Origin of the sequence: Pseudomonas sp. UBT, assembly GCF_050915955.1 — a bacterium.
In the GTDB taxonomy this organism is placed as follows: Bacteria; Pseudomonadota; Gammaproteobacteria; order Pseudomonadales; family Pseudomonadaceae; genus Aquipseudomonas; species Aquipseudomonas antarctica_A.
On the sequence record NZ_CP168079.1, the window covers coordinates 597,410 to 652,810 of the forward strand.

Below are 55,401 nucleotides of genomic sequence, written 5' to 3' on the forward strand. Positions count from 1 at the left end.
GCGTGCCGTTAGCTCTGCGGCTGTCACTCGACGGCGGACGCTTCGATCTTGTCCAGACGCGGCGCCTTGGTGTTGCAACGGCGCTGGTCCTGACGCTGGGCTACTTCTTGCACCTCACGGCGAGTCACAAGATCAGCCAAGCTGATACCACTCAAAAACTCATGGATCTGCAGGCTCAAGTCACACCACAAGTGGTGGGTCAGGCAGGTGTCGCCAGCGTGGCAATCACCCAAACCCTGGCATTTGGTGGCATCGACGGATTCGTTGACCGCGTCGATCACCTGGGCTACCTGGATGCCCTGCATGTCGCGGGACAGTTGGTAGCCGCCACCCGGCCCACGTACGCTGGAAACCAAGTTGCTACGGCGCAATTTGGCGAACAGCTGCTCGAGGTAGGACAGGGAAATGCCTTGGCGCTCGGAGATATCGGCCAGGGACACCGGCCCAGTTTGCGCGTGCAAGGCCAGGTCAAGCATGGCGGTTACCGCGTATCGGCCTTTTGTAGTCAGTCTCATGGACAAGTACCAAGGTGTTTCAGAATGGGAGCAAGTATGCGATTCCCGAGTATTTAAGTCAACTATAAGACCTAGTGCTTTAGTCGGGATTACCCGTAAAAAGGGCGCGCGAATCATAGCAGGGTGGGGTGGGATGGAACAGCGGGAACGGACAACCAGCACTGCCAGACACAACGAAGATCAAATGTGGGAGCGGGCTTGCTCGCGAAGGCGCTGGGTCAGCCAGTATATTCAGCGACTGACACACCGCTTTCGCGAGCAAGCCCGCTCCCACAGGGTCTTGCGGTGATTGCGAGACCTCAGCCAGCCTTGGTGGTGGCCGCCTCGCTCTTGATCTCGGCGAAGTCTTCTTCGCGCAGCTCAGGCAGGTCCTTGGCGCAGTAGCTACTGCCCAGCTCCTTCAGCGCGCCGCACATACCGTCCAGCTTGCCGTCGACTGCCTGCAAGTGGTCAAGCAACTGGCCAATGGCGCGCGCCACCGGGTCGGGCATGTCTTCGCTGACGCCGTAGGCATCGAAACCGATCTTCTTCGCCATGGCCTTGCGCTTGGCTTCCTGCTCGTCGCCGACTTCCGGCTTGACGATGATGCGCCCAGGAATACCTACCACGGTGGCGCCAGGCGGCACGGCCTTGGTGACCACGGCATTGGAGCCGACTTTGGCGCCCGCACCAACGGTAAACGGGCCAAGCACCTTGGCGCCCGCCCCCACTACCACACCATCACCCAGTGTCGGGTGGCGCTTGCCTTTGTTCCAGGTGGTGCCGCCCAGGGTCACACCCTGATAAAGGGTGACGTCATCACCGATTTCGGCGGTCTCGCCAATCACAATGCCCATGCCATGGTCGATAAAGAAGCGACGGCCCACTTTGGCCCCCGGGTGAATCTCGATCCCCGTCAGCCAGCGACCGAAGTTCGACACCAGCCGCGCCAGCCATTTCCAGCCCATACCCCACAGGGCGCCGGACAGGCGGTGAATCCAGATCGCGTGCATGCCCGGGTAGCAGGTCAGCACTTCAAAGGCGTTGCGCGCCGCCGGGTCTCGGTGGAAAACACTCTGGATATCTTCTCGCAAACGCTCGAACATTTTTAATCCTTCCGTTTAAGAAGCTCGCCACGGGCCGCTTTCTGGGTTTCCGTGAGGATGCCACGCAATATATTCATTTCCGCTCGGCTGACCGAGCTGCGCCCGTACAGGCGACGCAGGCGCGCCATCAAGTGCCGTGGTTTTTCCGGATCGAGGAATTCGATGGCCACCAGGGTTTGCTCCAGGTGCTCATAGAACCGCTCCAGCTCGTCCATGGTGGCCAACTCGCCACTTTTGGTCGACGCGACTTCATCCTTCTCAACCTTGCTCGGCTGACCTTCAGCGGCCAGCCAGGCCATGCGCACTTCATAACTCAACACCTGCACCGCTGCCCCGAGGTTCAGCGAGCTGAACTCAGGGTCGGATGGAATGTGCACGTGGTAATGACATCGCTGCAGCTCTTCATTGGTCAGGCCGGAATCTTCACGACCGAACACCAGGGCGATTTCGGCACCGCCGGCGGCCTCTTCAACCACTTTGGTGCCGCATTCGCGCGGATCCAGCAGCGGCCAAGGGATACGACGGTCGCGGGCGCTGGTGCCGAGCACCAGGTTGCAGCCGACCAACGCGTCTTCCAACGTGGCGACAATCTGGGCTTTTTCCAGGATGTCATTGGCGCCGGACGCACGGGCATCGGCCTCGTGGTGCGGGAACAGGCGCGGCTCGACCAGCACCAGGCGCGTCAGCCCCATGTTTTTCATGGCTCGCGCCACCCCGCCGATGTTGCCGGGATGACTGGTATTGACCAAGACGACACGAATGTTTTGCAGCAAGGGAGGCGCTCTCGGACACGGGAAAGGGGAGCAAATCTTACAGAACAGCCTAAGGTTATGCCATGAAAGGTAACGTCGTCCTTCACCTGAAGAAAGTTTCTGCTAGAATGCCCGGCTTTCTTTAACAACCTTAGGTGACACATCCATGCAGCCCATGCTGAATATCGCGCTGCGCGCCGCCCGCAGCGCCAGTGAATTGATCTTCCGCTCCATCGAGCGCCTGGATACCATCAAGGTCGACGAAAAAGACGCCAAGGATTATGTATCCGAGGTGGATCGCGCCGCCGAACAGAAAATCATCGACGCGCTGCGCAAGGCCTACCCTACCCACGGCATCCTCGGCGAAGAAACCGGCTTGCACAAAGGCAGCGGCGAAGGCGAAGACTACCTGTGGATCATCGACCCACTGGATGGCACCACCAACTTCCTGCGCGGCATCCCACACTTTGCCGTGAGCATTGCCTGCAAATACCGTGGCCGCCTGGAACACGCTGTCGTGCTCGACCCGGTTCGCCAGGAAGAATTCACCGCCAGCCGTGGCCGTGGCGCCCAGCTGAACGGTCGTCGCCTGCGTGTAAGCGGTCGTACCAGCCTGGACGGCGCCCTGCTGGGCACTGGCTTCCCGTTCCGTGACGACCAGATGGACAACCTGGAAAACTACCTGGGCATGTTCCGCGCCCTGGTTGGCCAAACCGCCGGCATCCGTCGCGCCGGTGCTGCCAGCCTGGACCTGGCTTACGTTGCCGCCGGTCGTTTTGATGCGTTCTGGGAGTCGGGCCTGTCCGAGTGGGACATGGCGGCAGGCGCCCTGCTGATCCAGGAAGCTGGCGGCCTGGTGAGCGACTTCACCGGTGGTCACGACTTCCTTGAGAAAGGCCACGTCGTTGCCGGTAACACCAAATGCTTCAAGGCAGTATTGACGGCGATCCAGCCGCACCTGCCGGCTTCGCTGAAGCGTTAAGCGAGCGAGCACAAAAAAGCACCCCGAGGGGTGCTTTTTTTATGCCTGGGATTTGGGCGATACGGCAATTCCAGCTACAACCGATACCCAATGTGGCAGCGGGCTTGCTCGCGAAAGCGGTGGGTCAGTCAATAAATCTGTTGATTGACACTACGCCTTCGCGAGCAAGCCCGCTCCCACATTTTGAACCGCACCCGACTTGGAATTACTGCTGGTTCTGACCCAGGATCAGACGACCTTCTTTATCGACTGGAATCTGGCCACCGGGATCACGGTCCATGCGCACCGAACCTTCCTTGCCATCCAGGGTGTACCGCACGTCATAGCCGACAACTTTGTCGCTGATGTCGTTGACGGTGTTACAACGGGTTTGCGTAGTGGTGTAGGTATCGCGGTTCTGCATGCCTTCCTGAACCTTGTTACCCGCGTAACCGCCACCCACCGCACCAGCTACAGTCGCCAGCTTCTTGCCATTACCGCCACCGACCTGGTTGCCCAACAGGCCACCCGCCAGCGCACCGACCACGGTACCGACGATTTGATGTTGATCCTGCACAGGCTTCTGCCGGGTCACGGCGACGTCCTTACAGACTTCGCGCGGGGTTTTAATCTGGGTTTTCACCGGCTGCACCGCCAGCACTTGCGCATACTCAGGGCCGCTTTTTACCAGGCTGTAGGTGGCAACAGCACCCCCGGCAGTCACACCGACAGCACCCAATACCGCACCAACCAGCAACGACTTGTTCACGTGAACCTCCTGACCATCACAAACGGACCGAAACGTCCGCGCTATACCCAGCCTTGGAGCGAAAAAAAAGGCGCGAGTTCAATACTCGCGCCTTCTTTGTAACAGCGTGTCAACAAGCGCCCATCAAGGGCGGTCGTCGACCTCCTTGCCGGTAGTGGCAGGCGGGATCAAATCCTCGCTGTTAAGGTTCAGCCAGATCAGCACCACGTTGGCGATGTAGATCGACGAGTAGGTGCCCGCCAGAACGCCGATGAACAGCGCCAGGGAGAAGCCCCACAGGTTGTCGCCACCGAAGATCATCAGCGCAGCAATCGCCAGCAAGGTGGAGATCGACGTCGCCATGGTCCGCAGCAGGGTCTGAGTGGTGGAAACGTTGATGTTCTCGATCAGCGACGCCTTACGCAGTACGCGGAAGTTCTCACGAACCCGGTCGAATACCACGATGGTGTCATTGAGGGAGTAACCAATGATCGCCAGCACCGCCGCCAATACCGTCAGGTCGAAGGTAATCTGGAAGTACGCCAGGATACCCACGGTCACGATGACGTCGTGGATCAGCGACACAATGGCGCCGACACCGAACTTCCACTGAAAGCGGAACGCCAGGTAGATCATGATGCCGGCCAGCGCCATCAGCATGCCGAGGCCGCCCTGGTCGCGCAGCTCTTCACCGACCTGCGGGCCCACGAACTCGACGCGCTTGACCGACGCCGGGTTGTCGCCACCGACCTTCTGCAAGGCCTCGGCTACCTGGTGACCCAGTTGTGGATCTTCGCCCGGCATACGCACCAGCAGGTCGGTGGTTGCACCGAAGCTCTGCACGATGGCTTCGTGATAGCCGGCCTTGACCAGCTCGTTGCGCACCAGGGTAACGTCGGCCGGCTTCTCGTAGGTCAGCTCGATGAGCGTACCGCCAGTGAAGTCCAGACCGTAGTTCAAGCCCTTATGGAACCAGCTGAACAACGCCAGAACGGTGAGGACCATGGTGAAGCCGAACGCAACGTTGCGAACGCCCATGAAGTTGATTGTACGTAACATGGCAGCCCCTTAAATCCACAACTTCTTGAAGTCACGCCCGCCAAAGATCAGGTTGACCATTGCGCGGGTCACCATGATGGCCGTGAACATCGAGGTAAAGATACCGAGGGACATGGTCACCGCAAAACCTTTGACCGGGCCGGTGCCCATGGCAAAGAGAATCCCGCCGACCAGCAAGGTGGTCAAGTTGGAGTCGAGAATCGCGGTAAATGCCCGGCCGAAGCCTTCGTTGATTGCACGTTGTACGGTCATGCCCGCCGCGATCTCTTCACGAATCCGCGAGAAGATCAGTACGTTGGCGTCTACCGCCATGCCCATGGTGAGCACGATACCGGCGATACCTGGCAGGGTCAGCGTAGCGCCCAGCAGCGACATCAGGGCCAGCAGCATGACCATGTTGCCCGCGAGGGCCACGGTGGCGATGACGCCGAAGAAGCGGTAGATGGCGATGATGAACAGCGACACAAACAGCATGCCCCACAAGGCCGCATCGATACCCTTGGTGATGTTGTCGGCACCCAGGCTCGGGCCAATGGTGCGTTCTTCAGCAAAGTACATCGGCGCCGCCAGGCCACCGGCACGCAGCAACAGCGCCAGTTCGGACGATTCGCCCTGGCCGTTCAGGCCAGTGATGCGGAATTGAGCACCCAGCGGCGACTGGATGGTCGCGAGGCTGATGATCTTCTTCTCTTCCTTGAAGGTCTGCACCGGCACGTCTTTCTCGACGCCGTTGACCATTTGCTTGGTGTAGGTAGTAACCGGACGTTGCTCGATGAAGATCACCGCCATGCTGCGGCCGACGTTGCTGCGCGTGGCGCGGCTCATCAGGTCGCCGCCGTGGCCATCCAGACGGATGTTCACTTCAGGCGTACCGTGCTGCGAGTCGAAACCCGCCTTGGCGTCGGTCACCTGGTCACCGGTGATGATCAAGCCACGCTCGATCAACGCTGGAGGACGGTTGCCTTCACGGAACTCGAATTCTTCGGCAGTGGCACGTGAAGCTCCCGGCTCAGCGGCCAGACGGAATTCCAGGTTGGCCGTTTTACCCAGGATACGCTTGGCTTCAGCAGTGTCCTGCACGCCCGGCAGTTCAACCACGATGCGGTTGGCACCCTGACGCTGAACGATTGGCTCGGCTACACCCAGCTCGTTGACGCGGTTACGTACCGTGGTCAAGTTCTGCTTGATGGAGTACTCGCGGATTTCCGCGATCTTGGCCGGGCTCATCGCCAGACGCAGTACAGCCTGACCATTCAGGTCGGCCGGTACGATGTCGAAATCATTGAAATTCTTGCGGATCAGCGCACGGGCCTGTTCGCGGGAAGCTTCGTCAGCGAAGCCCAGCTGGATGGCACCGTTGAGCTGCGGCAGGCTGCGATAACGCAACTTCTCTTTGCGCAGCAGGCTCTTCACGTCGCCTTCGTAGACTTTCAGGCGTGCGTCGAGGGCCTTGTCCATGTCGACTTCCAGCAGGAAGTGCACACCACCGGACAAGTCCAGACCCAGCTTCATCGGGTGCGCGCCAATGCTGCGCAGCCATTTTGGCGTAGTCTGTGCCAGGTTCAGCGCGACAACGTAGTCGTCACCCATGGCCTTGCGCACAACGTCTTTGGCCGGCAGTTGGTCTTCTGCCTTGGTCAGGCGCAACAAGCCGCCCTTAGCATCAGCCGCCAATGTTGCCGCTTTAACCTGGATGCCCGCGTCGTTGAGCGCTTTGCTCGCGCGTTCCAGGTCAGCCTGATTGACCTGCAGCGAAGTGCTGGCGCCCGTGATCTGGATCGCAGGGTCATCAGGATAAAGATTGGGAGCGGAATAAATAAAACCGATCGCCAGCACCGCCAGGATCAGTACGTATTTCCACAGAGGGTATTTGTTCAGCATCACGCCGCCCGCTTATAACGCGGGGCGCCTTGCGCGCCCCGTCGATTGGTAAAAGTTGTTACTCAGATCGCTTTGAGCGTGCCTTTTGGCAACGTGGCGGCGATGGCGCCCTTCTGGAACTTCATTTCGACGGTGTCGGAGACTTCCAGAATCACGAAAGCATCGGAAACCTTGGTGATCTTGCCGGCGATGCCGCCAGTGGTCACAACTTCGTCGCCTTTCTGCAGGCTGCCCAGCAGGTTTTTCTGCTCTTTGGCGCGCTTGGCCTGTGGACGCCAGATCATCAGGTAGAAGATGACCAGGAAGCCGACCAGGAAAATCCACTCGAAACCACCGCCCATTGGGCCGGCAGCGGCAGGCGCAGCGGCGTCAGCCATGGCATTAGAGATAAAAAAGCTCATTTAGCACTCCAGTTGCAAATAGTGAATCTTAGGGTCGGAAAACTCAGTCCAAGGGCGGCACAGGGAGCCCGCGCTTGGCATAGAAGGCATCGACGAAGGCGGCCAATGTACCCTGTTGAATAGCCTCGCGCAAACCAGCCATCAGGACTTGGTAGTGACGCAAATTGTGGATGGTATTCAACATGCTACCCAGCATTTCCCCGCACTTGTCCAGATGGTGCAGATAAGCACGCGAGAAGTTCTGGCAGGTGTAGCAGTCACAGGTGGGATCCAGCGGCGAATCATCATGGCGATGGAACGCGTTACGGATCTTCAGCACGCCTGTATCGATGAACAGATGCCCATTGCGGGCATTACGGGTTGGCATCACGCAATCGAACATGTCCACACCGCGGCGCACACCCTCTACGAGATCTTCCGGTTTGCCAACGCCCATAAGGTAACGAGGTTTGTCAGCCGGCATCAGGCCCGGCAGGTAATCCAGCACCTTGATCATCTCGTGCTTGGGCTCGCCCACCGACAGGCCGCCGATGGCCAGGCCGTCAAAGCCGATCTTGTCCAAGCCTTCCAGCGAGCGCTTGCGCAGGCTTTCGTGCATGCCACCCTGGACGATACCGAACAGCGCCGCGGTGTTGTCGCCGTGGGCATTCTTCGAGCGCTGGGCCCAACGCAGCGACAGCTCCATGGAAATGCGCGCCACGTCTTCATCCGCCGGGTACGGCGTGCACTCGTCAAAAATCATCACGATGTCGGAGCCCAGGTCACGCTGCACCTGCATCGACTCTTCCGGGCCCATGAACACCTTGGAACCGTCGACCGGCGAGGCGAAGGTCACGCCCTCCTCCTTGATCTTGCGCATGGCGCCCAGGCTGAACACCTGGAAACCACCGGAGTCGGTAAGGATCGGGCCTTGCCACTTCATGAAGTCATGCAGGTCGCCATGCTTCTTGATCACTTCCGTGCCCGGGCGCAGCCACAGGTGGAACGTGTTGCCGAGGATGATTTCGGCGCCGGTGGCGACGATGTCACGCGGCAGCATGCCCTTGACGGTGCCGTAGGTGCCCACTGGCATGAAAGCCGGGGTTTCGACGGTGCCGCGTGGAAAGGTCAGGCGACCACGACGAGCCTTGCCGTCAGTGGCCAATAATTCAAACGACATACGACTCATAGTGGTTCCTCAGGGCCCGCTTCTTTAGGAGCAGTCGGCGCCGGGTTACGGGTGATAAACATCGCATCACCGTAGCTGAAAAAACGGTACTCGTTGGCGATGGCGGCTTGATACGCGGCCATGGTTTCCGGGTAACCGGCAAATGCCGACACCAGCATCAACAGCGTGGATTCCGGCAAATGGAAGTTGGTCACCAGGCAATCGACCACATGGAACGGCCGGCCCGGAAAGATAAAGATATCGGTGTCGCCACTGAACGGCTTGAGCACGCCATCACGCGCCGCACTCTCCAGTGAACGCACGCTGGTGGTGCCCACCGCCACCACACGACCGCCGCGCGCCTTGCACGCCGCCACGGCATCCACGACGTCCTGGCTGACTTCCAGCCACTCGCTGTGCATATGATGGTCTTCGATGTTATCCACACGCACCGGCTGAAACGTACCGGCCCCCACGTGCAGGGTCACATAAGCGCTCTCGACGCCCTTGGCGGCAATCGCATCCAGCAACGGCTGGTCGAAATGCAGCCCGGCCGTCGGTGCAGCCACCGCACCCGGGCGCTGGGAGTACACCGTCTGATAGCGCTCGCGGTCCGCGTCTTCGTCGGGGCGGTCTATATAAGGAGGCAACGGCATATGGCCGACACGCTCCAGCAGCGGCAACACTTCTTCGGCGAACTTGAGTTCGAACAACGCGTCATGGCGCGCGACCATCTCGGCCTCGCCACCGCCATCGATCAGGATGCTCGACCCCGGTTTCGGCGACTTGCTGGAGCGCACATGGGCCAGCACGCGATGGCTGTCCAGCACCCGCTCCACCAGAATTTCCAGCTTGCCGCCGGACGCTTTCTGGCCAAACAGCCGTGCCGGAATCACCCGGGTATTGTTAAACACCATCAAATCGCCTGGGCGTAAATGCTCAAGCAAATCAGTGAATTGACGGTGTGCGAGGGCACCGCTCACCCCGTCCAGGGTCAGCAGTCGACTGGCGCGACGCTCGGCCAAAGGGTGGCGAGCGATCAGCGAATCAGGGAGCTCAAAAGTAAAGTCAGCAACGCGCATGATGGGGTTCGTCTAGCAGGGCCGGGAAGTCTAGCGGAAATAGTGAAAATAGACCATGAAACGTGATTGACCAACGGTAATCTCATCTCTATACTTCGCCGCCATTGAGCCCTGATGGCGGAATTGGTAGACGCGGCGGATTCAAAATCCGTTTTCGAAAGGAGTGGGAGTTCGAGTCTCCCTCGGGGCACCATCTTAAAGAAAGACCTTGAAATTCAAGGTCTTTTTTTCGCCTGTAGAAAAGTGCGTATGCACGGGCGAACGCAGACGTTGAGGAGCCGGGACCATGGAATTGACGCTGGAAGCTGTTGCGCTTTTTGCTCTCAAGCTGGTGCATGAGACCGAAGGCGCGAGCCCGATTCTGCGAGATGATTTGGTCATGGACGGGTATGAGCGGGAAGTGTTCGGGTTGTTGGTGCGCCAGGGGGATTTGGCCACGATTCAGGTGAAGCTTGATGAGTGTATTGCCCAGGCACTCAACTCCTTGGGCGGCGCCAATACCGTGATGGGCCGCGAGCTGCAACGGCTTGCGGTGGACGTGCGCCAAGCGTCGACATTCGAAGAACTCGATGCCCCGCTCAACGCACTCAAGGACTACCTGAAAGCCATCCTGTAACACGCCACTCACCGCCGCCCTTCAACCGCCATACGCACCGCCAACCCCATCAACACCGAGCCCATCACCCAGCGCTGCACCACCTGCCAACCCGGGCGGGTGACAAAGAACACCGCGATGGAGCCCGCCATGATGGCAATCACCGAGTTAACGCTCACACTGATGGCAATCTGTGTAAAGCCCAGCACCAGGGACTGTGTCAGCACACTGCCATGGCCGTTCGGGTCGATAAACTGCGGCAGCAACGACAAATACATCACCGCTACCTTGGGGTTCAGCAGGTTGGTCACAAAGCCCATCATGAACAGCTTGCGCGGGCTGTCCTGGGGCAAATCCCGCACTTGAAACGGCGAACGGCCACCCGGCTTGACCGCCTGCCAGGCCAGATACACCAGGTACAACGCTCCGCCGAGCCGCAGCGCGTCGTAGGCAAACGGCACTGCCATCACCAACGCGGTGATGCCCAATGCCGCGCACAGCATGTAAACCACAAACCCCAACGCAACACCGCCCAGGGAAATCAACCCGGCCTTACGCCCCTGGCAAATCGAGCGGGAAATGAGGTAAATCATGTTCGGCCCGGGCGTTAGCACCATGCCGAGTGAGATCAGGCCATAGGCAAGCCAGCTGGACAGTTCGGGCATGGTGTCGCTCCAGAAATAGTGTGTTGGACGCCATGGTAGGGCGTTGAAAAGCCGGGCGTTAGATACAGATCCGCAAGCAAAACGTCATACACACTCACGGGCGTTTGCCGCACCACTCACCCAGGACAGGCACATGATCGACTTCAACAACAAAGGCTTCTTCAAACTCAAACAAAACAACGAATACGCCGAACGCGTCTCCGCCCTGCTGCTCGACGGCGAAGAAGTGATCGACGCCTACAAAGCCATGCGCGACGGCGTGGTCTTCACCACCAAGCGCATCATCGCGGTGAACGTGCAGGGGATTACCGGCAGCAAAAAGGACTTCACCTCGCTGCCGTACAAAAATATCGTCGCGTACTCGGTGGAAACATCCGGCACGTTTGATCTGGATTCGGAGTTGGAGATTTACTTTTCGTCGCTGGGGAAAGTGAAGTTTGAATTCACTGGGAAGACTTCGATTGTGGAAATTTCGCGGATCATTTCCAAGCACCTGCTGAGCTGACCCCTTATGCGCTTAATTGTTTATCAGCCGCTCGAGCTCGGTCGTTTGGAGGCCAGCGACAGATAAAATAATTGACTGAAACAAGCCTGCACAGGGAACTGTAGACCTCACCGGCAACACCCAAAGGTTCCTATAGCCTTTGGGTGATATGTCTTATGATCAATGCTCCCAGTCTCCTTCAACCGTTTCATACCGCCCCCTACGCGGACAACGCCTCAAGCCCTGATGCGCAGTCTGTCAGCCCGATACGAACCAAGCGCAACGTGATCGACAAAACCCAGCTCTGGCCCAATGGTTCGACGATCACGATAGCGCTATATGACGTTAACGAAGAGGAGGCAAAAGCGATAAAGGACGTGATCAACGAATGGCTGCCTTACGTCAATCTCAAGTTCAATTTTGTCCTGGGCGAAGAAGGCGACATCCGTATCGCTCTCAACCATATCAATGACACCTTCGGCTCTGCGGTAGGGACAGGCGCGAAAAAAAAACCGCCACACCTGCCCACGATGATCCTGCCGGGCGATATCCATTCACCCAGATTCCGTTTCGTGGTGCTGCATGAGTTCGGGCATGGCTTGGGCGCGCTGCATGCTCACCAACACCCTAATTCAGGCATTCCTTGGGACAAGCAGAAGGCGTATGACCACATGCTCAAGCACTATGGTTGGACCCAGTACCTCGTCGACAAAAATATCTTACCCCTAGAGCGTCGCGATGAGCACAGCTACCAACCTTACGACGGCGATTCGATAATGCATTACGAGGTCAGCCCCGACTGGACAGATGGCAGTTGGGGTCAATCGGAAACCTGGGACATCAGCGACGGCGATATCGCCCAAATGCAACAGGCTTACCCCATGCCGAAGCCACCTGCGCCGGCGCCTCTTTGCCAAGCGTTGCTTAAGTGGCACCCCGATGAGCCAACATAATCCCTGACCAAGCGATACCGCCCCACTTGACGCACGCAGGGCATCAAGCACTTGCTCACCTCGATCAGCAGGCAAAAAAAGACCTTGGCGTCCCAAGGTCTTTTTTACTGCCTACACGGTTTAGCTGGTGCGCCTCGATCCAAACGTGGGAGCTGGCTTGTCGGGTCGCCGCATCGCTGCGAAGACGCCAGCCGCCACACCCTCAAATCACCCGCTTACACCGAAACCGCCTCGCCCTCCTCCATCACCCCATTCGGCAACATCCCATTCGCCAAATCATCCACTACCGCCTTCGCCATCTCCCCCAAATAATGCGCCGCCCAGGCGTAACGGTCCGCGCTCTTGTCCATGGCGGCATCCAACGCGAGCATTTTGGAACAGTGCAGCAGCTCGGAGGCATGCTCCAGGGCATCGCGAATGGGCACGCGGGCATTGACGCGGAATAGACGGTGGGGGTTGGGCTGTTTCCCGCAGGGGGAGAAGGTGATGACGCCGAGGGTTTTGTTTAGGGGTAGGTTGATCATTGGGCACCTCCGGACAGCGTAGAGGTGTGGACTGCGGTATTGCGAGGATAAAACCGTTCAGAAACGCTCATTGGTATAGCTCCCATTCTTCGAAGAGAGCTGCCGCATTCGTTTCCAGGCGAATGGGTGGTAGCTGTGCGCAGGCTGGAAACCGGGGAATAGGCAAACCCGGCAGACTCGAAAGCCTCCCACGCACAGCCGCCATAACACGCATATGCTGGCACAAAAGTGGCGCCAGCGGTCGTGATAAATGGTGGCGCCTGTGCGCCTATACCCACGGGTTTCCAGGCCCGGTCGCCGTATAGACAGCGACGAGCGAGAACTTAGCTTTAAAAACTGGACAGGCAAAGCCGAGCCTTGTGACGCGAAATGTCCAAAGCGCACTACTTAAAATGCTGAAGATAGCTAAGTAGAAAAGTCCCATCGCCCCTTTTTAATTATCGTCGCTAACAGCGATGACTTTTCCCACATACACCATCGAGCAGAGCCGACATCAACCTCTGATTCCCCCTCGTACGCTCACTCCCTCGCACAAGGAAGTGAGCCGGTCATGTCAGAGCGCTTTTACCCCATCACCGAAGAAGAACAACTCAAACGGCGAATCCTGACTCCGCAGCCGAAGCGGGTGCCCTATTCGCCGCCCATGGTGTTGCTCGACCCAACACCAGCACCGGCGCCTACGCCCGCAAAACTTCCCGGTTGCGTGTTCACCAAACCCTGCCAACTGCCCGACGGCATCATTCGCTACAACGACCCCACCGGTTACGTACCGTTGGAGCTGATCAAGGATTACGGCCATTTCAGCCTGTTGGGTGGGCGCGAGGTGGACAACCGAGGCGCAGTCGCCTTGCACAAGATCAGCGGCAGCGCCCTGCCTGTTGGCTTGGGGCAGTTGGCGTTGCGTTCGGCGGTGGTGGAATCCGCAGCTACCGCCGCTGGCACTGTAGCCGGTGGCTTATTGGCGGGTTTGGTGGCGCTGGCTTGGCCGTCGGAGCTGGGTGATAGCGCGCTCTACAGCGAGGAGCAGTTGCGTTCGCTGCAACGGGCGCGGTCGCAGATGCGTTTGCATGTCGAACAGAGTGGGGACGGCACGCTCAAGGGGTACGGGTTTTACACAGGCAACACTGCCGATTGGCAGATGATTGATGTGGTGCAGTTCCAAAGCCGTGGCGATCAGTTTGTGGCGGATTTGGGTGAGGGCGTGGAACTGATCTGGACGCCTGCGGTTGATCCTGGAGATACACTGGGTATTCCGGCATTGGAGGCTGCGCCGCAAGCGCCGGTGATTTGGATTTACCCGCCGACGGAGAAAGCCGCGCAGATTCTGGTGAACCCGATTTATCCGCCGGAGTATCGGGATTTTATTCTGGTGTTCCCGGTGGAGTCGGGGGTTCGGCCGCTGTATGTGGTGGTTAGCGTTCGGGCTGGGGATCACAAATATCAACCGAGTCCAAGGTTTTTAACTGCGTTTCCAGAAGCCGTACGCGCGCCTTCCAAATCCAGCGTCAGGGGCGGAGGTCATCTTAGGCCCCGCTGGAAGGATCCCCATGGCTATATCTACGAATGGGACTTCGAACGAGGCAAGGTCGAGAAGTACAACAAGCGAGGTAAGCACTTGGGCGAATTCGATCCTATAACAGGTGAACGAACCAAAGACGCAAAAGACACGAGAAGGATAGATCCATGAAACACCTGATCTACGTAGTCCCAGCGGGAAGCGAGAATATTTCGACTGAAATACCGCTCAACCTGAAAGCTGCCGATTTGCTGCCAATTATGGGTTGGGAGGACGAACACGAATGTGTCTATGACTACCTACTTACTCCGCAACAAATCGAAGGTATCGAAAACCTTACCTCATTGGTCTTTCCAAAAAATGTGTCGCTGTATTTGGCATGCGACGCGTAACCATTTTAAAGAGTCGAAACCTCATTCGCCGACGCTCACTTTCAGGGAAAAGACTCCGAAAGATCCCCTGGCATCTCAGGGTTCTCACCCGACTCGCAGGGTCCGCAATACCAAGGAACGGCGCAACCTGAGCGTCGAATTTACCGATATAGAGGACTAGCAAAAGTGGTCATGAAAATCAGATTGTGCTGGTACGAAAAGAACAGTGATGACTTAAAACAAAATGAGTACTCAGCGGATATCCATGACGCAGACAGTTCTTTTGAAGCTCTGGGGTTGAGCGAAGAAACCGCAATATATGCCGGGGGTTTCAACGTTCTCCCTACCTGGATAACAATTCTCCGGCCACACTTCCAACATGAAATACAGCCCAACCTTTTCGACTACCAAATTTCCTTCCGCTACCAGGGCGCTTGGCCGCCCCCTCCAAAACAACCCCGTACAGAGTCTTGATGCAATGAAAAAGCCCCTCCTCTACCGCTCAGTCAATACCCGAACCCATGGCGTGCGCCACGGTAGCGGTTTCGCTTATCGCTATGAACGACATACAAAAAGTGCACAGCGTTCACTGTCCACCCGCGGTTCAATGCACAGCCGTCAACGACACGGTTTTGACTACACGCCGCTATTCCGATTTCTCCTGTCCAACGTTGGTCAGCCATGGGACAAGGTGTTCAGCGAAGCCAATGCTCGCCTGGATCGCCCGGAGCCCGTGTTCTGGATGGTTGCTCTGCATGAAAATGACAAAGACGACTATGTGCTATTGGGTGATTTCAGCTATTACAGCGGTTTGTGGGTCGACGCGGCAGGCCTGCTGCAAAAGGTTAACCCCCAATTGACGCCCGAACAGATGAAGCCCAGTTGTGACTGCTGCACCCACACGTTCAACGGTGTGGTATTCCCGCAGGCGCTTGCGCGCAAGCCGTGAAGCTCAGCCGCGCGCGCAAGCCGCCCTGCTGCAAATTTTGCAACGTCAACGCACTGCCGATCTTGCCCACGATCATCTCCACAATCGCCAACCCCAACCCCGCACCATTGGCGTTATCCCGGCTATAAAACCGCTCAAACAAACGCTCCATTTCCGCTTCATCAATCCCCGGGCCCTGGTCTTCCACGCTCAAGCAGTTAAGGCCAATCACCACTTTCACTTCGCTGCCCGCCGGGGAAAAATTCAGTGCATTGGTTACCAGGTTCTGTAGCGCAATGGCCAGGGCTACCGGCTCGGTTTGCACCCAACACTCTTCTTCGCCTTCGAGCACCAACTCCACACCTTTCTCCATGGCCAGCGGCGTCAATTCGGCCAGTTCTTCGCGCACCAGTTCCGTCAATTGCACAGGCTTGCGCACGGGGTTGCTCAGTTGCGGCTCGATACGCGCCATGGTCAGCAATTGACTGCCAATGCGTGTGGCGCGGTCCACGCCGTTGACCAGGAAGTCCAAGGCTTCGCGCCGTTGCGCTTCGGTCGCAGCACTTTGGGCGTTTTGTGCATGGATGCGCAGGATCGCCAATGGCGTGCGCAGTTCGTGGGCGGCGTCGGCGATGAAACGGCGTTCGCGCTCCAACAGGTCATCCATTTGCACCAACAGCCGGTTGAGCGCGGTTTGCATAGGCTCCAGATCAGTCGGCAACGGCTTGAGGTTCAGCGGTTGCAAGGTGTCGGTATTGCGCCCCCGAATCGACCTCACCATGGCGCGCAACGGGGTGAGCCCCCAGCCGATGGTCAGCCAGATCAATACGGTCAGCAGCGGCACGCCGATCAAGGTGGGCCAAAGGGTATGGCGCACAATGCGCTCGATCAGGTCCTGGCGAATGTCGTCGCGCTCGCCCACCCAGATCAGCAGTCCCTGTTGCGGGTCAGCGAGGAGGTAGGCGCACCAGTCATTATCGTTGTCCATGATGTCGTGGGCGCCGAGGGTGGCCGGCGGTGCAGTCAGCACGGGGGCTTCGGCGGAACGTACGAGCAATTGCCCGTCACTGCGCCACACCTGGAAGGTCAGGCGAGTTTCGTACGGGTGGGCCACGCCCTCCTCCCCCACTCGGCTCATGGCCTGGTCGAACGCCTGATATAAGCGGTCCCAGTCGGCTTCGCCGGGGTCGCGTTGGCGCAGCACACCTTGCAGCAGGCGCGCACTTTGGGCGAGTTGGGCGTCGTAGACTTCTTCGATTTCGTGGTGGCTGTCGCGCAGCACGAGCCAGCTGATCAGGGCATCACCGAGCAAAATAAACACCAGCACCGGAATGAGGATGCGCGCGCGAACCGAGGTCATGGTTTAAGCGCCAGCACATAGCCAACACCGCGCACGGTGCGGATCAGGTCGGTGGAGAGTTTTTTACGCAGGTTGTGGATAAGTACTTCGAGGGTGTTGCTCTCGACCCGGTCCTGCCAGCCATACAACGCCCGGGCGAGGCGCTCGCGGGTCACCACTTTGCCGGGGCGCACCATCAGTTGGTGCAGCAGCTGGTATTCCATCGGCGTGACGATGATCTCTTCATCCTGGTAACGCACTTGCTGGGTGGCCGGGTCGAGGCTGACGCCGGCATGTTCCAGCATCGGTTGCGCGCGGCCCTGGCTGCGGCGCAACAGGGCGCGCACGCGGGCTTTGAGTTCTTCGACGTCGAAGGGTTTGATCAGGTAGTCGTCGGCGCCCGCGTCCAGCCCGGCGATGCGTTCGGCGGTACCGTCGCGGGCGGTGAGGATCAGCACCGGCAGGTCATGCTGCCCGGCGCGCAGTTGCTGCAACAGGTCGAGGCCATCCAGGCGTGGCAGGCCGAGGTCGAGCAGCAGCAAATCGAAGCTTTCAGTGCGCAGCGCGTGCAAGGCGCTGAGGCCATCTTGCAGCCAATCCAGCGTGTAGCCTTCAGCGCTCAATGCCACGCGAATGCCCTGGCCAAGGGCACGATCATCTTCGACAAGGAGTAGGCGCATAACGAAATCTCTGTAGGAAACGGCGGAATCATGCCGGTTCTACGGTGGGTCATTCCGGGAAAGATGTTACGGCGCGTTGCCAACTAAGGTTGCACTAAGGTTGGTTTTGCACTGTGAAATCTCCCACATCTGCTGAGAGCTTTTTCATGCGCAAAATTCTCCTGCTGTCTCTGCTTATCGCCAGCCCAATGGCCCTCGCCGGCCCGCAGTGCACCACCGCCGAGCGTTCGCAATGGCAAGACGAAAAGGCCTTTCAGGACAAGCTCAAGGCCGACGGTTACACCATCAGCAAGTTCAAGGTCACTGACGGCAACTGCTACGAGATCTACGGCTTCGACAAGGACAAGCGCAAGGTCGAGATCTACCACGACCCGGTCACCGGCAAGGCCGTGAAGACTGAGATCAAGGGCTGATGCCAGGCGAATCCCTGCGCCTGTGGGACCCGCTGGTGAGGCTGTTTCATCTGTCTGTCGCCGGGGTCTTTATCGCCAATTACTTCTTTAACGAAGCGGGCGATGACTGGCATGTGTGGCTGGGCTACTACGCCATGGCCTGGCTGCTGGTGCGGTTGGTGTGGGGGTTTGTAGGGCCGCGCAGTGCGCGCTGGTCGGATTTCTGGCCATCGCCTGCGCGCCTCGGTAACCACGTGCGTAGGGTTTTCACCGGGCGAGCACTGCATCGCCTCGGCCATTCGCCCATCGGCGCGCTGGTGATGCTGTTGATGATGTCGGCGCTGCTGACCCTCGGTATCAGCGGCTTCCTGATGCAGGAAGTCGACGCGCTATGGGGCGCCGATTGGCCGCTGCAAGTCCACGAGACCGCCGCCAATGTGCTGCTGGCCCTGGTCTGTGTGCATGTACTGGCCGCCGTGTATGAAAGTCTCCAGGTGAAGGACAACCTGCCGTTATCCATGCTCACCGGTCGCAGGAAGCGCCTGCCGGATGATCGTGCGCAGTAATCCTTTTCTCTGACAGGTTCTCTATGCGCTCCGCCCTACTGATCTGCAGCCTGCTAGGGGTATTTATTGCCGCCTGGCTCAGCCATCCGCCGCACGTGCTCGCACCGTTTGCGCAAGCGAGCCCGAACACCGCCAAGGTCGCGACGGCGCCGCACTACACCAGCCGCTTCGTGTCCTCGCAACTCACCGACTTTGTGCACTCCTCGTCCGTCACCGCGCTGCCCGGCGGCGACTTGATGGCCGTGTGGTTTGCCGGTTCCCGCGAAGGCGCCGCCGATGTGCAGGTGCGCACCGCACGGTTTGATGCGCGCAGCGGCGAATGGGGCGCCGAGCATGTGCTGGCGACGCGGGAAAGCACGCGGGACGGCACTCAGCGTTACATCCGTAAACTGGGCAACCCGGTGATTGCGCTGGGGCCGGATAAACGCCTGTGGATGTTTTACGTGTCGGTGTCGGTCGGCGGCTGGGCCACCAGTGCGATCAACGTGATGGTCTCCGAGGACCTTGGCGCGAACTGGTCGGCACCTCGGCAATTGGTGACCTCGCCGTTCTTCAACATCAGCACGCTGGTACGCGCCGCGCCGGTGTTTCACGCCGACGGCTCGATCGGCCTGCCGGTGTATCACGAGTTCATGGGCAAGTTCGCCGAATACCTCTACTTGAGCGCGGACGGTGCGGTGATCGACAAATTCCGCATCAGCCGTGGCAAGCATTCCCTGCAACCGACCATCGTGCCGCAGGACGGCCAGCGCGCCGTGGCGATGTTGCGTTACGCCGGCGAAACCCATCACCGCGTGCTCGCCAGCCGCACCGAGGACGCCGGGCAAACCTGGAGCGAGCCGTACCCGCTGGAACCGGCCAACCCCAATTCATCGCTGGCGGCGGTGGGCACCGAAGACGACGGTTTGCTGGTCGCCCTCAACGACCTGCAGGACGGCCGCTTCAAGCTCAGCCTTTACGGCACCGACGCCAAGCTGAGCCAATGGCGCACGGTGGTGGAGCTGGACCAATCACCCGACCCGCTGGGCCAACCGTTTTCCCCCGAGGCCTATAAAGCGATCATCGGCGAAGGCTTTCGCGCGTCCAGCGGCGCCAAACGCCTGCCGCTGGAACAACGTTTCCTGAGCAATCTGGATTATCGCGTGTGCAAACCCCGTGGCTGCGATTTCGAGTACGAGTACCCGTATTTCAGCCGCAGCCCGGACGGCATGTATCACTTGGTGTACTCGTGGAATAACACCTTTATCAAACATGTCAGCTTCAACGAAGCCTGGCTGGCGGAGCGTCTGTGATGGTTTCTGTGTGGCAAGCCCATTTGAGTTTTGTGTTGCTGGGGTTTGTGGCGCTGTGTGCCCTGCGCTTTACCGCGCCGTGGCGGCCGTGGTTGCTGCCCGTGCTGGTGGTGGTGAGTTTTATCCCGGTGAATGAACTGCCCTTGGCGGCGTACGTACGCAGCTTTACCGATGACCTGGCGATCAGCACGTTGGTGTTGTTGGCGTGGGTGGGGCTGTGCCGGTTGGGCGTGGTGCAGCCGCTGGGCCGTCAACACTTGGTGCAATTGCTGGTGCTGTTTGGCGTGCTGAGCCTGCTGTTGTACCCGGCAACGATGGGCCTGACGTATTTCGACCCTTACCGCTGGGGCTTTAACCCTCGGCCGATGATTGTGCTGGTGGGGGCGGCGGCGCTGTTGATGCTGTGGCTGCGCAATGCATTGGCGGTGTGGATGTTGGCGATCGGCACCCTGGCGTTCGCGTTGCGGCTGAAGGCTTCGGAGAACTATTGGGATTACCTGGTTGATCCACTGTTGGCGGGCTACTGCGTAGTCGCAGGATTAATGCAATGCAAACTGTGGGAGCGGGCTTGCTCGCGAATGCGGCGTGTCAGGCAACAACTCTGGCACTGATACACCGCTTTCGGGAGCAAGCCCCCTCCCACATTTGATCGGCGTCGTTTTGAACATTGGGAAGGGTCAATGATGGGTGCGTTGCAATCACGCCGCCTGCGCTACGGCGTGGGCGCGATCGGGTTGGTGTTTGTGTTGCTGGCCGCGTTGCGGTTGGTGTTTTTAATCAGCTTTTCCGGCCTTGAGTTAAACACCCCGGCGCTGCTGGAAACCCTGGGCATCGGCCTGCGGTTCGACCTGCGTCTGGCGGTGTTGATCCTGTTGCCGCTGGCGCTGCTGGCCTGGTTCCCGCGCTGGAACCTCACGACCTCGTCCGCGCTGCGCTGGCTGGCGCGCGGCTATCTGGTGGTGGCGCTGGCCGGGGTCGGCCTGGTGTACATCATCGACTTCGGCCACTACGCCTACCTCGGTGTGCGTATCAACGCGACCGTATTGCGCTACCTGCAAGACGCACAGATTTCGCAACAGATGGTGTGGGAAACCTACCCGGTGCTGTGGATAACCGCCTGCTGGCTGGCGGCAGTCGCCATGTGGGTGTGGGCGTTGGTGTGCCTGGAGCGATTGACCCTGGACCGCGAACCCAACACCATCGGCAAATGGGCGGTGGCGTCTGTGGCCGTGGTCGGCGTTGTCGCCGTGCTGCTGGCGCTGCTCGGCCGCGTAGCCAACCTCAACCTGGAAAACCCGGTGCCGCTGCGCTGGAGCGATGCGTTCTTTTCCGGCAATAGCCAGGTCGCCGCCGTGGGCCTGAACCCGGTGCTGTTTTTATACGAGACACTCAAGGTCGGCCAAGCGCAATTCGATGAGGCCAAAGTGCGCGAGCACTACCCGCAGGTGGCCGCGTATTTGGGCGTTGATCAGCCCGATCCCAAGCAATTGAATTTCACCCGTGAGCAAGGCGTGCAGCCCTATCGCCTGCAAGGCGAGCGCCCGCCCAATGTGATCTTCGTGATGCTCGAATCCCTCGGCACCAGCGCCGTCGGCGCCTACGGCAACCCGCTGAACCCCACGCCGAACCTGGATAAACTGGCGACGCAAAGCTGGTTCTTCAAACACTTCTACGTGCCCGTCACCGGCACCGCCAAAACCGTCTGGGCGAGCATCACCGGCGTGCCCGATGTCACGCGCCAGGAGACCGCCACACGCAACCCGCTGATCACGCGGCAACACACGCTGATCAACGCGTTCGAGGGCTACCAGAAGTTCTACATGATCGGCGGCAACGCCGGTTGGGCGAATATCAATGCGTTGATCCGCCAGAGCATCGACGGCGTGCAGCTGTTTGACGAAAGCCACTGGCGCTCGCCACGGGTGGACGTGTGGGGCATCTCCGACCTGGACCTGTTCAAGGAAGGCGACTCACTGCTGCGCGCGGTGCCAAAAGACCAGCCTTTCTTCGCCTACGTGCAAACCTCCGGCAACCATCGCCCGTTTACCATCCCCAAGCAAAACGATGGCTTCCAACTCAATAACGTGACGCTGGAGCAAGCCCAGGCCGCCGGTTCACGCAGCGTCGAGCAATACAACGCGGTGCGCCTGCTGGATTACAACATCGGCCGCCTGATGGACATCGCCAAGGCCGGTGGCTGGTACGACAACAGCATTTTTGTGTTTTTCGGCGACCACAACACCCGCATCAGCCAGATCCCGCACATGGCGCCCGCCTTCGAGCAATTGGGCCTGGAAAGCAACAATGTGCCGCTGCTGATCCACGCCCCGGGCCTGCCACCGCGGGTGATTGAAGAAGCCGTGGGCCTGGCGGATTTGCTGCCGACAGTCGCCGGCATGGCGGGCATACCGTTTCGCAACGGCGCGATGGGCCGCGACATCCAGCAACCAGCGCCGGAAGGCGAACGCGTGGTGCCGCTGGTGCTGCATGAGGGCACGTTCCCGATTATCGGCGGCGTGACCAAGGACTTCCTGCTGCAGATGCAACATGACGGCAGCTCGCCGACCCTGCATGACCTGGCCTCGCAAACGCCGAGGGAGGATGTGGCCGAACAGCACCCTGAAGAGTTTCAACGCTTACAGGGGCTGACGCGCGGGCTGCATGAGAGTGCGCGGTTGATGTTGTTCAGGAACGTGCGCGAATGATTACTTGGGCTGGAAGGTTTCCAGGTACGCCAGGATGTTTTCAATTTTTTCCGGGTCGCTGATTCCCCAGAAGATCATGCGCGTGCCGCTGACCACCTTCTTCGGCGCCTCGATATAGGCGGCGAGTTTGTCGCGGGTCCAGACCACGCCGGAATTTTTCATCGCGTCGGAGTACTGATAGTCAGTGGTGGTGCCGGCGGGGCGGCCGATGATGCCGTTAAGCTCAGGCCCAAAACCGCCGCGTGCACCTTCGCCGATGCTGTGGCAGCCGCCGCAGGTCTTGGCGAAGAGCTTGCCGCCCGCCTCGGCGTCACCCGCCGCAAAGGCCGGGCCGGTGTTGAGGATCAGGGCGAGGGTCAACAAGGCGTACTTCATTTATGGCTCCACAGCGGGCAACGGTGAGTCGATTATGCCTGTATCAACCTTACTGTGCCGCTGCGGCCCACCACCGCGCAACCGCTCTAAAACGACCACCCATCGCCCCGCACATATCCAATCGAACCTATTCACGCCCGCCCCACTCCACCTTACTGAACCCTGATGGTGGAGTAAGGATCATGGCCCAGCCATCGATTTTAGTGCTGGAAGACGACGAGATTATTCGTTCGTTAATGGTCGACGTACTGGAGGATTTCGGGGCTCATGTCACCTCGTTTCCTTCGGCGGATGAAGGAATGATTTACCTGGAACGCGGCGACGACCCGGTAGACCTGATTGTCAGCGATATCCAAATGCCCGGCCTGCTCAACGGGTATGACCTGAGCAAGGTGGTGGCGCATCGTTGGCCATCAGTGCCGGTGGTGCTGACCTCCGGCAATACCAGACTGGCGGCGCAACTGGGCGGTTCCGTACGTTTTTTGCCCAAGCCGTGGAGTGCCGAACATTTGGTTGAGTGCGTGCAAAACGCACTGACCCAACAGGGTTCATCCCTGCATTGATAGCACCGCAATATCACCCAAACCGAACTTGATGCGCCGCCCTGTGGTCATTAATCACGCAAGGAGCGACTTTTCTGATCTGCCGGTCAGCCTTTTCGCCTACTGCGTGTAGTTGACGACAATGCGTTGTGTAGAATCGTCGCCATGTTACTCGCGTCATTCATGGCCGAAAGGCCCACAGTTCGAGCTCATTGAATGCATTTGCAGGCCCCTGACGTTGCTGCGCCCTCATTGCTGGAAGCGTTGCGCTCAGGCACCGGCCTGCTGCATGTAGCGCTGGAAAAACGCCTGCCGTTTTTCTCCGAACGTCTGGATGCCGACTGGTACCAACGCCTGCTTCAGGCGTACTACGGCTTTTATGGGCCGATGGAAGCGGCATTGTATGACAGTGGTTTGATCCCCGATGGTTTCGATACTGCGTTGCGGGTGAAAACACCAACATTGCTGTGCGATCTCTACGCTCTTGGCCTGACTGGCGCCGACGTCAGCGCCCTCCCCCGTTGCAGTCAACGCCCAACGTTCGATAACCCCGCCGCCTGCCTCGGTGCTTTGTACGTACTGGAAGGTGCGACCCTGGGCGGCCAGGTATTGCGCCGAGAAATGGGCAAGCGCCTGGATATCGATGCGGATAACGGTGGCGCGTTTCTCAACGTCTACGGCGCCGAGACCGGTCGGCGCTGGAAAGACTTTCTCGATTACCTGAGCGGTCAGTCACTGGATGCGCCAGCCAAACAGCGCGCAGTGGAGGCGGCCTGTTCGACATTCAGCGGCTTTGAGCAATGGCTCGCCAGCCAGGAAGTACTGCTATGAAACCTGAAGATTTTGAAGAACTGCTTGCCAACTGCGCCGACGAACCCATCCGCACCCCGGGGGCGATTCAGCCCCACGGTGTGTTGCTGACACTGTCGGAGCCAGGCCTGAACATCATCCAGGTCAGCGCCAACGTAGGCGTATTGTTCGGCCACGCGCCAGAGTCGCTGTTGTGCCAACCGCTGCACACCTTGATTGGCGCAGAACATGCCCAAACCGTACAAGCCATGGCTGAACACAGCACGTTTTTCGAAGCACCCGCGCTGCATGTCACCTTCAACGGTGCGCAATTTGAGGGCCTGCTGCATCGCCATAACGACGTGCTGATACTGGAATTCGAACCGCGCCTCGACGATTTCAAACCCCGCGCCCTGAATGGCCGCACCAGCAACTTGGGCAAAATGCTGCAACGCCTGCAGTCGGCGAAAACCCTGCAAGCGCTGTACGAAATCAGCGTGAATGAAATCCAGGCCATCACCGGTTACGACCGGGTGCTGATCTATCGCTTTGAAGATGAAGGCCATGGCCAGGTCATCGCTGAAGCGTCGGCGCCATCCATGGAGCTGTTCAACGGTCTGTTCTTCCCCGCATCCGACATCCCCGAGCAGGCCCGCGAGCTGTACCGCACCAACTGGCTACGCATCATCCCGAATGCCGCCTACGAGCCGGTGCCGCTGCTGCCCAAGCTGCGCCCGGACACTGGCCAGCCGCTCGATTTGAGCTTTGCCACCCTGCGCAGCGTGTCGCCAATTCACTGCCAGTACATGCAAAACATGGGCGTGCTGTCGTCCATGAGCATCTCCTTGATGGCGGGTGACAAGCTCTGGGGCCTGATCAGTTGCGGCAACCGCGAGCCGCTGTTGGTGCCCAATGATCTGCGCATCACCTGCCAAACCATCGGCCAGGTGCTGTCGTTGCAGATCAGCGCCATGGAAGCCCTGGACGTGAGCCGTCAGCGCGATGAGAAAGTCGAGGCACTGGCCCTGCTTGACCGGGCGATGAAAGCCTCTGAGCAAAATGTGTTCGATGCCCTGGCCCAGCAGCCGCAGGTGCTGATGGAACTGACGCTGTCGGGTGGCGTGGCGATCATCGAAGACAAGCAGCTGCATCGTTACGGCAATTGCCCTGAGCCGGAGCAGATTCGCGCTTTACACAAATGGCTGCAAGCAAGCGGCCAACCGGTGTTTGCCAGCCATAAGCTGGCGTCGGTGTACCCGCCCGCCGCCGAGTATCAGCAAGTGGCCAGCGGCGTCCTGGCCATGAGCCTGCCCAAGCCGGTGGACAATGGCGTGCTGTGGTTTCGCCCGGATGTGAAAGAGAGCATCAACTGGAGCGGCAACCCGAACAAGCCGCTGAACCTGGAAAACTCCGACGCTGGCTTGCATCTTCGCCCACGCACCTCGTTTGAAATCTGGAAAGTGGAAATGGCCGGCATCTCCACCAAGTGGAGCCATGGCGACCTGTTTGCGGCCAACGACCTGCGCCGTTCCGCCCTGGAAAATGACCTCGCGCGCCAAGTGTTGCGTGAGCAGCAAGCGGTGCGTGCGCGTGATGAACTGGTGGCGGTGGTGTCCCACGATTTGCGCAACCCGATGACCGTTATCTCGATGCTCTGCGGCATGATGCAAAAGACCTTCAGCTCCGACGGCCCACATACTTCGCGGCGGATTTCCAAGGCCATCGACACCATGCAACAAGCTGCCGGGCGCATGAATGTGCTGCTGGAGGACTTGCTCGACACTTCGAAAATCGAGGCCGGGCGTTATGTGGTTAAGCCGGTGGTGTTGGACGTCAGCCAGATGTTTGAAGAAGCCTATGCCTTGCTCGCGCCGCTGGCGATGGAAAAAGGCATCGACCTGTCGTTCAACACAGCGCCGGGCCTGCAGATCAACGGCGACCCGGAGCGCCTGTTCCAAGTGCTGTCGAACCTGATCGGCAATGCCATCAAGTTCACCCCGCGCTTGGGCAACATCAACGTCAGCGCCGCGAGCAACGGCGAAGAAATCGTGTTTTCGGTGCGCGATTCCGGCGAAGGCATTGCGCCTGAACAGTTGCCGCAGGTGTTTGATCGTTATTGGACCCAGACCGAAAACAACCCCACCGGCAGCGGGCTGGGGCTGTACATCACCCAGGGCATCGTTCAGGCCCACGGGGGGCGGATCGAAGCTGAAAGTGAGTTGGGGCGGGGCAGTGAGTTCAGGTTTACGGTGCCTAAGGCGGACTGAAACGCCCTCGGCCCTCTGACAAAACACGCGGACACCATTGGCCGGGAACGTAGACACCGGCCAATACCACTGACTCAGTGCGCACTCAAAGGGAATATTGATGCGATCAGCGATCCTTCAATTGAGCAAGAGGTCTACCCATGATTATTGGTAACACGTTCCACACCTATAGCCTCAACCACGCCATACAACCCGTCCAGCCCCCCCGTCAAACCGGCGGAAAAACCCTCGACCGGCGACGGCAACCTGTCGGGGCAAACGCAGCAGCAGCAGCAGCAGCACTCAAATCAATCTGCTCTGGATTCCCTCGGACACGGCCGGCTGCTTTGACGCAACAACGCCGCTCAGCGGGCACGCCGCGTTGCCTGCGCGTCCGCGCCGCTATAAAAAGCACGCCAAGAAGAGTTGGATCGGGCGTATGCGAGGCGAGATCGAATACGCCAACGCGCAGGTGCGTGCCAAGGTTGAGCATCCGTTTCGTGTGATCAAGCGCCAGTTCGGCGACGCGAAAGTACGCTTTGGAGGTCTGTCTAAAAACATCGCGCAGCAGACGACGTTGTTCGCGTTGTCGAATCTGTGGAGGGTGCGAAAGCGGTTGATGGGTCGGGGCGAAGTGCGTCTGTAATACAGGCTGATCGCCCTGAAGCCGCGCGATTAGAGGAAAGAACCATGAGTTAAGGACAGGAAAGGCCTGTTTTCGACCGAAGTCTTTTTTACCTCAAGTAGCGAGGGCATGAAAAATCGGCGGGTACTTCAGTACTTTCCCTAGGCCTGAAGCGTTTTCCAAAGTAATGTCCCACCGCCCTCTTTCTAAGGTACTTAAGTACGGCATGCTGCTAATGAGACCAACTCACAGGCTGCATCGGGAAGTTCATATCGATTTGCCATCGTGGCCTCCTGGCTGTGATGGCGGGAATTCTACAGAAATCGATATTTCAGGAGGGATTTCGTACAGAACCTAATACAGGAGGCAAACAGACAAGTTTACATATATTGCAAAATGCACCTATACTAAACCGCACTCATTGAATAATGGCAGCATGGTTATATGGAGCACTATTTTTCATGGAGAAGACAGCTTGATCACGGCATCAAGAGTTCACAGAGCCTGGAAGAACTCATTGAATTATCCGCCCTCTTTACCCGCCAAATAAATTTTGATTTCTTTGCTTATTCCATCTGTGAGCCCACACCCTTTACACGCCCCCGGACACATATTTTTGGCAACTACCCTGCCCTGTGGCTAAAGCGCTACAAAGAAAAAAACTACGCAATGATTGACCCGACTGTCCACCATTGCAAATGCTCTATCGAACCTCTGCGCTGGAGTAAAGAGTTATTTGAAGGTTGCCCCCAGCTGTGGTTAGAGGCCAGCGGCCACCATTTGAATAATGGTGTAGTACAGCCTTCTTTCAATACCCGCGGCAGTGTCGGACTGCTTTCTTTGTCCAGGGAAAACAACCCAATTGACGATGACGAACTTGAAGCGTTGAAACCTTTGATCAAGGCTTTCGCCGAGACCATGGGTTGCCGGATTTTCGAACTTGATGACACACTTCTCACGGCACCGGATATCGAGTTCAGGGAAAAAGAGAAAGAAGTCTTGAGGTGGACCGCTGATGGTAAAACCTCAGAAGAAATAGGTCGCATACTGAGCGTTACCGCGGACGCGGTGAACTTCCACCTGCGTAATATCCAAAAGAAGATCGGCGCCTGTAATCGGGTTCAAGCTGTGACCTATGCGGTTGCGCAAGGCCATATATAGGCCAGCGAAAAGCGAATATCCCACACCCACCTCGTCGCTGCCGACTGCGACGAGGCGCGAAGCGCTCAGGCAATCAAGTCGATGGCAGCCTGGGCATATAGCCACCGCACGACACCGAGGATCTCCTCGTCGCCGTATTGCCCACGCAGTACCTGCGCCATCGCCAGAGGATCGGCCCGCTGCAACAGCTCGACCAGGACACGAACCGCCTGGAATTGCTTTACACGCAGCATCGCCCCACCAGCGAACAAAAGCCCTGCCTCCTCGTCCAGTGCCAGCAAAAAGATCGGGCTGTCGACCCTTGCACCGACGATCAGATCTGGCCAATACAACGTGTCAGGACGATCCAAGGTACGATCACGGATAATACCGTTGGCAGACAATTTGAGCAGCATCTGGATCTTGCTGTTATCGCGGATCGTGTCGACAAACCGTACTGCTTGCACAGGCAGTTCAACCTCGGCAAGCGACTCGAATACCATGCTGGGCCGTTGCTTGATAGCGCCCATCGAAGCGCTGCCCGCCTTGGAGGCCATCGAGGCTTTAATCGGATTTTCGCAGAACCCTTGGGCCGTGCCATGGCTGAACATGCCCACCGATAAGGTCAGGGTCGTTTCCAACTCCTCCAGTTTGTTGTAATGCCACCAACCGGCGGGAATGAAGAAAATCTCGCCCGCTGCTACTTCGTAAATAACCGCATCATCCGCGTAGGGGCCGACATCAATGTGCCCAAAGCAGACGCCGTTGAGCGCGGACTTTTTCTCCAGCGCCATGCTGTCGAAATAGGCTGGCGGCCATATCATCATGCGTTTGCGGCCATACAACGCAAACAGAAAGGTGTCGCAGGAATCGTTATGCAGGCCTATCCAGGTCGAGCGATACCTACCACCAATGAATACCGCGTTGGCGCCGGGATACGGCATGCCATAACGCTCAATGTAGCCATGGGTGAACGCGCGTAGTTTGGTGGCCACGGTACTGGAGTGCTTCAGGCAATAGTCACGCGTGAACGTTATTCCTTCGGCGTCGTTGAGCGCGGCGAAGTCCCTGACAAACTGTTCGAACCCTCCAAAGTGCTCTGGAAAAGCCGGCACCGTCGGTTGGTCAAGCATCTTGCCGTCAGCGTTGACGGTCAGGTCACCCGATTCAACGACGTTTCTTGCCAACTGAAAAACGTCCTGCAAGGTCAACAATGGCTCGATAAGTGCGCCGTTTTCAATCACTACCGGTTGCGACTTATTGTTTGAGAGGCTGACAAACCGATCCCAAAAAGAAGCGGGAACCACAGGTGTGTTTTTTTCGGTGAAGCGTGCAGTGGTCGTGGCTGTCATCGTTCATTACCTTCAATCCGGAAAAGCATCAGGGTAAAAGTCCTTATAAGCGTTCTTTATCTGCTCATCACTCAGGCCTAAAACCCGCACCAGCACAGCACTGAACATGCAGGGCACCGCCGCCAGGACAATGAGCAGACCCAGGATCGCCATGGCGTAACTCACGCCCAGGGTCCCGGAAAACGCCCCGCCGACCAGGGCTCCAAAAGGGATGACCATACCGGAAATGAACGAGGTCGCCGATCCGATCCGGTTTCTGTAGTTGTCGGGCGTGGCCAACATACGCACCGTGGACGTATTGACTGTGACCATCACCAGGCCCACACCGCCAATAAACAGCAGCGGCACCGTTACGCTGGCAAACCACCACGGTTGGGTATGGAAGAAGTGACTGAAGATCCCGCAACTGAACATGGCCAGTCCCAGCAGCAGGAACCCCGCGAACACCACGTTCGGCCGGCCCCAGCGCTGATTGGCGCGCTTGACCAAAAACAGGCTGCCCACCAGAAGACCTAGCGCAAACGCCCCCTCAGTGACCGCGATCAACCATAAGTCTGCGGGGAAATAGCGATTGATCAAAACAGGGAATAACACCGCGAACAGGGGATACAGCGAAAAGTTAACGACGAACGCTAACAAGCTAAGGTTCCATTCGGGTTTCACCCGATAGAGCGCTGTAAACCCTTCGTGGGTGCGTTTATACCAAGTAGCCAGATAGGAAGCCTGCCGCACGCCAGGTGTATGGGTGGCGGGCGACGCCCTGACGACCACAATCAACACTAGCGCAATCACCACAGCCAGCGCATTGAGCCACAGGGTGCCCAACACCCCCAAGGGGCCCAATAGGATGCCGGCGGCAAGAGGCCCCATCAGGGCAGACGACGAGCCGACAATACTCCTCAGGCGCACGGCGTCGCTGACCCGCTCGGAAGCGACCAAGGCGGGCGTCAGGCTCATCTGGATCGGATCACGAATACCGATGCTGATACCGGAAACAGCCAGGCATACGCCAATCAACAGAGGCTGGTAGAAATCCATCGAACTCAGACTCGCCAACACTAGCGTCGCTACCGCACTGGTTGCGTAACAGCCGACCAGCAAGCGGTGACGATCGTATTGATCGCCCAGCCAGCCAAACGCCGCCCGGGACAGCACATCCGCCAAGGTTGCAACCGCAACGAAGGTGGAAAAGACCAGCGGGTCACCGATCTTGCCCAGTACCCACCAGGCGATTGCAAACTGCCCGCAACGCGCGCCCACGGCGTTTAAAAACGCGGCGACCTGGATCAGGTAAAAGTCGCGCCCCAATCCTTTCAGCGACGATTTACTCATGGCAGCCCCTGGCAAGTATTCAAACGCTCTTGGCAACCGGCCGCGACATAGGCATCCAGGCCTCCGGTCAACGTGCGGCAACGCCCCTCACCGACGATGGCATTGATCGCGTGTAACGCTTTCAAGCTGCGTACGCCACTTTTGCAGTAGACCACGGTGTCGGTGGTGACCACCGTTTGGGGCAGGCGTCGGGACAGCTCGCCTAATGGAATATTGATCCCACCCAGCGAAACCGCCCGATGTTCGTCACCGTCCCGTACATCAATCAGTTGCAACGGCTCGCCATTGCGTAAGCGCTCCTCCAGCGCCTGGGGCGAAATGCAATACTGCTCGCCGACCGCTACCGCGCAACGCACCTCGATGACCTGGGGATGGTGAATGGACGGTTGATCGCCACTGAGGGGGTTACTGGCGCGGTGGCGTATCGTGACATTGCGCACCTGCATGCCCAAGGCATCAAACAGTGTCATCCGGTTGGCCAAGGGCTCTCCCAGACCGGTCAGGATCTTGATCGCTTCGAGCGCCTGAATCGACCCTACAATGCCCGGCAAGACGCCCAGCACTCCGGCCTCACCGCAGTTCTGGGACAGGCCTGCCGGGGGAGGTTCGGGGAAAATATCGCGCAGGTTGGCAGAGCGCCGACCACTCGCGTCGAGCAGATTGAATACTGCGATTTGCCCCTCGAACTGACTGATCGAGGCATAGATCAACGGCTTGCCTGCGAGGTGGCACGCATCATTCAACAGGTACTTGGTAGCGAAATTGTCAGTCGCATCGAGAATTACATCGTAGCGTTGCATGTAAGCCAGGACGTTGCTCTCATCGATCCGCAGGTTGAAGTGTTCGATGTCGACATAAGGGTTGTTGGCGAGCAGCTTTTGCCGCGCCACAGCGCCTTTGGGTTGACCGATATCGTTAACCCCAAATAGCAACTGGCGGTGCAAGTTGCTGACGTCTACGGTGTCATCTTCCACGATACCGATATTGCCGACTCCCGCAGCGGCCAGGTACATCAGGGCTGGGCAACCCAAACCACCGGCCCCGACTACCAGCACTTTACCGGCCTTAAGTCGGGCCTGGCCTTCGGTACCGAAATCTTTGATCAGAACGTGCCTGGCGTAGTGGACCTTTTCATCATGGCTGAACAGTTCGTCATCCATATCAGCCTCCCGCGACCGCGCTGATGATCAGTGCAGTGGAATGAGCCGTGAGCGGAATATCCTGCCAACGTTCTTCATCAGAATAAGGAATGTCGTCGATGACCAGGCTGACAAAAGGTTTCAGCCGGTACTCGCTTTGCACAATAGCGCTGAACAACAGCGGCTCGCCCGCCCACAGTCCCTCCAACAGTTGTTGAGCATTCGAGCAAGGCAACGTCCAGGACTTACGGCCATTGGTAAGTTCCGAGAACTGGCTGGCGATTATGATTTGCGTCATGCGTTAGTTTCCTTCCGGGCACACAGTGAGGTCCTGATAGAAGTCATTCAGTGAGAAAAACACCAGACGCCCCATCGGGGTAAAACAAGGTCGTTGGGCGGCAATATCCAGGCAACCGGCCAAATACTTGTGCAAGTAAGCCTGACGCTGCTGTGAAGGGGGCGGGTTGCGCTGACAGCGGTAATATTTCAAGGCAGCCGCAGCAAAATGAGCCGCAGCCATAACGCCTCGCAGGGTCTTGCCACTGGTACCCGATGGCAGTACATAGTCCATTGGCGCCTCTTGTGTTTGCAGGTCGTAGACCTCCATCACGAAGTTCAACCAGATGTGCGCGTGCTCATGCACCAGTGTTTCTTCCAAAGGTACGGGCGAGTCAAAGGCACGCCAACCCAAATAAATGGTTTGGGGAATCAACGCGCTGGTTGAGCTGCTCATAGGTTGGAACAGCTTTCGGTAGCGAATGGGGATGGCAAAAAAGCCACGCCATGCTTCGCTTGTCATACCAATTCGGGCGGTGGCCGTTGCAATCTTTCGTTGCTCCACAGCCGAGCACTGTGTCGAGTCGAGTTCATCAACCTGACTGCTGGCCAGACGTTTGAACAGCGCCCGCGCATTTTCCGGGTCCAGATAATCGGTCAATGCTTCATGTGCATCCGGGGCCGAGTTACGCCGGCCACAGGCAACGGCGGCCAACAAGCTCGCGGGACGTACGCCATCGTCAATGAAAGGCAGGCCGCCGATAGTGTCGAAAAATGCTGCGGGCTTCATGAGCAGTTCAATCCACGCATTCGGAGCGCCAGCAACGAGATGCCAAGAAGTCCTTCAGATCATGACCCTTGATGCGAAACTCCTTGAAGCCGGACAGCGCTTGATCAATCTCCTGCAGCGTCATCTCGCCGGTGGCCTGCAACAGCTTTTTCAGCCTGGGCAAGGTGCGTTCTGCGTACCAGCGCTCCTTCAGGTCCTTGATAACCGACTGGGCGTTGCCCGCCGAGATGTGCTGCTGGTCCTCTAATGCACTGACAAAGCCGCGAATATGGATCAGTGGCTCAGACATCGCTCGATAGGGAGCGTCAATCTCATGAACCAGCGTCACCTCGTCGTCGTCGAACTCAGGATCGTCGCGATATTGCCCGTAGACCACTCCATGACCCTGCATGCCCAGCAGGCGCATTTCACTCGCCCTGATGGCGCCCATGGACGCCAGGCCCCATATCTTCCAGCCCTTCAGTATCGCCTTGCGGATCTCGATATGACCGACAGAAGGGAAGCTGTGGAAAGTGCCATCCACAATAGCGATGTTGCCCGCAACACTATGCTGGGCAACCAGCGCCTGGATGTCGCCGCGCTTGGCGGGAGGATGCACCACCACCTCATTCAGTTCGGCCAAGGTCTGTTCCATGCCTGACGCCGTCGGCCCGACGAATAAATGCAGCTTCATATTTCCCCCTGCCCTAGCGTGTGATGTAGCGGGACAGGCGAGGACCTGCGCGCTTGAGTGCCGGTTGGAACGATTCCATGCCCGGGATGACGATCTTGACCACTGCCAACGGCGAATCGTTTTTACTCAGTACCACCCGCAAGACCTGACTGAAACCATTGCTTCTCAAGCGCTGTAGCAGGCACTCCAAGGCTGACTCGATGCTGTGGATTTCCGAGTTGGCATCCTCAATCGATGAGTAGGCTATCGACTCGCGAGTGTCGTTGACGTCCCGACGCAAGCGGGCAACAGCGTCGAGTTCAGCTTCGCGACCATCGGTGCTGAAGTACTTGAATCGCTCAATCAAGTCGTCCCGACCGCCATGAATGTAAGACAGCCGGGATTGCGCCGCCTCTGCAAGGCCCCTCACAGCCGCAATGTCTCGGCACAAGTGCAAACCCGACCCACACGAAATCGCAATGGGCGCATCGTCGGACGGCTCCAGGATGAACCCTTGGAAATAAGGCAGCCCAATCACGCTGGGGGTATACCTGACCACCGCGCTCAACCCGGCCTGCTCGACACGGTTGAACAACGGGTCGAGCGTCTCGACCACGCAGTCACGCCGGACCAGACGGGAGGTGTTTTTCATAAAGTTAAAAGCCTGGACATCGCGCTCGACGATTTCCGCGATGCCATGAACGCTTGCTTCATCCAAAGTGTTTCCGGAACTGAGCCCGTTGGTGCTGGTGCCGAAAATTCGCTGGCCCTGGTTTTCGTTGAACGGCGAGAAAATCAGCTCGGCAGGTACGGCAAAGGTTTTTCCGCTGGCAATGTCCTGAGCATGGACGCACACCAATGGCCCATCAGGGTCGATAGGCACGCCAAGGATTGGGCAAAAATCCACGAAATCGTAATCAAAGCCTGCTTGAGCCGCGACCTCGCGCGGGGTGGACAGGAACACCTCAATGTTTCTGTTCCGATATTCTGCGATGGCAAATTCAATCGCTTCCATGTAGGCACCGACCTGCGCTTCTGCCGCACGCATGCCCTTACCCGCGCTCACGCACAAGGAGCCTTCAACGGCATCAGGACGAATACTGGCGAACACCGGAATACCGATCTTGTCCAGCCACGTCGTATTGGTAACACGGGTAATACCAAACTGCCGTGCAAGTGTTCTGGCATGGGCCAAGGTGTCGGACAGTGATGCCTTACGCAAACTTGAGGTCATGCGAAACATGTTTGAACCCGTTGAAGTATTGAGCACACGCACTGCGTGCTATCCGAATAAACGAATAGCACGCACTTTATTACTTGCTGATTTCTTCAACATCAGCGGTGATCATATTATTGGACTCGTGAATAACAAACCCAGCGCGCATTTGGCCTTCGTCATTCAGAATGTCAGCAAACGCTTCGACAGCAGAAGCGTCGAGGGCGAACGATTCATTAGTTGCTTGATTCATGTGAATATCCTTGAGCTAGTGAGTGCCGTTATCGGCCAGTATTCTTTTAGGTACTGAGGCATTCATTAAATAAATGCGGCAATGTGACGCGCCCTAAAAGAGCAGAAACCTTTTTATAGCCCCCCCCCAAATGCTCAACTACAAGATTTGGTAGGTCACATGGCATCGTTCCTGTTTCAGCCTATTCAAACCCAACTGGTCGGGGTAAAACGTGAGTAACGTTAACTATCGAGTGCCCTGAAAACAGCAAAATAAATCAATGCTGCTTAGGGATGGGCTGAAGTAGCCATGTGTTTCTGGCTGACGTCGGCCACCGCCGACTTTAAGGCCAGTAAAAAAGCGTTGGCAGAACGTATGCACACCAGCCGCACAGCGGTAGATCGGGCGCTGGACCAAAACGATGCAGGCATGACACTGGCAACCTTGGCGAGCGCGGCAAGGGCTTTGGGCCAAAGAGTCGAAGTGCGCCTTGTGCCCAATTGCAACGCAAGACCGCTGATGGCGTAAAAGTCAGGCCAAGTGAACACGATGGAACGAGCGCCACCCACGCAAGTAAGTGCCTATCGCCACTAAGCTAAAACAGCGCGCGCCCACCTGTTCAAACAACGCAAGCCCCGATGCACTGCAGGGCTTGCGTCGCAGCCTCGCTAAAACTCGACAGCACTCACCTCAGCGTACCGGCGGCGCGTACTGGATGCCGCCGTTGCTCCACAACGCATTGAGCCCACGCTTGATCTTCAACACGCTGCCCTGGCCGATATTGCGTTCGAACACTTCGTCGTAGTTGCCCACTTGCTTGACGATCTGCACCACCCAGTCCTTGCGCAGCTTCAGGTCTTTGCCGTAATCGCCGTCGGCACCGAGCAGGCGGGCGACATCAGGGTTCTTGGTGGACTTGGCCTGCTCTTCGACGTTCTGAGAATTGATGCCCATCTCTTCGGCATTGAGCATGGCAAACAGGGTCCACTTGACGATGCTGAACCACTCATCGTCGCCCTTGCGTACCAACGGCCCCAGCGGCTCCTTGGAGATCACCTCGGGCAGCACCACAAACTCATCCGGGTGAGCCATCTTGATGCGCTGCGCATAAAGGCCCGACTGGTCGGTGGTCAGCACATCGCAACGCCCGGCTTCAAGGCCCTTGGCGCTTTCGTCGGCGGTGTCGAAGGTGATCGGCGTGTACTTCATGCCGTTGGTACGAAAGTAATCCGAAACATTGAGCTCGGTGGTGGTACCGGCCTGGATGCAGACGGTCGCGCCGTCCAATTGCTTGGCGCCGGTTACGCCCAACTTGTTGTTCACCAGAAAGCCGATGCCGTCGTAATAGGTCACGCCAGTGAACACCAGGCCCATGCCGGAATCGCGGGAACTGGTCCACGTCGTGTTGCGTGAGATCAGTTCGATTTCACCCGATTGCAGCGCAGTGAATCGCTCTTTGGCGGTCAACTGGCTGAACTTCACCTTGGACGCATCACCAAACACGGCAGCGGCGACCGCGTGGCACACGTCCACGTCGATGCCGGTCATCTTGCCGTTCGCGTCGGGCACGCCGAAGCCCGGCAGGCCATCACTGACGCCACACTGGATAAACCCTTTCTTCTGGATCGCATCCAGGGTGACGCCCGCGTGGGCACTGCCCGCCAGGCCCACGGCCGCAGCCGCAGTGAGCGCGGCCAAAGTGGTTTTGAGGTGTTTCATGCGAGGCACTCCCTGTCGAACTTTATTATTCGGCGCCGCACAGCCCGCGCCGGTTTATAGTGTTGCCGCGCAGTATCGACGGCTTTACTCCCCTGTCACAAACGACCTTTAGGCAAAGGCTCCTTCCGATTTGGAATGAACTGCATGATCTCAAAACGCTTGACCCCTTCGATGACCGCCCTGCAATGCTTCGAAGCCGCCGCCCGCCACTTGAGTTTCACCCGCGCCGCCGAAGAGCTGCACCTGACCCAAAGTGCCGTGAGCAAGCAGGTGGCGCAGCTCGAGGAAATGCTGTGCCACAACCTGTTCGAACGGGTGCGCCAGCGTTTATATCTGTCGCCGGCGGGCTCGCTGTACCTCGCCGAGGTGCACAAGATCCTGACCCAGGTGGACATCTCCAGCCGCTACATCCTCACCTATGGTGGCGAGACCGAGGTGCTGCGCATCGCCACCCAGCCGACGTTCGGCGACCGCTGGTTGGTGCCCAAGCTCAAGGATTTCGCCGCCAAGCACCCGAATATCCACCTCGATGTGCGCAACGAGCTGGAGCCCTTTGACGTGCTGCAGGCCAAGGCCGATATCGCGTTTTTCTTCGGCCAGGGCTCGTGGCCGGGAGCAACCTGCATCGAGCTGTTTCGCGAAGCCGTGGTGCCGGTGTGTGCGCCCGGGTTTGTCACCGAGGGCAGCGATGCTTCGTCACGCCACACGTTGCTGCAATGCACGTCGCGCCCGGAAGCCTGGCATGAGTGGTTTCTGGAACAGGGCCTGCACTCGCAGAACAGCTACCACGGGCCGCGCTTCGATACGTTTTACATGTGCATCCGCGCGGCGCAATCGGGCTACGGCGTGGCGTTGGTGCCGCAGTACCTGGTGGCCGACGAGTTGGCCAACGGCAGCCTGATGACCCCTTGGAATTACGCCATGCCCAGCGCCGGCGCCCACTTTATCGCCCACGCCGAACATGCCGGTGAGGTCCCTAAAGTGAAAGCCTTCCTGAACTGGATGGTGAACTACACACACGCACATCCCGACTTTTAATAATGACCCGGCGACTTTATTTCGTTTGCGACAGGGCATGGCGCGCGGCTTAGATAAAAAGAAGCCCGCCATTGCCGAGTCCGAGATTCATGAGCCGCGAAACCATCAGCCAGTCGATTTCCATCGTTCACCCCATCAGCCTCAGCCATGGCAAGAACGCTGAAGTCTGGGATACCACGGGCAAGCGCTACATCGATTTTGTCGGCGGCATCGGCGTGCTCAACCTCGGGCATTGCCATCCGGGCGTTGTCGCGGCGATTCGCGAACAGGCGACCAAGCTCACCCACTACGCGTTCAATGCCGCGCCGCACGCGCCCTATATCGAACTGATGGACCGCCTGACCGCGTTTATCCCGGTGGGCTACCCCGTCAGCGGCATGCTCACCAACAGCGGCGCGGAAGCGGCGGAAAACGCCTTGAAGATCGTACGCGGCGCCACTGGCCGTACGGCGGTAATCGCCTTTGACGGCGCCTTCCACGGCCGCACCTTGGCCACGCTCAACCTCAATGGCAAGGTGGCGCCCTACAAGCAAAAAATCGGTGTGCTGCCCGGCCCGGTGTATCACCTGCCCTACCCCAGCGCCGACAACGGCGTGACCTGCGGTGAGGCACTCAAGGCCATGGACCGGCTGTTCAGCGTTGAAATCGACGTCGACGATGTCGCCTGTTTCATCATCGAACCGGTGCAGGGCGAAGGCGGTTTTCTGGCCCTGGATATCGAGTTCGCGCAGGCCTTGCGCCGCTTCTGTGACGAGAAAAACATCCTGCTGATCGCCGATGAAATCCAGTCCGGGTTCGGGCGTACCGGCCAGCGTTTTGCCTTCTCGCGCCTGGGTATCGAACCGGACCTGATCCTGCTCGGCAAAAGCATCGCCGGTGGCGTGCCATTGGGCGCGGTGGTCGGGCGTAAAGCGCTGCTCGACAACTTGCCCAAAGGCGGCTTGGGCGGCACCTATTCCGGCAACCCGATTGCTTGCGCGGCCGCCTTGGCGACGCTGGATGCGATGACCGATGAACACTTGAGCACCTGGGGTTCACAGCAGGAAGAAGCCATCGTCAGCCGGTATGCCGCCTGGCGCGAACAGCGCCTGTCACCCTATTTGGGCCGACTGACCGGCGTCGGTGCCATGCGCGGCATCGAACTGGCCAACGCCGACGGCACGCCCGCGTCCAGGCAACTGACCCAACTGCTGAGCCTGGCGCGGGACGCCGGCTTGCTGCTGATGCCCAGCGGCAAGTCGCGGCATATCATCCGGCTGCTGGCTCCGCTGACCATCGAGCCCGCCGTGCTGGAGGAAGGCCTGGATATCCTGGAGGACTGCCTCAAGCAGTTGGCTTAATACCGTGGATTGTTTGGCGTAGGCCACGTTGACGTTGTCCGGCGTGGCGTGTTGCTGCGCGCCAGCCCCAATTCGATGGACAAACCCGTAGCGGCTCAACGACTATTCAGCGCCTACCCATACACCGCACGGAAGCACCCATGCTCGATATCCTCCAAGGCACGCCCCTTTGGGTGTACGCCATTTACCTGTGGATTTGTTACTACGGCATCAAGGCCTGCCTGGGCGGGCGCGAGACTCGTCGTTCGTTGATGATCCTGCCGGTGGTGCTGGTGGTGTGGTCGCTGATGTCGCTGGCGCCTTCGATCCTGTCGAGCAGCGCCTGGGTTGCCGGCGCACTCGCAGGCAGCCTGCTGGGAATGTGGCTGTTCAACGCACGAGGCGCGCGGCTTGATGCCAATGGCGAAACCCTGGTACTGGCGGGCACCTGGAAGACCCTGCTGATCTCGCAACTGTTCTTTGCCGTGAAGTACTACTTCGGCTACCAGCAGGCGGTGCACCCACTGCTATTGAGCACGCACGAGATGCTGGTGGCGGTAGGCGGGGTGTCCGGGTTTACCGTCGGTCTGTTCTGCGGGCGGGCCGTACGGCTGCAGCGGGCGCTGGCTGCCTTGCGCCGCGATAAGGGCATTGTGCTGCCTTGACCTGATCCCTCTACCCACTGAAAATGCGCGACGCTTTTTTGTTCCGTTTATTGAAGTAGTGAAATTTTAATGTCCGATTCTTACACTGAAAAATCCGCCGAAGAGTCCGTAGTCGCCTTGCAATCCAAAGCTGAATACGAAAACGCCATCAATCTTTCACAGCATGTGCCTGCCGCCAAGATCATCAGCGAAATGGTGCTGGACGCGTTTCACACCTCCAAGGAAAGCGACCAGATCCGCGAATTGCGCGTGGCGATCCGCCAAGCCCACGACGCCTTTGACGACGACAAGGCCTACGACTTGATGGGCCAGCTCAAGCAACTCAAAGATGCCGAGGCCGCCGACAACATCGCCCTGGAAGACCTCAGCAGCAAATTCTCGATCAGCCGCCTCTTGTCCAGTTTCAAGGACGACCCCGAGTTCCAGGAGCTGGTCTACGGCCTGGCCCTCAAGGTGCTGAACCAGTCCCACCAGGCCATCAGCAACCCGAGCGCCGGCAAGAGCAAAGCTTCACGGCCCAAGAAAGAAGCCGAAGTGTTTGTCATCAGCAAGGACGGCATCAGCGTCACGCTGCCGCTGCGCACACCGCGCTCCAAGCTCAACGTTGACCGCGAGGCGTTCGAGTTCCTGGGTTTCAGCTTTGTGGGTGAAGGCGATGAAGCGGAGCTCGACGTCGAAAGCTTTGTGGATAACGCCGGCGCTGAGCAGCCGTTGAGCCGCAAGAGCGTGATTACTGCACTGCAGCAACAGACTGCGTTTGATGGGTACAGCATCGCGCAGCAGTAACCCGGTATCTGCAACACAGCTGGACTAAAAATGTGGGAGCTGGCGTGCCTGCGATAGCATCACCGCGGTGTGACGGATACACCGGGGTGCCTGCATCGCAGGCAAGCCAGCGCCCACATTTGATGTGGGTTGCTCAAACAGCTGCATCAGCTCAAACAGTCGCTGCAAACACCTCGCGAAAACGCGCCATCTCCTGCTTGTTCCCCACCGTCACCCGCACCCACTGCGGCCAGTTTTTCCACACCCGCCCGATCAAGACGCCGTGTGCAGCCAGCTTCTCGATGACCTGCTCCGCCGGTTGCTTCACATCGATCATGAAGCAGTTGCTCTGCGACGCGGTGCAGGTAAACCCTCGGCCCTTGAGCCACGCCACGGTTTCATCGCGCAACAGGGTGTTGAGCGCCTTGCGTTGCGCCGGCAGCTTGGGGTCTTCCAGGCTCGCCCGGGCGCCGAGCAACGTCGAGGCAGCCGGCACGTTGTCGCCGCCGAACACTGCCAGACGCTCCAGCAGTGCCGGGGCGCCGATTGCCAGCCCCAGGCGTGCGCCGGCCATGCCGTATATTTTGGAGAAGGTGCGCAGCACCAGCAAATCGTCGTGGTCCTTGACCCAACTGACACAGCTTTGGGCGTCGGAGAAGTCGATGTAGGCCTCGTCCACCACCAGCACACTGCCTTTGGGCTTGTTCGCCAATGCCTGGCGGATCACTTCGGTGGGCGTCACGGTGCCGGTCGGATTGTTGGGATTGCACAGGTACAGCATGCCCGCCTGGGGATCGGCGGCGAGCATGGCTGGCACATCATGGGCGTGACGCGCATCGAGGTTCACTTCCCGCACCGGCGCCTTCCACGACTCGGCCGCCTGGCGCGGCACTTCGTAGGACGGCGTGGCCATTACCAGCCCGCGGCTCGGGCTGGTAAACGCCAATACGGCATAGCGCAAGGCCGCCATGGAACCGGCAAATACCGCGACCTGTTCTTCGGCAATGCCTTGCTGGCGGGCAAACAGGCCGGCCAGGGCATACATGTGGCCGTAGGGGTAACGCCCGGAGCTGCCGATGCCGCGCTGCATCGCCTCGCGAGCGGCGTCCGAGGGGCCATAGGGGCTTTCGTTATAGTTGAGCCGCACCGTGTCAGCCGCTGCCGGTGACGGGCTGGCAACCGCCCAATCGAGGCGCCCCAGCACCGGCAAAGCGGCACCGAAGGCGAGAAGGGACCGGCGACTGACACTGACCATGGGGCTACTCCTTGTAGGCGGGTGATGAATTCGCACAGCACGTACAAAGGAGTATGACGAGGCAGGTGTCGGCTGATTTAGCTCAGCTGCAGCTTCTGCTTCAGGCTCTGCATGACATCCGCCTTGTTCTGCAGGTAGTCACTCAAGCCTCGCGCGCGCAGGTTGCACGCGTCGCAATTACCGCAACCGGCGCCAATGATGCCGTTGTAGCAGGTCAGGGTCTGGTGCTGAACCAGCTCCAGTTGGTGGTGGTAGTCAGCCAGCGCCCAGGTCTCGGCCTTGTTCAGCCACATCAGCGGGGTGTCCAGGCGCAGCGTGTAATCCATACCCAGTTCAAGTGCCTTGTTCAGCGCCTTGACGAACTCATCCCGGCAATCGGGGTAGCCCGAGAAGTCGGTTTCGCACACGCCGGTAATCACGGTTTCAGCTTTAACCTGATAGGCGTAGATCGACGCCAAGGTCAGGAACAGAATATTGCGGCCCGGCACAAAGGTGCTTGGCAGGCTTTCGCCTGAGCTGTTCACGGTCGGCACGGGAATGTTGTCGCGGGTCAGGCTGCTGATGGCCAACTCGTTGAGCAAGGACACGTCCATCACTTTATGAACGGTTGCCCCCAGTTGTTGTGCCAAGCGCTGTGCGACTTCAACTTCCGCCACATGACGCTGGCCATAATCGAAGGTAATGCAGTGCACCTCGTCATACAGCGGCAGCGCCTGGATCAAGCAGGTGGTCGAATCCTGCCCGCCACTGAAGACCATAACGGCTTTTTTACTCATCACGTTGCTTCCTGCATTTGTAGAAGGTGGGAATAGTTTAAAGGGCATGCCATAAAAAACCCCGCGCTTCTTGCGAAGGCGGGGTTTTTTAATGCTTGAACGATCAGTGAGCGTAGGTCAGCAACAGCTCTTTCGGCACTTGGAAATCCAGGGACATCATCACGCTGAGCGCGGTGATGGTGAAGATCGAGAACACGAACAGCTTGCGCGCCCAGACAGTGTCATCCACTGCCTTGTAGCCGGTCCAGGCCATGTACAACCAGTACATGCCCATGGCGGCGGCGACGGCGAGGTAGCTCATGCCGGCGTAGCCACTGAAGGTCAACATCAAGGTCGCCACAAGGAAGGCCAGGATGTAGAGCAAGATGTGTTTCTTGGCGACCTGAATGCCACGCTTGACCGGCAGGACCGGAATCGAAGCAGCCAGGTAGTCATTGAAGCGGAAGATCGCGATGGCATATGAATGCGGCATCTGCCACAGGCTGAACATCACCAGCAGCACCAGCGCGGCCATGTCGAAGCTATTGGTTACAGCCACATAACCAATCACCGGCGGCATCGCCCCCGACAGACTGCCCACCAGCGTGCCGTGAACCGACTTGCGCTTGAGGTACAGGCTGTATAGGCCGACGTAGATGACAAAGCCGATCACGGCAAACAGCGCCGCCAACGGGTTGGCCACCTTGTACAACAGTGCCACACCGGCAACACCCAGGACGGTCGCGTAGATCAGTGCCAGTTTCAGGGAGATAAGGCCCTGGACCAGCACACGATTCTTGGTGCGTTCCATCTTGATATCAATGTCGCGGTCGATGCAGTTGTTGAACACGCAACCGGAAGCTACCACCAGGGACGTACCGATCATTGCCGCCAGGAAGATGGCCAGATCGACATGTCCCTTGGAGGCCAGGAAGAAACCGCCTGCCACAGAAAGCACGTTACCGAAAATGATCCCCGGTTTGGTGATTTGGATAAAGTGCTTAAGCGACATCGGGTCTTACCTCACTTCGCCATCATGAACGTATGGATGCTGAACATGATCCATATCGACAGGCCAACCAGCAGCAGGATCACAAGACCTGCGAACACGAATGCAATCACGTTATCGCGCTGCTCTTTGGAGCGATCCAGGTGCAGGAAGTACACCAGGTGAACCAGAACCTGAATCACCGCGAACGCCAGAACGATCATCAAGGTGATCGACTTCGGCAAGGTTGGGTACATCACCAGGCCGAACGGGATCAGGGTCAGGATTACCGACAGGATGAAGCCGATAGCGTAAGACTTTACGCTGCCGTGGCTCGCATCATGGCTGTCATGGTCATGGGAGTGTGCATTAGCCATTACAGGGTCCCCATCAAGTAGACGACGGTGAATACGCAGATCCAGACCACGTCCAGGAAGTGCCAGAACAGGCTCAGGCAGCTCAGGCGGGTCTTGTTGGTGTTGGTCAGGCCGTGTTTATTGACCTGATACATCATCACCGCCATCCACAGCAGGCCGGCAGATACGTGCAGACCGTGGGTGCCTACCAGCGTGAAGAACGCAGACAGGAAGCCGGAACGGTGCGGGCCGTAGCCTTCGGAGATCAGCAGGTGGAACTCGTTGACCTCCATGCCGATGAAGCCCAGGCCGAACAGGAAGGTCAGTGCCAACCAGCTCAGGACGCCTTTCTTGCTGCCCTTGTAGAAGGCCAGCATGGCGAAGCCGTAGGTGATCGAACTGAACAACAGCAAGGCGGTTTCGCCGAGCACGTAAGGCAGTTCGAAGATGTCGTGGCCCGACGGGCCACCCGCTACGTTGTTTACCAGTACCGCGTACACCGCGAAGATCGACGCAAACAAGATGCAGTCGGTCATCAGGTAGAGCCAGAAACCGAAAACGGTCATCGGCCCCGAGTCGTGGTGATGGTCATCGTGCCCATGGTCATCGACATGGGCGTGTCCAGCATTGGTCACTAAGTTCGACATGGTTTAAGCCTGTTCCAACGAGGTTTCTACACGGTTGGCCGGGATTTTCTTCTCGGCTACCAGGCGAGCGTGTTGCTCGGCTTCGATGCGCTCGATCGTTTCGACCGGCACCATGTAGCCTTGATCATCACGGGCAGCGTGAATGATGAAGTAACCGATAGTGCCAACCAGGCCCACGATTGCCAGCCACCAGATGTGCCAGATCATCGCGAAACCGAACACGGTCAACAGCGCACCCATCACCACGCCAGTGGCGGTGTTGTTTGGCATGTGGATCGGCTCGTAGTGCTTGGGCTGCTGGTACGCAGTACCGTCTTCCTTCGCTTCGGTGAACGCATCGATCGTGTTCGCAGTAGGAATCACAGCGAAGTTGTAGAACGGCGGTGGCGACGAAGTCGACCATTCCAGGGTGTGGCCATTCCATGGGTCGCCGGATTCGCACATGTTCTGCTTGCGATCACGCACGCTCACATACAGTTGGATCAGCTGGCAGGCGATACCCGCAGCAATCATCACCGCACCGAACATGGCGACGTACAGGTACGGCACCCACTCAGGGTTGGTCGTAGCGTTCAGACGACGGGTCATGCCCATGAAGCCCAGAGCGTAGAGCGGCATGAACGCAACGAAGAAGCCCGAGATCCACAACCAGAATGCAGCCTTGCCCCAGCCTTCGTGCAGCTTGAAGCCGAACGCTTTCGGGAAGTAGAAGCTGAAACCAGCGATGTAACCGAATACAGCACCACCGATGATCACGTTGTGGAAGTGAGCGATCACGAACAGGCTGTTATGCAGTACGAAGTCAGCACCCGGGATGGCCAGCAGTACGCCAGTCATGCCGCCGATGGCGAAGGTCACCATGAAGCCCAGGGTCCACAGAACCTGGCTGGTGATACGCAGACGGCCGTGGTAGATGGTGAATAGCCAGTTGAATAGCTTCACCCCCGTCGGGATGGAAATCAGCATCGTCGCCAGGCCGAAGAAGGCGTTGACGCTCGCCCCCGAGCCCATGGTGAAGAAGTGGTGCAGCCAAACCATGAAGCCCAGTACGGAGATCGCGCCGGAGGCGTAGACCATCGAGTGGTGACCGAACAGGCGCTTGCCGGTAAAGGTCGAGATCACTTCAGAGAAGATACCGAACGCTGGCAGGATCAGGATGTACACCTCAGGGTGACCCCATGCCCAGAACAGGTTCACGTACATCATTGGATTGCCACCAAGTTCGTTGGTGAAAATGTGGAAATCCAGGTAACGGTCAAGCGACAGCAGCGCCATGGTAGCGGCCAGGATCGGGAACGAAGCCACGATCAGGACGTTGGCCCAGGTGCAGGTCCAGGTGAAGATCGGCATGTCCATCAGTTTCATGCCAGGGGCGCGCATTTTCAGGACGGTGGCCAGGAAGTTGACCCCCGTCAGTGTCGTCCCGAGTCCTGATAACTGTAGCGCCCAGATGTAGTAGTCCACACCTACGCCAGGGCTGTACTGGATACCCGACAATGGCGGATACGCAACCCAACCGGTCTTGGCGAATTCGCCGACGCCCAGCGACAGGTTGATCAGCACAACGCCGGACACCAGCAGCCAGAAGCTCAGGGAGTTCAGGAACGGATAGGCAACGTCACGCGCACCGATCTGCAGCGGCAAGGCAAGGTTCATCAAGCCGGTGAAGAATGGCATCGCCATGAAGATGATCATGATCACACCGTGAGCGGTGAAGATCTGGTCATAGTGTTCAGGCGGCAGGTAGCCAGGCGAACCCTCGGTGGCCATGGCCAACTGGGTACGCATCATGATGGCGTCGGCAAAACCACGCAGCAGCATGACCATGGCAACGATGACGTACATGACACCGATTTTCTTGTGGTCGACAGACGTCAACCACTCGGTCCACAGGTAGGTCCATTTCTTGAAATACGTGATTGCAGCAAACAGTGCCAGACCACCCAGCGCGATCATGGCGATGGTCACCATCACGATCGGCTCGTGGAACGGGACCGCATCCCAACTTAATTTACCAAACATCGTTTACTCCTCTGCCCCAGCAGTTGAATGCGAGCCCGTGTCAGAACCTTCAACCGCGGCCACTTCTTTCTTCTCGTGCTTGACCGGCTTGCCTGGCTTCATACCTTCGTACTTGTCGACGATTTTCTGAAACAGGTCCGGCGTGTACGCGGAGTACAGAGCGGCTGGGTTGTTCTGGCTTGGTTTGGCAAGGGCATCGTATTCAGCTTGATCAAGCTGTTTAGGTGCGGCCTTGACTTTGGCTACCCAGGCGTCGAAATCTTCCTGGCTTGTCGAGATCGCTTTGAATTTCATGCCGGTGAAGCCAGCGCCGCTATAGTTGGCGGAGATGCCTTCCATTTCAGCTTTCTGGTTGGCGATCAGGTGCAGCTTGGTCTGCATGCCTGCCATTGCGTAGATCTGGCCGCCCAGAGCTGGGATGAAGAACGAGTTCATCACGGCGTCGGAGGTGATCTTGAAGTTCAGCGGAGTGTGTTCCGGGAACTGGATTTCGTTAACAGTGGCGATACCCAGGTCCGGGTAGATGAACAGCCACTTCCAGTCCAGCGCAACCACTTCGATGTTGATCGGCTTGACGTCGGATTCCAGCGGACGGTACGGGTCCAGTGCGTGGGTGGACTTGTAGGTCACATAACCCAGGGCAATGATGATGAGGATCGGCACCAGCCACACTGCGACTTCGATCTTGGTGGAGTGCGACCACTTCGGCGCGTAGGTCGCGCTGGTGTTCGACGCACGGTATTTCCAGGCGAAGGCGAAGGTCATGATGATCACGGGGACCACGACCAGCAGCATCAGCAGGGTGGCGGTGATGATCAGGTTTCGTTCATCCAGACCGACCTGTCCTTTTGGGTCGAGCAAGGTCCACTTGCAGCCTCCCAGCATTAACATCATGCCAAGCAGCGGCAAAAAGCCTAGTAATCGGGGGTACCTGTTTTTACTCATCTCACGACCTCTAAAGCAGCTTGCGCAATGCAGTTGGGTTTTGATCGCCAACACTTCACCCTGCCAAGGGTTGGCATTTCTCTTCGATTGAATAAGAGCCTGCCCGGCACGCCATAAATGGACGTTTCACGGACCTGCGGTGAGTTCTTATTCGATTTCGTGGTTAAAGGCCTTGTTACAGACCAATTCCATTTGGTGCGGAAAGTTGAAAGGCTGCCGGAACCTGGGGTCGCACAGAGCCATCCCTCTGCCCCTCGACCGCTCCAATGCTCAAATATTGAACAGCACCGGACATCCAGTGCGGGCGATTGTAGTTAGCTAGCGATGTATAAACCATGTCTTATAAAGAAATAATTTTTATCGATTCCAGCAACAATCCTTCACCATTCCTGCAAAGGTTCGCGATCTTATCGTGTTCGATTCTCCACAAAAACCACAAAAATTGCCGTGTTATTGAGCACAGCCCCTCAACCCTTACACGCTGTAAGGGCATGCAAAACGCATCCAAGTCCCCATAATACAAGGCATTCGGACATCACCGAACGGCTCGAACCATGCGGCACTCGCGGCATCATTCAAACCACGAACTGACAGCACAATTTGGCCGTGTGGCGCAAATTTAAGGGCAGGCCCGACGCACCAGAAACGTCCTGCGGCGGCTTCCGTGTGACAACATGTCGCACGCTGCGCGCACCTCAAGTTGCCCCTCGTCACAGCGCTTTCACAAATCCCTACAAACAAAAACGCCCCGGCCTTCCTTCAAGGAGGGCCGGGGCGTTTCAGTGAACGGGCTCAGGCGTTGGGTCGACGATTCCGGTAAATGCCCAGTGGCACCAGAATCACCGTCAGCACGAACGCCACCAGCGCCCATTGCGCCAGCGACAGGCCGAGGATCGGCGGGTACGGCGTGCTGCAGAAGCCATCAACCTGGAACCCCAGCGGGAACACCTTGGCCAGCGGCAAGTCATCAACAATCGGCTGCAGCACATCGATGCCGCAGCTGACTTGCGGGAAGAACTGGGTGTACACATGGTGGCCGGCCGCAGCGACGCCGCCCAGCGCACTGAGTACGACCAACCCTTCAAACAGCGTGACTGCGCCTTTGCGGCGCATTGCAGCCCCGATGAACGCAAATACTGCAATCAACAACAAGGCATAGCGCTGCAGGATGCACAGCGGGCACGGCGCCTCGCCCAACACGACTTGCATGTACAGCGCACCGCCGATCAGCGCCAGGCAGATGATGCCCAGCAACACCAGAAAGCGCTGCTCCCTGCCTATACGCAATTCGTCACTCATCCCCGTTTCCCTTTACCTGATTATGGTTTATGCCTGATGGCCGCAAGTTTACACACAGGGGATGGTTAAAACAGAAGGGGGTTAACAGCGGATTAATCAGGGGGAAATGGAGGAGCAATGTGGGAGCGGGCTTGCTCGCGAAGGCGGCGTGTCAGTCGACATTTAAAGTGACTGATCCACCGCTTTCGCGAGCAAGCCCGCCCCCACAATTGGGCAGCGTCGTTTCCGGACAATTATTCCAGCGCCGCAGCCGGGCCGAAGAACTCGTAACGGGCTTGTTGCTCGGGAACGCCCAGAGCCTTGAGGTGGCGTTTGATCGCCACCATGAAGCCTTTAGGGCCCAGGAAGTAGGCGTCCAGGTCGCGCTGTTCGGGCAACCATGCCGCCAGTTGCTCCTGGCTCAGCATCCCGACCTTGTCCGCCGCAGGGCTTACGCCGTCGTCCTCGGCATAGCAGTAAAAGCGTTTGAGTTGCGGGTGCCTGGCCGCCAGGGCGTCCACCCAATCACGGAACGCATGCACCCCGCCGTTACGGGCGCAGTGGATAAAGTGCACCGGGCGCTCAGTCGCCAAGGCCGCTTCGAGCATTGGCAGGGTCGGGGTAATGCCCACGCCACCGCTGATCAACACCAGCGGTTTATCGCTGGCGACCAAGGTGAACTCACCCGACGGCGGGAACAGGTCAATGGTCGCGCCGACGTGCATTTGGTCATGCAGGAAGTTGGACACCCGGCCACCGGCCTCGCGTTTGACGCTGATGCGGTAAAGGCCCGCGTCGCTCAAGGCTGACAAGGAGTAATTACGGCGCACTTCTTCGCCGTCAACCACCAGCTTCATGCCAATGTACTGGCCCGGCGCGGCGGCCAGGATCGGGCCGTTGTCCACCGGGGCAAAATAGAACGAGATGATCTCGTCACTCTCCTCCACCCGCTTCACCAGCAGGAACGGCCGTGCACCGCGCCAGCCGCCCGGGGCCTGGGCTTTTTCGTCGTAGATGGCGGCTTCGGCGCCGATCAGGATGTCGGCCAACTGGCCATAGGCGGCGCCCCAAGCGCTCAGCACCTCAGGCGTGGCAATTTCGTTGCCGAGCACTTCGGAGATGGCACGCAGCAAGCAGGCGCCCACAATTGGGTAGTGCTCCGGGAGGATTTGCAAGGCCACGTGTTTGTTAATGATCTTGGCGACCAGGTCGCCCAGTTGGTCCAACTGGTCGATATGCCGCGCGTACATCAGTACGCCATTGGCCAGGGCGCGGGGTTGGTCGCCGTTGGCCTGATTGGCCTGGTTGAACAGCGGGCGAACCTGCGGGTACTCGCTGAGCATCATGCGGTAGAAATGCGTGATCAGCGCTTCGCCGCCGCTTTCCAACAGGGGCACAGTGGATTTGACGATGGCACGGTCTTGGGCACTAAGCATGGCAGACTCCTGGGTCTTATTACTGAATGCCTTTACTTACTCAGTATTCATGCCAACTTATTATTGTTTATTTTTCAATGACTTAAATATTAAGTAGTCAATATGACTTCCTACGCAATATAGTCACAAGGACTACAAGGAGTCATTATGACTGCGCAATCGCTGCTCACCACCCTGCTGCCCCTCGTCGCCGACCTGTCCCGCGAACTGCCCGAAAGCGAGCGCTATCGGCGCCTGCTGCAAGCCATGCGCGCCCTGCTGCCATGCGACGCCGCTGCGTTGTTGCGCCTGGACGGTGAATGGCTGGTGCCCCTGGCGGTGGATGGTTTGAGCCTCGACACCCTCGGTAGGCGCTTCAAGGTCAGCGAACACCCGCGCTTCGCCGTGCTGCTGAGCAGCCCCGGGCCTACCCGTTTTGACAGCGACAGCGAACTGCCCGACCCCTACGACGGTTTGGTCGATGGCCTGCATGGGCACCTGCAAGTGCACGACTGCATGGGCTGCCCGCTGTTTATCGACGACAAACCCTGGGGCCTGCTGACCCTCGACGCGCTGGACACCGAGCGTTTCGAGCGCGTCGAACTGGATGCCCTGCAAGCCTTCGCCAGCCTGGCGGCGGCCACGGTCACCGTGGCCGAACGTATCGAGCGCCTGGCATTGCGCGCCGAAGATGAGCATCAGCGTGCCGAGATCTACCGCCAGGCCAGCGGCCAGCAGCACAAGGAAATGATCGGCCAGAGCAAGGCGCACAAGCGTCTGGTCGAGGAAATCACACTGGTCGGTGGCAGTGACCTGACCGTGCTGATCACCGGCGAGACCGGCGTGGGCAAGGAGCTGGTGGCCCAAGCCATTCACGCAGCATCGCCCCGCGCGGATAAGCCGATGATCAGCCTCAACTGCGCCGCCCTGCCGGAAACCCTGGTGGAGAGCGAACTGTTTGGGCATGTGCGCGGCGCCTTTACCGGCGCGCTGAATGAGCGTCGCGGCAAGTTCGAGCTGGCCAACGGCGGTACCTTGTTTCTGGATGAAGTCGGCGAATTGTCGCTGACCGTGCAGGCCAAGCTGCTGCGCGTGCTGCAAAGTGGCCAGTTGCAGCGCCTCGGTTCGGACAAGGAACATCAGGTGGATGTGCGCCTGATCGCCGCGACCAACCGCGACCTGGCCGAAGAAGTGCGCAATGGCCGCTACCGTGCCGACTTCTATCACCGCCTGAGCGTGTACCCGCTGCAAGTGCCGGCGTTGCGCGAACGCGGTCGCGATGTACTGCTGCTGGCGGGGTTCTTCCTGGAGCAGAACCGCTCGCGCATGGGCTTGGGCAGCCTGCGCCTGAGCAGCGATGCCCAGGCGGCATTGCTGGCCTATAACTGGCCGGGCAACGTGCGGGAGTTGGAACATTTGATCGGACGCAGCGCACTCAAGGCCCTGGGTAACTGCCGCGAGCGTCCGAAAATTTTGAGCTTGAATGCGCAAGACCTGGACCTGCCCGACGTCAGCGCGCCGCCGGAGATCGAAGCCCAGGCCGAGGCAGTCCCGGTTGTCACCGGCGACCTGCGCCAGGCCACCGAGCATTACCAACGCCAAATCATCAGCGCCTGCCTGGAACGCCACCAGCACAACTGGGCCAGCGCCGCCCGCGAACTCGGCCTGGACCGCGCCAACCTGGGCCGCATGGCCAAGCGTCTGGGCCTCAAATAAACCAACGGGGTTGCCAAGCGGCGGTAGACACCTCGGTCCATGTGGGAGCAAGCCCCCTCCCACATTAGATTGCCTTCGCCTTGTAGACAGGGGTCACAGGCTTGGGCTTACGAAACACCAGCACATTCCCCAACATCACCAGCACCAACCCCATCAGCGCCGGGGCCGTCCACTGATACCCCTCGGCAAACGCCGACACATTCAGCGCCACCACCGGGAACAACACCGTGCAGTACGCCGCGCGCTCCGGCCCCATGCGGCCAACCAGCGTGAGGTAGGCGGTAAAACCAATCACCGACCCCGGAATCACCAAGTACCACAATGCGCCGACATAACGCGCACTCCAATCCATCTCGAACGGAATCCCGCGCACCGCGCAGTAGGTTGCGAGCATCGCCGAGCCATACGCCATGCCCCAGGCATTGGTGGTCAGCGGCTTGAGCCCGGCCTTCTGTTGCAGGCTGGAGAGCATATTGCCCGCCGAAAAACACATCGTGCCCAACAAGGCCAAGCCCAGGCCGAGCAAGGTCTGTGGGCTGGCGGTGTGCCCCGCCAATTCCGGCCAGAACAAGAAACCCAGGCCCATCAACCCGAGCGCGCCGCCCATCAACACGTTCCGCGCAACCCGCTGGCCAAAAAACACCCGGGCATTGAGGGCGTTCCACAGCGTGGCCGTGGAGAACACCACCGCGACCAGGCCACTCGGAATCCACTGGCTGGCGGTGAGAAAGCACATGAAGTTGACGCAGAACAGGCACAGCCCTTGCGCCAGGCAGATCAGGTGCCCGCGACGGTTCATCACCTGCAACTTGCGACTCAGCAGCAACAGTACAAACAGCACCAGCGCCGCCAGGCCAAACCGGTAGACGATCGACACCGGAATCGCCACGACGCCCAGCTGCCACTTGAGTGCAATCCACGTGGTGCCCCAGATCAGCACGGTGAGTAAATACAGGAAAAGGTTCATAGCGGGCTCCGTCGATTGAGCCACAGTGTCACCCGCCAACCCGGGAGCGCTCTTGCACATTCTTGCGCTTTTGTCGGGCAGTGGGCTCACAGCGCCAGCGGCGCGGAGTAGGATGCAAGGCGTCGGAGAGCACACGCCATGCCTGATCTGGAATCCCTGCAAGTCTTTCAAGCCCTCAACCGCTCGCCCAACGCTCGCCTGGAAGCCTGCGCCGAGCTCGGTGACGGCTTGTCTGCGGCCTTGTGGAGCAACCATCACGACTCGCAGGATTACCAGGCGCCCAGCCATCACACCTTGTCCTGCTACATCGGCGGCGGCACCGGCACCTTTCGCCGCGACCAGCCGGGCACCAAGGGCGGCCCCGACAAGCTGTGTATCCTGCCGGCCGAACACCAGTCAGCCTGGGTGATTAACGGCGAGATCCGCCTGGCCCACGTGTATTTCAGCCCGGAACAATTCGCCCTCGGCTGCGTCACCCTGCTCGACCGCGAACCACGCGAACTGCAACTGCGCGAAAGCACGTTTCTCGAAGACGCAAGCCAGGCCCGGCGCTTTCACCAATTGATCGCCCTCAACTGGCACGAGCCCGCCGAGCGCCTGCTGACCAGCAGCCTGGCCCATGAAATGCTCAGCCACACCTTGCTCAGCCAGGTAGGCGCGCGCGACGGCCTGCGCCTCAAAGGCGGGTTGGCCGCGCATCAGCGGCGGCTGTTGGTGGACTACATCGACCACCACCTGGAGGACCCGATCAGCCTGGGGCAACTGGCCGGCCTGTGCGCGCTGTCGGAATACCATTTCGCGCGGATGTTCCGCCAAAGCTTCGGCTTGCCGCCCCATCAATACCTGCTGGCGCGACGACTGGTTCGTGCACAAACCCTATTGCGCGGTGGCGCCCTGCCCCTCGGTGACATTGCCTGGATGTGCGGTTTCTCCAGCGCCAGCCACTTCACCCATCGTTTTCGCCAAGCCATGGGCGCGACGCCCGGTGAATACCGCCAGGCCTTCTGCACCGCCTGAACCTTCAGCCCCGCATCAAGCCCAACGTCTTGGCTTTGGCCACCGCCTGGGTACGCCGCTCCACGCCGAGTTTGCTGTGAATACGCCGCGCATGGGTCTTGACGGTGTGCAGCGAAATAAACAGCCGATCGGCGATTTCCAGGTTGGAGTTGCCAAGGGCGATCAAATGCAGCACTTCCAGCTCGCGTTGGCTCAGGGGGTTTTCCGCCACGCCGCCGGGCGACGCCGGTGTCTCCAACCCCAGCTCACTCAATAACCCGGGCGCGCGCAAGCGCAGCTCGCGAATGGCTTGCTGTACCTGGCAACGCGCCGCCAGTTCCAAGCCGGTTTGCAGGGCGTGACGGGCCAGGGCCGTATCGCCCAGGCGCCAGGCCACTTCGCCCAGCACGAGGTGCAATTCGGTTTCCAGGCACAGCATGCCGCGTTGCCGGGCGGTGTCGAGCAAGGCATTGAGCCGCACCATGGGTTGGTCGGCGCAGCCCAGCCGAACCTCGGCCAGCACCAGCAAATACTCCAGGCGTGGAATCAATTCCAGCGTGGCCGGCGGTGCCTGTCGGGCCTGCGGCCCACGGAAGTGGCGCAACACCCGGCGCACCGCCTCCACGGTCAAGTCGGCGCGGCCCTGCTGCAACCAGAAGTGCCCACTGACCAGCAGCAACACCGCGCGATACACCGAGTCCGGCACCTGGCGTTGCTGCATCAAGCGCTCGGCTTCGCGCAGTTGAATAAAGGCCTGGGCGTAATCGCCATGGTTGGCCGCCAGCAGTGCCAGGCCGAGAAACCCGTACAGCACGCGTTTGTCCTGGCTGTGCAGACACATCGTCAGCCCGGCCTCGAAACACTCGCCGGCGAGTGCGTCCTGCCCTTGGCGCAGCGCCAAATGCCCGCGCCGCAGGGCGATGCGCCCCACCAATGGCCCGGCCTTGAGCCGCTGCTGCATCAGCATCGCCTGCACATTTTCGAGCAGGCTTTGCGCCCGATACGGGGCGCCGCGTTGTTCCAATAATTGCGCGTGATCCAGCTCCAGCAACGCCTCCAGTACCAACGAGCCGTGGGCCCGCGCCAGGCACAGGGCTTCGCGGTTCAACGTTTGGCCGACGTCCAATTCACCGCGCAGCAAGGCTTGCTGGGTCAGGCCCGAGAGGCACATCACCCGCGACGTCCAGGCGTTATCGGGCAAGGCTTGC

The 55,401-nt window shown here is 58.9% G+C and carries 57 protein-coding genes, 1 tRNA gene and 3 pseudogenes (1 of these 61 running past the window's edge); 27 read left to right on the forward strand and 34 right to left on the reverse strand.

The features are described 5' to 3' along the window. Nucleotides 1-23: 23 nt before the first annotated feature. From iscR to trmJ, 3 genes are all read right to left on the reverse strand, one after another. On the reverse strand, nt 24-515 hold the full coding sequence (gene iscR, locus ACDZ94_RS02765) for a Fe-S cluster assembly transcriptional regulator IscR (RefSeq protein ID WP_003194020.1): 492 nt from the start codon (nt 513-515) through the stop codon (nt 24-26). Between the two features lie 299 nt (nt 516-814). Then, entirely contained in the window at nt 815-1,600 is a 786-nt protein-coding gene (gene cysE / locus ACDZ94_RS02770) for a serine O-acetyltransferase (RefSeq protein WP_432751041.1), read from the reverse strand. Between the two features lie 2 nt (nt 1,601-1,602). Continuing rightward, nucleotides 1,603-2,373 (reverse strand): tRNA (cytosine(32)/uridine(32)-2'-O)-methyltransferase TrmJ, encoded by a 771-nt coding sequence (gene trmJ / locus ACDZ94_RS02775; RefSeq protein ID WP_432751042.1) that lies wholly within the window; start codon nt 2,371-2,373, stop codon nt 1,603-1,605. A gap of 145 nt (nt 2,374-2,518) precedes the next feature. On the opposite strand from trmJ, the gene suhB reads away from it, so the two are divergent. Continuing rightward, nucleotides 2,519-3,334 (forward strand): type III secretion system regulator SuhB, encoded by an 816-nt coding sequence (gene suhB / locus ACDZ94_RS02780; protein WP_003175971.1) that lies wholly within the window; start codon nt 2,519-2,521, stop codon nt 3,332-3,334. 205 nt (nt 3,335-3,539) lie between these two features. Here the strand turns inward: suhB and ACDZ94_RS02785 are convergent, their stop codons facing one another. The 6 genes from ACDZ94_RS02785 to queA all read right to left on the reverse strand — a co-directional run bounded on the left by ACDZ94_RS02785 (nt 3,540) and on the right by queA (nt 9,631). After that, nucleotides 3,540-4,082 (reverse strand): glycine zipper 2TM domain-containing protein, encoded by a 543-nt coding sequence (locus ACDZ94_RS02785; protein WP_053257883.1) that lies wholly within the window; start codon nt 4,080-4,082, stop codon nt 3,540-3,542. Nucleotides 4,083-4,205: 123 nt separating this feature from the next. Next, a complete protein-coding gene (secF, locus tag ACDZ94_RS02790) occupies nt 4,206-5,120 on the reverse strand; it encodes a protein translocase subunit SecF (RefSeq protein WP_053257884.1) in 915 nt (304 codons plus the stop codon). A 9-nt stretch (nt 5,121-5,129) separates the two neighbouring features. Beyond that, a complete protein-coding gene (gene secD / locus ACDZ94_RS02795) occupies nt 5,130-7,001 on the reverse strand; it encodes a protein translocase subunit SecD (RefSeq protein WP_221295603.1) in 1,872 nt (623 codons plus the stop codon). Between the two features lie 62 nt (nt 7,002-7,063). Next, nucleotides 7,064-7,402: a preprotein translocase subunit YajC gene (yajC, locus tag ACDZ94_RS02800; RefSeq protein WP_053135483.1), complete on the reverse strand. Its 339-nt coding sequence runs from the start codon at nt 7,400-7,402 to the stop codon at nt 7,064-7,066. Nucleotides 7,403-7,445: 43 nt separating this feature from the next. Continuing rightward, nucleotides 7,446-8,561, reverse strand: coding sequence for a tRNA guanosine(34) transglycosylase Tgt (tgt, locus tag ACDZ94_RS02805; RefSeq protein WP_003175976.1), 1,116 nt, complete (start codon nt 8,559-8,561; stop codon nt 7,446-7,448). 5 nt (nt 8,562-8,566) lie between these two features. Further along, on the reverse strand, nt 8,567-9,631 hold the full coding sequence (gene queA, locus ACDZ94_RS02810) for a tRNA preQ1(34) S-adenosylmethionine ribosyltransferase-isomerase QueA (protein ID WP_432751043.1): 1,065 nt from the start codon (nt 9,629-9,631) through the stop codon (nt 8,567-8,569). Nucleotides 9,632-9,739: 108 nt separating this feature from the next. On the opposite strand from queA, the gene ACDZ94_RS02815 reads away from it, so the two are divergent. Beyond that, nucleotides 9,740-9,824: transfer RNA gene (locus ACDZ94_RS02815), tRNA-Leu, on the forward strand. A gap of 93 nt (nt 9,825-9,917) precedes the next feature. Continuing rightward, nucleotides 9,918-10,247, forward strand: a complete 330-nt coding sequence (locus ACDZ94_RS02820) for a hypothetical protein (RefSeq protein WP_432751044.1) — start codon at nt 9,918-9,920, stop codon at nt 10,245-10,247. An 8-nt stretch (nt 10,248-10,255) separates the two neighbouring features. Here the strand turns inward: ACDZ94_RS02820 and ACDZ94_RS02825 are convergent, their stop codons facing one another. After that, a complete protein-coding gene (locus ACDZ94_RS02825) occupies nt 10,256-10,891 on the reverse strand; it encodes a LysE family translocator (RefSeq protein WP_064454052.1) in 636 nt (211 codons plus the stop codon). Nucleotides 10,892-11,024: 133 nt separating this feature from the next. Here ACDZ94_RS02825 and ACDZ94_RS02830 point away from each other — a divergent pair, with 133 nt between their 5' ends. Further along, nucleotides 11,025-11,396 carry a PH domain-containing protein gene (locus tag ACDZ94_RS02830; RefSeq protein ID WP_053257892.1) on the forward strand — a complete coding sequence of 124 codons (372 nt, stop codon included), beginning with the start codon at nt 11,025-11,027 and terminating at the stop codon, nt 11,394-11,396. A 155-nt stretch (nt 11,397-11,551) separates the two neighbouring features. After that, a complete protein-coding gene (locus tag ACDZ94_RS02835) occupies nt 11,552-12,328 on the forward strand; it encodes a M12 family metallopeptidase (protein ID WP_432751045.1) in 777 nt (258 codons plus the stop codon). Between the two features lie 215 nt (nt 12,329-12,543). On the opposite strand, the gene ACDZ94_RS02840 is transcribed toward ACDZ94_RS02835, so the two are convergent. After that, on the reverse strand, nt 12,544-12,852 hold the full coding sequence (locus ACDZ94_RS02840) for a DUF3077 domain-containing protein (protein ID WP_432751046.1): 309 nt from the start codon (nt 12,850-12,852) through the stop codon (nt 12,544-12,546). A 550-nt stretch (nt 12,853-13,402) separates the two neighbouring features. Here ACDZ94_RS02840 and ACDZ94_RS02845 point away from each other — a divergent pair. The 4 genes from ACDZ94_RS02845 (at nt 13,403) to ACDZ94_RS02860 (ending at nt 15,688) form a co-directional block, all read left to right on the forward strand. Continuing rightward, nucleotides 13,403-14,539 (forward strand): colicin E3/pyocin S6 family cytotoxin, encoded by a 1,137-nt coding sequence (locus ACDZ94_RS02845; protein WP_432751047.1) that lies wholly within the window; start codon nt 13,403-13,405, stop codon nt 14,537-14,539. After that, entirely contained in the window at nt 14,536-14,760 is a 225-nt protein-coding gene (locus ACDZ94_RS02850) for a DUF7683 domain-containing protein (RefSeq protein ID WP_432751048.1), read from the forward strand. The genes ACDZ94_RS02845 and ACDZ94_RS02850 overlap by 4 nt, the downstream gene beginning before the upstream one ends. 171 nt (nt 14,761-14,931) lie before the next feature. Next, nucleotides 14,932-15,213, forward strand: a complete 282-nt coding sequence (locus ACDZ94_RS02855; protein ID WP_432751049.1) for a colicin E3-like toxin immunity protein — start codon at nt 14,932-14,934, stop codon at nt 15,211-15,213. A gap of 4 nt (nt 15,214-15,217) precedes the next feature. After that, the gene (locus ACDZ94_RS02860; RefSeq protein WP_221295612.1) at nt 15,218-15,688 is read left to right on the forward strand and encodes a hypothetical protein; all 471 of its coding nucleotides are present in this window, start codon (nt 15,218-15,220) and stop codon (nt 15,686-15,688) included. Here ACDZ94_RS02860 and ACDZ94_RS02865 read toward each other — a convergent pair. Then, on the reverse strand, nt 15,645-17,027 hold the full coding sequence (locus ACDZ94_RS02865) for an ATP-binding protein (protein ID WP_407016195.1): 1,383 nt from the start codon (nt 17,025-17,027) through the stop codon (nt 15,645-15,647). The genes ACDZ94_RS02860 and ACDZ94_RS02865 overlap by 44 nt on opposite strands. Further along, entirely contained in the window at nt 17,024-17,686 is a 663-nt protein-coding gene (locus ACDZ94_RS02870) for a response regulator (protein ID WP_259763449.1), read from the reverse strand. Before ACDZ94_RS02870 ends, ACDZ94_RS02865 begins: the two co-directional genes overlap by 4 nt. A gap of 146 nt (nt 17,687-17,832) precedes the next feature. Here ACDZ94_RS02870 and ACDZ94_RS02875 point away from each other — a divergent pair, with 146 nt between their 5' ends. From ACDZ94_RS02875 to ACDZ94_RS02895, 5 genes are all read left to right on the forward strand, one after another. Continuing rightward, on the forward strand, nt 17,833-18,099 hold the full coding sequence (locus tag ACDZ94_RS02875; RefSeq protein WP_053257899.1) for a PepSY domain-containing protein: 267 nt from the start codon (nt 17,833-17,835) through the stop codon (nt 18,097-18,099). Beyond that, entirely contained in the window at nt 18,099-18,644 is a 546-nt protein-coding gene (locus tag ACDZ94_RS02880) for a cytochrome b/b6 domain-containing protein (RefSeq protein ID WP_221295613.1), read from the forward strand. Before ACDZ94_RS02875 ends, ACDZ94_RS02880 begins: the two co-directional genes overlap by 1 nt. A 23-nt stretch (nt 18,645-18,667) precedes the next feature. Further along, entirely contained in the window at nt 18,668-19,936 is a 1,269-nt protein-coding gene (locus ACDZ94_RS02885) for a sialidase family protein (protein ID WP_064454061.1), read from the forward strand. Then, on the forward strand, nt 19,936-20,547 hold the full coding sequence (locus ACDZ94_RS02890; protein WP_064454062.1) for a hypothetical protein: 612 nt from the start codon (nt 19,936-19,938) through the stop codon (nt 20,545-20,547). Before ACDZ94_RS02885 ends, ACDZ94_RS02890 begins: the two co-directional genes overlap by 1 nt. 72 nt (nt 20,548-20,619) lie before the next feature. Next, nucleotides 20,620-22,641 (forward strand): LTA synthase family protein, encoded by a 2,022-nt coding sequence (locus ACDZ94_RS02895; protein ID WP_432751050.1) that lies wholly within the window; start codon nt 20,620-20,622, stop codon nt 22,639-22,641. Here ACDZ94_RS02895 and ACDZ94_RS02900 read toward each other — a convergent pair whose 3' ends face one another. Continuing rightward, the gene (locus ACDZ94_RS02900; RefSeq protein ID WP_064454063.1) at nt 22,642-23,016 is read right to left on the reverse strand and encodes a c-type cytochrome; all 375 of its coding nucleotides are present in this window, start codon (nt 23,014-23,016) and stop codon (nt 22,642-22,644) included. A 182-nt stretch (nt 23,017-23,198) separates the two neighbouring features. Here ACDZ94_RS02900 and ACDZ94_RS02905 point away from each other — a divergent pair, with 182 nt between their 5' ends. From ACDZ94_RS02905 to ACDZ94_RS02925, 5 genes and pseudogenes are all read left to right on the forward strand, one after another. Beyond that, nucleotides 23,199-23,579 (forward strand): response regulator, encoded by a 381-nt coding sequence (locus ACDZ94_RS02905; protein ID WP_064454064.1) that lies wholly within the window; start codon nt 23,199-23,201, stop codon nt 23,577-23,579. Nucleotides 23,580-23,774: 195 nt separating this feature from the next. Further along, nucleotides 23,775-24,389: a biliverdin-producing heme oxygenase gene (locus ACDZ94_RS02910; protein WP_064454065.1), complete on the forward strand. Its 615-nt coding sequence runs from the start codon at nt 23,775-23,777 to the stop codon at nt 24,387-24,389. After that, the gene (locus tag ACDZ94_RS02915) at nt 24,386-26,614 is read left to right on the forward strand and encodes an ATP-binding protein (RefSeq protein ID WP_432751051.1); all 2,229 of its coding nucleotides are present in this window, start codon (nt 24,386-24,388) and stop codon (nt 26,612-26,614) included. Before ACDZ94_RS02910 ends, ACDZ94_RS02915 begins: the two co-directional genes overlap by 4 nt. A 361-nt stretch (nt 26,615-26,975) precedes the next feature. After that, nucleotides 26,976-27,239 (forward strand): annotated as a pseudogene (locus ACDZ94_RS02920) (IS5/IS1182 family transposase); the annotation flags it as partial. A 423-nt stretch (nt 27,240-27,662) separates the two neighbouring features. Continuing rightward, the gene (locus ACDZ94_RS02925; protein ID WP_407016192.1) at nt 27,663-28,379 is read left to right on the forward strand and encodes an autoinducer binding domain-containing protein; all 717 of its coding nucleotides are present in this window, start codon (nt 27,663-27,665) and stop codon (nt 28,377-28,379) included. A 65-nt stretch (nt 28,380-28,444) separates the two neighbouring features. Here ACDZ94_RS02925 and ACDZ94_RS02930 read toward each other — a convergent pair whose 3' ends face one another. From ACDZ94_RS02930 to ACDZ94_RS02965, 8 genes are all read right to left on the reverse strand, one after another. Next, the gene (locus tag ACDZ94_RS02930; RefSeq protein ID WP_432751052.1) at nt 28,445-29,710 is read right to left on the reverse strand and encodes a cupin-like domain-containing protein; all 1,266 of its coding nucleotides are present in this window, start codon (nt 29,708-29,710) and stop codon (nt 28,445-28,447) included. Between the two features lie 12 nt (nt 29,711-29,722). Next, a complete protein-coding gene (locus ACDZ94_RS02935) occupies nt 29,723-31,042 on the reverse strand; it encodes an MFS transporter (protein ID WP_407016190.1) in 1,320 nt (439 codons plus the stop codon). Beyond that, on the reverse strand, nt 31,039-32,202 hold the full coding sequence (gene moeB, locus ACDZ94_RS02940; RefSeq protein WP_432751053.1) for a molybdopterin-synthase adenylyltransferase MoeB: 1,164 nt from the start codon (nt 32,200-32,202) through the stop codon (nt 31,039-31,041). Before moeB ends, ACDZ94_RS02935 begins: the two co-directional genes overlap by 4 nt. 1 nt (nt 32,203) lies before the next feature. Then, complete coding sequence (locus ACDZ94_RS02945) at nt 32,204-32,479, reverse strand: hypothetical protein (protein ID WP_407016188.1); 276 nt, start codon at nt 32,477-32,479, stop codon at nt 32,204-32,206. Nucleotides 32,480-32,482: 3 nt separating this feature from the next. Then, nucleotides 32,483-33,247 carry an aKG-HExxH-type peptide beta-hydroxylase gene (locus ACDZ94_RS02950; protein ID WP_432751054.1) on the reverse strand — a complete coding sequence of 255 codons (765 nt, stop codon included), beginning with the start codon at nt 33,245-33,247 and terminating at the stop codon, nt 32,483-32,485. 7 nt (nt 33,248-33,254) lie between these two features. After that, nucleotides 33,255-33,920 carry a TfuA-like protein gene (locus ACDZ94_RS02955; RefSeq protein ID WP_407016186.1) on the reverse strand — a complete coding sequence of 222 codons (666 nt, stop codon included), beginning with the start codon at nt 33,918-33,920 and terminating at the stop codon, nt 33,255-33,257. A gap of 13 nt (nt 33,921-33,933) precedes the next feature. Then, nucleotides 33,934-35,142: a YcaO-like family protein gene (locus ACDZ94_RS02960; RefSeq protein WP_407016185.1), complete on the reverse strand. Its 1,209-nt coding sequence runs from the start codon at nt 35,140-35,142 to the stop codon at nt 33,934-33,936. Nucleotides 35,143-35,212: 70 nt separating this feature from the next. Continuing rightward, on the reverse strand, nt 35,213-35,368 hold the full coding sequence (locus tag ACDZ94_RS02965) for a hypothetical protein (protein WP_407016184.1): 156 nt from the start codon (nt 35,366-35,368) through the stop codon (nt 35,213-35,215). A gap of 324 nt (nt 35,369-35,692) precedes the next feature. Between ACDZ94_RS02965 and ACDZ94_RS02970 the strand changes: the two are divergent. Beyond that, nucleotides 35,693-35,875, forward strand: a pseudogene (locus tag ACDZ94_RS02970) (Fis family transcriptional regulator); the annotation flags it as partial. A gap of 162 nt (nt 35,876-36,037) precedes the next feature. On the opposite strand, the gene ACDZ94_RS02975 reads toward ACDZ94_RS02970, so the two are convergent. Then, nucleotides 36,038-37,066 carry an amino acid ABC transporter substrate-binding protein gene (locus ACDZ94_RS02975; protein WP_432751055.1) on the reverse strand — a complete coding sequence of 343 codons (1,029 nt, stop codon included), beginning with the start codon at nt 37,064-37,066 and terminating at the stop codon, nt 36,038-36,040. Between the two features lie 144 nt (nt 37,067-37,210). Here ACDZ94_RS02975 and ACDZ94_RS02980 point away from each other — a divergent pair, with 144 nt between their 5' ends. The 4 genes from ACDZ94_RS02980 to ACDZ94_RS02995 all read left to right on the forward strand — a co-directional run bounded on the left by ACDZ94_RS02980 (nt 37,211) and on the right by ACDZ94_RS02995 (nt 40,874). After that, complete coding sequence (locus ACDZ94_RS02980) at nt 37,211-38,104, forward strand: LysR substrate-binding domain-containing protein (protein WP_407016183.1); 894 nt, start codon at nt 37,211-37,213, stop codon at nt 38,102-38,104. An 89-nt stretch (nt 38,105-38,193) separates the two neighbouring features. Further along, nucleotides 38,194-39,444 (forward strand): 2-aminoadipate transaminase, encoded by a 1,251-nt coding sequence (locus ACDZ94_RS02985; protein ID WP_432751056.1) that lies wholly within the window; start codon nt 38,194-38,196, stop codon nt 39,442-39,444. A 140-nt stretch (nt 39,445-39,584) separates the two neighbouring features. After that, complete coding sequence (locus tag ACDZ94_RS02990; protein ID WP_432751057.1) at nt 39,585-40,088, forward strand: DUF6622 family protein; 504 nt, start codon at nt 39,585-39,587, stop codon at nt 40,086-40,088. A gap of 69 nt (nt 40,089-40,157) precedes the next feature. Beyond that, nucleotides 40,158-40,874, forward strand: a complete 717-nt coding sequence (locus tag ACDZ94_RS02995) for a hypothetical protein (protein ID WP_221295619.1) — start codon at nt 40,158-40,160, stop codon at nt 40,872-40,874. A 151-nt stretch (nt 40,875-41,025) separates the two neighbouring features. On the opposite strand, the gene ACDZ94_RS03000 is transcribed toward ACDZ94_RS02995, so the two are convergent. The 7 genes from ACDZ94_RS03000 to cyoA form a co-directional block, all read right to left on the reverse strand. After that, on the reverse strand, nt 41,026-42,108 hold the full coding sequence (locus tag ACDZ94_RS03000; protein WP_432751058.1) for a pyridoxal phosphate-dependent aminotransferase: 1,083 nt from the start codon (nt 42,106-42,108) through the stop codon (nt 41,026-41,028). A gap of 77 nt (nt 42,109-42,185) precedes the next feature. Continuing rightward, entirely contained in the window at nt 42,186-42,884 is a 699-nt protein-coding gene (queC, locus tag ACDZ94_RS03005) for a 7-cyano-7-deazaguanine synthase QueC (protein ID WP_064454074.1), read from the reverse strand. A 103-nt stretch (nt 42,885-42,987) separates the two neighbouring features. After that, nucleotides 42,988-43,875 carry a heme o synthase gene (gene cyoE, locus ACDZ94_RS03010; RefSeq protein WP_014719864.1) on the reverse strand — a complete coding sequence of 296 codons (888 nt, stop codon included), beginning with the start codon at nt 43,873-43,875 and terminating at the stop codon, nt 42,988-42,990. A gap of 11 nt (nt 43,876-43,886) precedes the next feature. Further along, a complete protein-coding gene (cyoD, locus tag ACDZ94_RS03015; RefSeq protein ID WP_010206434.1) occupies nt 43,887-44,228 on the reverse strand; it encodes a cytochrome o ubiquinol oxidase subunit IV in 342 nt (113 codons plus the stop codon). Beyond that, a complete protein-coding gene (locus tag ACDZ94_RS03020) occupies nt 44,228-44,854 on the reverse strand; it encodes a cytochrome o ubiquinol oxidase subunit III (protein WP_016971084.1) in 627 nt (208 codons plus the stop codon). Before ACDZ94_RS03020 ends, cyoD begins: the two co-directional genes overlap by 1 nt. 3 nt (nt 44,855-44,857) lie before the next feature. Further along, nucleotides 44,858-46,876: a cytochrome o ubiquinol oxidase subunit I gene (cyoB, locus tag ACDZ94_RS03025; protein ID WP_064454075.1), complete on the reverse strand. Its 2,019-nt coding sequence runs from the start codon at nt 46,874-46,876 to the stop codon at nt 44,858-44,860. A 3-nt stretch (nt 46,877-46,879) separates the two neighbouring features. After that, nucleotides 46,880-47,821, reverse strand: a complete 942-nt coding sequence (gene cyoA / locus ACDZ94_RS03030; RefSeq protein ID WP_432751481.1) for a ubiquinol oxidase subunit II — start codon at nt 47,819-47,821, stop codon at nt 46,880-46,882. A gap of 27 nt (nt 47,822-47,848) precedes the next feature. On the opposite strand from cyoA, the pseudogene ACDZ94_RS03035 reads away from it, so the two are divergent. After that, nucleotides 47,849-48,139, forward strand: a pseudogene (locus tag ACDZ94_RS03035) (hypothetical protein). A 474-nt stretch (nt 48,140-48,613) separates the two neighbouring features. Here ACDZ94_RS03035 and ACDZ94_RS03040 read toward each other — a convergent pair. Further along, entirely contained in the window at nt 48,614-49,120 is a 507-nt protein-coding gene (locus ACDZ94_RS03040) for a disulfide bond formation protein B (protein ID WP_432751059.1), read from the reverse strand. A 233-nt stretch (nt 49,121-49,353) separates the two neighbouring features. Beyond that, nucleotides 49,354-50,535, reverse strand: coding sequence for an NO-inducible flavohemoprotein (gene hmpA / locus ACDZ94_RS03045; RefSeq protein WP_221295622.1), 1,182 nt, complete (start codon nt 50,533-50,535; stop codon nt 49,354-49,356). A 147-nt stretch (nt 50,536-50,682) separates the two neighbouring features. Between hmpA and norR the strand changes: the two genes are divergently transcribed. Beyond that, entirely contained in the window at nt 50,683-52,230 is a 1,548-nt protein-coding gene (gene norR, locus ACDZ94_RS03050; RefSeq protein WP_064454079.1) for a nitric oxide reductase transcriptional regulator NorR, read from the forward strand. Nucleotides 52,231-52,294: 64 nt separating this feature from the next. Here norR and ACDZ94_RS03055 read toward each other — a convergent pair whose 3' ends face one another. Further along, a complete protein-coding gene (locus ACDZ94_RS03055) occupies nt 52,295-53,197 on the reverse strand; it encodes a DMT family transporter (RefSeq protein WP_221295623.1) in 903 nt (300 codons plus the stop codon). A gap of 138 nt (nt 53,198-53,335) precedes the next feature. Here ACDZ94_RS03055 and ACDZ94_RS03060 point away from each other — a divergent pair, with 138 nt between their 5' ends. Next, complete coding sequence (locus ACDZ94_RS03060; RefSeq protein ID WP_221295624.1) at nt 53,336-54,214, forward strand: helix-turn-helix domain-containing protein; 879 nt, start codon at nt 53,336-53,338, stop codon at nt 54,212-54,214. Between the two features lie 4 nt (nt 54,215-54,218). Here the strand turns inward: ACDZ94_RS03060 and ACDZ94_RS03065 are convergent, their stop codons facing one another. Continuing rightward, nucleotides 54,219-55,401 carry the end of a LuxR C-terminal-related transcriptional regulator gene (locus ACDZ94_RS03065; protein ID WP_432751060.1) on the reverse strand. Its footprint extends 1,316 nt past the window's final position, so 1,183 of the gene's 2,499 nt are visible here — the last part of the coding sequence; its start codon lies off the right edge, out of view; it ends in the stop codon at nt 54,219-54,221.

Coding starts and splice junctions, on each gene's coding strand:
- ACDZ94_RS02965 (WP_407016184.1), bottom strand. CDS start 35,368: ATGAATCAAGCAACTAATGAATCGTTCGCCCTCGACGCTTCTGCTGTC.
- ACDZ94_RS02845 (WP_432751047.1), top strand. CDS start 13,403: ATGTCAGAGCGCTTTTACCCCATCACCGAAGAAGAACAACTCAAACGG.
- yajC (WP_053135483.1), bottom strand. CDS start 7,402: ATGAGCTTTTTTATCTCTAATGCCATGGCTGACGCCGCTGCGCCTGCC.
- ACDZ94_RS02895 (WP_432751050.1), top strand. CDS start 20,620: ATGGGTGCGTTGCAATCACGCCGCCTGCGCTACGGCGTGGGCGCGATC.
- ACDZ94_RS02855 (WP_432751049.1), top strand. CDS start 14,932: ATGAAAATCAGATTGTGCTGGTACGAAAAGAACAGTGATGACTTAAAA.
- ACDZ94_RS02860 (WP_221295612.1), top strand. CDS start 15,218: ATGAAAAAGCCCCTCCTCTACCGCTCAGTCAATACCCGAACCCATGGC.
- ACDZ94_RS02955 (WP_407016186.1), bottom strand. CDS start 33,920: ATGAAGCTGCATTTATTCGTCGGGCCGACGGCGTCAGGCATGGAACAG.
- ACDZ94_RS02980 (WP_407016183.1), top strand. CDS start 37,211: ATGATCTCAAAACGCTTGACCCCTTCGATGACCGCCCTGCAATGCTTC.
- ACDZ94_RS02880 (WP_221295613.1), top strand. CDS start 18,099: ATGCCAGGCGAATCCCTGCGCCTGTGGGACCCGCTGGTGAGGCTGTTT.
- cyoD (WP_010206434.1), bottom strand. CDS start 44,228: ATGGCTAATGCACACTCCCATGACCATGACAGCCATGATGCGAGCCAC.
- ACDZ94_RS02870 (WP_259763449.1), bottom strand. CDS start 17,686: ATGCGCCTACTCCTTGTCGAAGATGATCGTGCCCTTGGCCAGGGCATT.
- ACDZ94_RS02935 (WP_407016190.1), bottom strand. CDS start 31,042: ATGAGTAAATCGTCGCTGAAAGGATTGGGGCGCGACTTTTACCTGATC.
- ACDZ94_RS02990 (WP_432751057.1), top strand. CDS start 39,585: ATGCTCGATATCCTCCAAGGCACGCCCCTTTGGGTGTACGCCATTTAC.
- ACDZ94_RS02960 (WP_407016185.1), bottom strand. CDS start 35,142: ATGTTTCGCATGACCTCAAGTTTGCGTAAGGCATCACTGTCCGACACC.
- ACDZ94_RS03055 (WP_221295623.1), bottom strand. CDS start 53,197: ATGAACCTTTTCCTGTATTTACTCACCGTGCTGATCTGGGGCACCACG.
- ACDZ94_RS02885 (WP_064454061.1), top strand. CDS start 18,668: ATGCGCTCCGCCCTACTGATCTGCAGCCTGCTAGGGGTATTTATTGCC.
- ACDZ94_RS02905 (WP_064454064.1), top strand. CDS start 23,199: ATGGCCCAGCCATCGATTTTAGTGCTGGAAGACGACGAGATTATTCGT.
- ACDZ94_RS03020 (WP_016971084.1), bottom strand. CDS start 44,854: ATGTCGAACTTAGTGACCAATGCTGGACACGCCCATGTCGATGACCAT.
- cyoB (WP_064454075.1), bottom strand. CDS start 46,876: ATGTTTGGTAAATTAAGTTGGGATGCGGTCCCGTTCCACGAGCCGATC.
- secD (WP_221295603.1), bottom strand. CDS start 7,001: ATGCTGAACAAATACCCTCTGTGGAAATACGTACTGATCCTGGCGGTG.
- ACDZ94_RS02915 (WP_432751051.1), top strand. CDS start 24,386: ATGAAACCTGAAGATTTTGAAGAACTGCTTGCCAACTGCGCCGACGAA.
- ACDZ94_RS03040 (WP_432751059.1), bottom strand. CDS start 49,120: ATGAGTGACGAATTGCGTATAGGCAGGGAGCAGCGCTTTCTGGTGTTG.
- ACDZ94_RS02900 (WP_064454063.1), bottom strand. CDS start 23,016: ATGAAGTACGCCTTGTTGACCCTCGCCCTGATCCTCAACACCGGCCCG.
- ACDZ94_RS02840 (WP_432751046.1), bottom strand. CDS start 12,852: ATGATCAACCTACCCCTAAACAAAACCCTCGGCGTCATCACCTTCTCC.
- cyoA (WP_432751481.1), bottom strand. CDS start 47,821: ATGAGTAAAAACAGGTACCCCCGATTACTAGGCTTTTTGCCGCTGCTT.
- iscR (WP_003194020.1), bottom strand. CDS start 515: ATGAGACTGACTACAAAAGGCCGATACGCGGTAACCGCCATGCTTGAC.
- ACDZ94_RS02820 (WP_432751044.1), top strand. CDS start 9,918: ATGGAATTGACGCTGGAAGCTGTTGCGCTTTTTGCTCTCAAGCTGGTG.
- hmpA (WP_221295622.1), bottom strand. CDS start 50,535: ATGCTTAGTGCCCAAGACCGTGCCATCGTCAAATCCACTGTGCCCCTG.
- ACDZ94_RS03000 (WP_432751058.1), bottom strand. CDS start 42,108: ATGGTCAGTGTCAGTCGCCGGTCCCTTCTCGCCTTCGGTGCCGCTTTG.
- ACDZ94_RS02850 (WP_432751048.1), top strand. CDS start 14,536: ATGAAACACCTGATCTACGTAGTCCCAGCGGGAAGCGAGAATATTTCG.
- ACDZ94_RS02975 (WP_432751055.1), bottom strand. CDS start 37,066: ATGAAACACCTCAAAACCACTTTGGCCGCGCTCACTGCGGCTGCGGCC.
- norR (WP_064454079.1), top strand. CDS start 50,683: ATGACTGCGCAATCGCTGCTCACCACCCTGCTGCCCCTCGTCGCCGAC.
- moeB (WP_432751053.1), bottom strand. CDS start 32,202: ATGGATGACGAACTGTTCAGCCATGATGAAAAGGTCCACTACGCCAGG.
- ACDZ94_RS02945 (WP_407016188.1), bottom strand. CDS start 32,479: ATGACGCAAATCATAATCGCCAGCCAGTTCTCGGAACTTACCAATGGC.
- ACDZ94_RS02925 (WP_407016192.1), top strand. CDS start 27,663: ATGGAGCACTATTTTTCATGGAGAAGACAGCTTGATCACGGCATCAAG.
- ACDZ94_RS02985 (WP_432751056.1), top strand. CDS start 38,194: ATGAGCCGCGAAACCATCAGCCAGTCGATTTCCATCGTTCACCCCATC.
- ACDZ94_RS02875 (WP_053257899.1), top strand. CDS start 17,833: ATGCGCAAAATTCTCCTGCTGTCTCTGCTTATCGCCAGCCCAATGGCC.
- queC (WP_064454074.1), bottom strand. CDS start 42,884: ATGAGTAAAAAAGCCGTTATGGTCTTCAGTGGCGGGCAGGATTCGACC.
- ACDZ94_RS02825 (WP_064454052.1), bottom strand. CDS start 10,891: ATGCCCGAACTGTCCAGCTGGCTTGCCTATGGCCTGATCTCACTCGGC.
- secF (WP_053257884.1), bottom strand. CDS start 5,120: ATGTTACGTACAATCAACTTCATGGGCGTTCGCAACGTTGCGTTCGGC.
- cysE (WP_432751041.1), bottom strand. CDS start 1,600: ATGTTCGAGCGTTTGCGAGAAGATATCCAGAGTGTTTTCCACCGAGAC.
- suhB (WP_003175971.1), top strand. CDS start 2,519: ATGCAGCCCATGCTGAATATCGCGCTGCGCGCCGCCCGCAGCGCCAGT.
- ACDZ94_RS02890 (WP_064454062.1), top strand. CDS start 19,936: ATGGTTTCTGTGTGGCAAGCCCATTTGAGTTTTGTGTTGCTGGGGTTT.
- ACDZ94_RS02930 (WP_432751052.1), bottom strand. CDS start 29,710: ATGACAGCCACGACCACTGCACGCTTCACCGAAAAAAACACACCTGTG.
- ACDZ94_RS02910 (WP_064454065.1), top strand. CDS start 23,775: ATGCATTTGCAGGCCCCTGACGTTGCTGCGCCCTCATTGCTGGAAGCG.
- ACDZ94_RS03060 (WP_221295624.1), top strand. CDS start 53,336: ATGCCTGATCTGGAATCCCTGCAAGTCTTTCAAGCCCTCAACCGCTCG.
- ACDZ94_RS02865 (WP_407016195.1), bottom strand. CDS start 17,027: ATGACCTCGGTTCGCGCGCGCATCCTCATTCCGGTGCTGGTGTTTATT.
- ACDZ94_RS02950 (WP_432751054.1), bottom strand. CDS start 33,247: ATGAAGCCCGCAGCATTTTTCGACACTATCGGCGGCCTGCCTTTCATT.
- tgt (WP_003175976.1), bottom strand. CDS start 8,561: ATGTCGTTTGAATTATTGGCCACTGACGGCAAGGCTCGTCGTGGTCGC.
- cyoE (WP_014719864.1), bottom strand. CDS start 43,875: ATGTCGCTTAAGCACTTTATCCAAATCACCAAACCGGGGATCATTTTC.
- queA (WP_432751043.1), bottom strand. CDS start 9,631: ATGCGCGTTGCTGACTTTACTTTTGAGCTCCCTGATTCGCTGATCGCT.
- ACDZ94_RS02835 (WP_432751045.1), top strand. CDS start 11,552: ATGATCAATGCTCCCAGTCTCCTTCAACCGTTTCATACCGCCCCCTAC.
- ACDZ94_RS02830 (WP_053257892.1), top strand. CDS start 11,025: ATGATCGACTTCAACAACAAAGGCTTCTTCAAACTCAAACAAAACAAC.
- ACDZ94_RS02995 (WP_221295619.1), top strand. CDS start 40,158: ATGTCCGATTCTTACACTGAAAAATCCGCCGAAGAGTCCGTAGTCGCC.